The sequence below is a fragment of the Planococcus sp. MB-3u-03 genome, assembly GCF_002833405.1.
Lineage (GTDB): Bacteria > Bacillota > Bacilli > Bacillales_A > Planococcaceae > Planococcus.
This window is the reverse complement of the sequence record NZ_CP025135.1, coordinates 796,272-852,891: the sequence shown is the minus strand read 5'-3', so window position 1 is coordinate 852,891 and position 56,620 is coordinate 796,272. Positions and strand designations below refer to the sequence as shown.

60 protein-coding genes, 3 pseudogenes and 1 riboswitch (2 of these 64 only partly in view) are annotated in these 56,620 nt (G+C 45.0%); of the genes and pseudogenes, 33 read left to right on the top strand and 30 right to left on the bottom strand.

Going from position 1 to position 56,620, the window contains the following annotated elements:
* Both CW734_RS05510 and CW734_RS05505 read left to right on the top strand, forming a co-directional pair.
* Positions 1–587: the 3' portion of a glucose 1-dehydrogenase gene (locus CW734_RS05510; RefSeq protein ID WP_101189778.1), read on the top strand. It extends 196 nt beyond the left edge of the window; only the last 587 of its 783 coding nucleotides appear in the window; the start codon falls outside the window, past its left edge; the stop codon is at positions 585–587.
* A gap of 143 nt (positions 588–730) precedes the next feature.
* A complete protein-coding gene (locus CW734_RS05505) occupies positions 731–1,450 on the top strand; it encodes a 3-ketoacyl-ACP reductase (protein WP_101189777.1) in 720 nt (239 codons plus the stop codon).
* A 42-nt stretch (positions 1,451–1,492) separates the two neighbouring features.
* On the opposite strand, the gene CW734_RS05500 is transcribed toward CW734_RS05505, so the two are convergent.
* The gene (locus CW734_RS05500; RefSeq protein ID WP_101189776.1) at positions 1,493–1,717 is read right to left on the bottom strand and encodes a hypothetical protein; all 225 of its coding nucleotides are present in this window, start codon (positions 1,715–1,717) and stop codon (positions 1,493–1,495) included.
* A gap of 90 nt (positions 1,718–1,807) precedes the next feature.
* A complete protein-coding gene (locus tag CW734_RS05495) occupies positions 1,808–1,996 on the bottom strand; it encodes a hypothetical protein (RefSeq protein ID WP_101189775.1) in 189 nt (62 codons plus the stop codon).
* 222 nt (positions 1,997–2,218) lie between these two features.
* On the opposite strand from CW734_RS05495, the gene CW734_RS05490 reads away from it, so the two are divergent.
* Positions 2,219–2,506 carry a hypothetical protein gene (locus CW734_RS05490; RefSeq protein ID WP_101189774.1) on the top strand — a complete coding sequence of 96 codons (288 nt, stop codon included), beginning with the start codon at positions 2,219–2,221 and terminating at the stop codon, positions 2,504–2,506.
* Positions 2,507–2,605: 99 nt separating this feature from the next.
* Here CW734_RS05490 and CW734_RS05485 read toward each other — a convergent pair whose 3' ends face one another.
* From CW734_RS05485 to CW734_RS05470, 7 genes and pseudogenes are all read right to left on the bottom strand, one after another.
* Positions 2,606–3,916, bottom strand: coding sequence for an endonuclease (locus CW734_RS05485; RefSeq protein ID WP_101189773.1), 1,311 nt, complete (start codon positions 3,914–3,916; stop codon positions 2,606–2,608).
* A 513-nt stretch (positions 3,917–4,429) separates the two neighbouring features.
* Positions 4,430–4,891 (bottom strand): DUF4279 domain-containing protein, encoded by a 462-nt coding sequence (locus CW734_RS05480; protein ID WP_157824129.1) that lies wholly within the window; start codon positions 4,889–4,891, stop codon positions 4,430–4,432.
* Positions 4,892–5,036: 145 nt separating this feature from the next.
* Positions 5,037–5,198 (bottom strand): hypothetical protein, encoded by a 162-nt coding sequence (locus tag CW734_RS18225; protein WP_157824128.1) that lies wholly within the window; start codon positions 5,196–5,198, stop codon positions 5,037–5,039.
* 65 nt (positions 5,199–5,263) lie between these two features.
* Positions 5,264–5,413, bottom strand: a pseudogene (locus CW734_RS19885) (tubby C-terminal domain-like protein); the annotation flags it as partial.
* Positions 5,414–5,599: 186 nt separating this feature from the next.
* The gene (locus CW734_RS19880; protein ID WP_442956965.1) at positions 5,600–5,788 is read right to left on the bottom strand and encodes a tubby C-terminal domain-like protein; all 189 of its coding nucleotides are present in this window, start codon (positions 5,786–5,788) and stop codon (positions 5,600–5,602) included.
* A 69-nt stretch (positions 5,789–5,857) separates the two neighbouring features.
* Positions 5,858–6,889 carry a DUF2268 domain-containing putative Zn-dependent protease gene (locus CW734_RS05475; RefSeq protein ID WP_157824127.1) on the bottom strand — a complete coding sequence of 344 codons (1,032 nt, stop codon included), beginning with the start codon at positions 6,887–6,889 and terminating at the stop codon, positions 5,858–5,860.
* A 343-nt stretch (positions 6,890–7,232) separates the two neighbouring features.
* Complete coding sequence (locus CW734_RS05470; RefSeq protein WP_101189770.1) at positions 7,233–7,706, bottom strand: hypothetical protein; 474 nt, start codon at positions 7,704–7,706, stop codon at positions 7,233–7,235.
* 334 nt (positions 7,707–8,040) lie between these two features.
* Between CW734_RS05470 and CW734_RS05465 the strand changes: the two genes are divergently transcribed.
* Complete coding sequence (locus tag CW734_RS05465) at positions 8,041–8,409, top strand: DUF3784 domain-containing protein (RefSeq protein WP_232787170.1); 369 nt, start codon at positions 8,041–8,043, stop codon at positions 8,407–8,409.
* A 29-nt stretch (positions 8,410–8,438) separates the two neighbouring features.
* Here CW734_RS05465 and CW734_RS05460 read toward each other — a convergent pair whose 3' ends face one another.
* Both CW734_RS05460 and CW734_RS05455 read right to left on the bottom strand, forming a co-directional pair.
* Positions 8,439–10,151 carry an ATP-binding protein gene (locus CW734_RS05460; RefSeq protein WP_101189769.1) on the bottom strand — a complete coding sequence of 571 codons (1,713 nt, stop codon included), beginning with the start codon at positions 10,149–10,151 and terminating at the stop codon, positions 8,439–8,441.
* Positions 10,138–10,854: a response regulator transcription factor gene (locus CW734_RS05455; RefSeq protein ID WP_101189768.1), complete on the bottom strand. Its 717-nt coding sequence runs from the start codon at positions 10,852–10,854 to the stop codon at positions 10,138–10,140. The genes CW734_RS05460 and CW734_RS05455 overlap by 14 nt, the downstream gene beginning before the upstream one ends.
* Before the next feature lie 174 nt (positions 10,855–11,028).
* Here CW734_RS05455 and CW734_RS05450 point away from each other — a divergent pair, with 174 nt between their 5' ends.
* Both CW734_RS05450 and CW734_RS05445 read left to right on the top strand, forming a co-directional pair.
* Positions 11,029–11,718 (top strand): ABC transporter permease, encoded by a 690-nt coding sequence (locus CW734_RS05450; RefSeq protein ID WP_101189767.1) that lies wholly within the window; start codon positions 11,029–11,031, stop codon positions 11,716–11,718.
* Positions 11,718–12,623 carry an ABC transporter ATP-binding protein gene (locus tag CW734_RS05445; protein ID WP_101189766.1) on the top strand — a complete coding sequence of 302 codons (906 nt, stop codon included), beginning with the start codon at positions 11,718–11,720 and terminating at the stop codon, positions 12,621–12,623. Before CW734_RS05450 ends, CW734_RS05445 begins: the two co-directional genes overlap by 1 nt.
* Positions 12,624–12,887: 264 nt before the next feature.
* Here the strand turns inward: CW734_RS05445 and CW734_RS05440 are convergent.
* Positions 12,888–13,174, bottom strand: a pseudogene (locus CW734_RS05440) (DUF1304 domain-containing protein).
* An 800-nt stretch (positions 13,175–13,974) separates the two neighbouring features.
* Here CW734_RS05440 and CW734_RS05435 point away from each other — a divergent pair.
* On the top strand, positions 13,975–14,664 hold the full coding sequence (locus CW734_RS05435) for an alpha/beta family hydrolase (RefSeq protein ID WP_157824126.1): 690 nt from the start codon (positions 13,975–13,977) through the stop codon (positions 14,662–14,664).
* A 61-nt stretch (positions 14,665–14,725) separates the two neighbouring features.
* Here the strand turns inward: CW734_RS05435 and CW734_RS05430 are convergent, their stop codons facing one another.
* A complete protein-coding gene (locus CW734_RS05430) occupies positions 14,726–14,902 on the bottom strand; it encodes a hypothetical protein (RefSeq protein WP_232787169.1) in 177 nt (58 codons plus the stop codon).
* Between the two features lie 1,234 nt (positions 14,903–16,136).
* Between CW734_RS05430 and CW734_RS05425 the strand changes: the two genes are divergently transcribed.
* Positions 16,137–16,943: a GNAT family N-acetyltransferase gene (locus CW734_RS05425; protein ID WP_101189764.1), complete on the top strand. Its 807-nt coding sequence runs from the start codon at positions 16,137–16,139 to the stop codon at positions 16,941–16,943.
* A 671-nt stretch (positions 16,944–17,614) separates the two neighbouring features.
* On the opposite strand, the gene CW734_RS18220 is transcribed toward CW734_RS05425, so the two are convergent.
* Both CW734_RS18220 and CW734_RS19875 read right to left on the bottom strand, forming a co-directional pair.
* Positions 17,615–17,956 carry a hypothetical protein gene (locus tag CW734_RS18220; RefSeq protein WP_157824125.1) on the bottom strand — a complete coding sequence of 114 codons (342 nt, stop codon included), beginning with the start codon at positions 17,954–17,956 and terminating at the stop codon, positions 17,615–17,617.
* The gene (locus CW734_RS19875; protein WP_442956964.1) at positions 17,925–17,999 is read right to left on the bottom strand and encodes a hypothetical protein; all 75 of its coding nucleotides are present in this window, start codon (positions 17,997–17,999) and stop codon (positions 17,925–17,927) included. Before CW734_RS19875 ends, CW734_RS18220 begins: the two co-directional genes overlap by 32 nt.
* Positions 18,000–18,530: 531 nt before the next feature.
* Between CW734_RS19875 and pgaC the strand changes: the two genes are divergently transcribed.
* The 4 genes from pgaC (at position 18,531) to CW734_RS05395 (ending at position 22,412) form a co-directional block, all read left to right on the top strand.
* Complete coding sequence (gene pgaC, locus CW734_RS05410; protein ID WP_232787168.1) at positions 18,531–19,676, top strand: poly-beta-1,6-N-acetyl-D-glucosamine synthase; 1,146 nt, start codon at positions 18,531–18,533, stop codon at positions 19,674–19,676.
* Positions 19,640–20,107 (top strand): hypothetical protein, encoded by a 468-nt coding sequence (locus CW734_RS05405; protein WP_101189760.1) that lies wholly within the window; start codon positions 19,640–19,642, stop codon positions 20,105–20,107. The genes pgaC and CW734_RS05405 overlap by 37 nt, the downstream gene beginning before the upstream one ends.
* Complete coding sequence (locus CW734_RS05400) at positions 20,091–20,567, top strand: polysaccharide deacetylase family protein (RefSeq protein WP_101189759.1); 477 nt, start codon at positions 20,091–20,093, stop codon at positions 20,565–20,567. Before CW734_RS05405 ends, CW734_RS05400 begins: the two co-directional genes overlap by 17 nt.
* Before the next feature lie 900 nt (positions 20,568–21,467).
* Positions 21,468–22,412 (top strand): sensor domain-containing diguanylate cyclase, encoded by a 945-nt coding sequence (locus CW734_RS05395; RefSeq protein ID WP_232787167.1) that lies wholly within the window; start codon positions 21,468–21,470, stop codon positions 22,410–22,412.
* 556 nt (positions 22,413–22,968) lie between these two features.
* On the opposite strand, the gene CW734_RS18670 is transcribed toward CW734_RS05395, so the two are convergent.
* Both CW734_RS18670 and CW734_RS05380 read right to left on the bottom strand, forming a co-directional pair.
* The gene (locus CW734_RS18670) at positions 22,969–23,190 is read right to left on the bottom strand and encodes a CPBP family glutamic-type intramembrane protease (protein WP_232787166.1); all 222 of its coding nucleotides are present in this window, start codon (positions 23,188–23,190) and stop codon (positions 22,969–22,971) included.
* 685 nt (positions 23,191–23,875) lie between these two features.
* The gene (locus CW734_RS05380; protein WP_101189757.1) at positions 23,876–24,616 is read right to left on the bottom strand and encodes a MerR family transcriptional regulator; all 741 of its coding nucleotides are present in this window, start codon (positions 24,614–24,616) and stop codon (positions 23,876–23,878) included.
* A gap of 407 nt (positions 24,617–25,023) precedes the next feature.
* Positions 25,024–25,203: riboswitch (cobalamin riboswitch) on the top strand.
* Between the two features lie 180 nt (positions 25,204–25,383).
* Here CW734_RS05380 and CW734_RS05375 point away from each other — a divergent pair.
* Positions 25,384–25,914 (top strand): hypothetical protein, encoded by a 531-nt coding sequence (locus tag CW734_RS05375; protein WP_101189756.1) that lies wholly within the window; start codon positions 25,384–25,386, stop codon positions 25,912–25,914.
* Positions 25,911–26,870 carry an ABC transporter substrate-binding protein gene (locus CW734_RS05370; protein ID WP_101189755.1) on the top strand — a complete coding sequence of 320 codons (960 nt, stop codon included), beginning with the start codon at positions 25,911–25,913 and terminating at the stop codon, positions 26,868–26,870. The genes CW734_RS05375 and CW734_RS05370 overlap by 4 nt, the downstream gene beginning before the upstream one ends.
* 179 nt (positions 26,871–27,049) lie before the next feature.
* On the opposite strand, the gene CW734_RS05365 is transcribed toward CW734_RS05370, so the two are convergent.
* From CW734_RS05365 to CW734_RS05355, 3 genes are read right to left on the bottom strand one after another with little or no spacing between them, the layout of a single operon-like run.
* Positions 27,050–27,499 (bottom strand): biotin/lipoyl-containing protein, encoded by a 450-nt coding sequence (locus CW734_RS05365; RefSeq protein ID WP_157824124.1) that lies wholly within the window; start codon positions 27,497–27,499, stop codon positions 27,050–27,052.
* Positions 27,500–27,512: 13 nt separating this feature from the next.
* Positions 27,513–28,535, bottom strand: coding sequence for an alpha-ketoacid dehydrogenase subunit beta (locus tag CW734_RS05360; RefSeq protein ID WP_101189753.1), 1,023 nt, complete (start codon positions 28,533–28,535; stop codon positions 27,513–27,515).
* 23 nt (positions 28,536–28,558) lie between these two features.
* The gene (locus tag CW734_RS05355; protein ID WP_101192147.1) at positions 28,559–29,524 is read right to left on the bottom strand and encodes a thiamine pyrophosphate-dependent dehydrogenase E1 component subunit alpha; all 966 of its coding nucleotides are present in this window, start codon (positions 29,522–29,524) and stop codon (positions 28,559–28,561) included.
* A gap of 351 nt (positions 29,525–29,875) precedes the next feature.
* Between CW734_RS05355 and CW734_RS05350 the strand changes: the two genes are divergently transcribed.
* From CW734_RS05350 to CW734_RS05340, 3 genes are all read left to right on the top strand, one after another.
* Entirely contained in the window at positions 29,876–30,355 is a 480-nt protein-coding gene (locus CW734_RS05350) for a DUF2975 domain-containing protein (protein WP_101189752.1), read from the top strand.
* A 9-nt stretch (positions 30,356–30,364) separates the two neighbouring features.
* Entirely contained in the window at positions 30,365–30,574 is a 210-nt protein-coding gene (locus CW734_RS05345; protein ID WP_101189751.1) for a helix-turn-helix domain-containing protein, read from the top strand.
* An 80-nt stretch (positions 30,575–30,654) separates the two neighbouring features.
* Positions 30,655–31,074 carry a hypothetical protein gene (locus CW734_RS05340; protein ID WP_101189750.1) on the top strand — a complete coding sequence of 140 codons (420 nt, stop codon included), beginning with the start codon at positions 30,655–30,657 and terminating at the stop codon, positions 31,072–31,074.
* 14 nt (positions 31,075–31,088) lie between these two features.
* On the opposite strand, the gene CW734_RS05335 is transcribed toward CW734_RS05340, so the two are convergent.
* Positions 31,089–31,610: a DinB family protein gene (locus CW734_RS05335; protein ID WP_101189749.1), complete on the bottom strand. Its 522-nt coding sequence runs from the start codon at positions 31,608–31,610 to the stop codon at positions 31,089–31,091.
* Positions 31,611–31,704: 94 nt separating this feature from the next.
* Entirely contained in the window at positions 31,705–32,058 is a 354-nt protein-coding gene (locus CW734_RS05330) for a helix-turn-helix domain-containing protein (RefSeq protein ID WP_101189748.1), read from the bottom strand.
* A gap of 321 nt (positions 32,059–32,379) precedes the next feature.
* Here CW734_RS05330 and CW734_RS18665 point away from each other — a divergent pair, with 321 nt between their 5' ends.
* Positions 32,380–32,664 (top strand): GIY-YIG nuclease family protein, encoded by a 285-nt coding sequence (locus CW734_RS18665; RefSeq protein ID WP_232787165.1) that lies wholly within the window; start codon positions 32,380–32,382, stop codon positions 32,662–32,664.
* A gap of 355 nt (positions 32,665–33,019) precedes the next feature.
* On the opposite strand, the gene CW734_RS05320 is transcribed toward CW734_RS18665, so the two are convergent.
* Positions 33,020–33,664, bottom strand: coding sequence for a DUF1643 domain-containing protein (locus CW734_RS05320; RefSeq protein ID WP_101189747.1), 645 nt, complete (start codon positions 33,662–33,664; stop codon positions 33,020–33,022).
* A 116-nt stretch (positions 33,665–33,780) separates the two neighbouring features.
* Complete coding sequence (locus CW734_RS05315; protein WP_101189746.1) at positions 33,781–34,908, bottom strand: NADH-dependent flavin oxidoreductase; 1,128 nt, start codon at positions 34,906–34,908, stop codon at positions 33,781–33,783.
* A 154-nt stretch (positions 34,909–35,062) separates the two neighbouring features.
* Here CW734_RS05315 and CW734_RS05310 point away from each other — a divergent pair, with 154 nt between their 5' ends.
* Positions 35,063–36,091, top strand: a complete 1,029-nt coding sequence (locus CW734_RS05310) for an NADP-dependent oxidoreductase (RefSeq protein ID WP_101189745.1) — start codon at positions 35,063–35,065, stop codon at positions 36,089–36,091.
* A 76-nt stretch (positions 36,092–36,167) separates the two neighbouring features.
* Here the strand turns inward: CW734_RS05310 and CW734_RS05305 are convergent, their stop codons facing one another.
* The 5 genes and pseudogenes from CW734_RS05305 to nadB form a co-directional block, all read right to left on the bottom strand.
* Positions 36,168–37,331, bottom strand: coding sequence for an iron-containing alcohol dehydrogenase (locus CW734_RS05305; protein ID WP_374703200.1), 1,164 nt, complete (start codon positions 37,329–37,331; stop codon positions 36,168–36,170).
* A 223-nt stretch (positions 37,332–37,554) separates the two neighbouring features.
* Positions 37,555–38,870, bottom strand: a pseudogene (locus CW734_RS05300) (IS3 family transposase).
* A gap of 133 nt (positions 38,871–39,003) precedes the next feature.
* Positions 39,004–40,098: a quinolinate synthase NadA gene (nadA, locus tag CW734_RS05295; RefSeq protein WP_101189743.1), complete on the bottom strand. Its 1,095-nt coding sequence runs from the start codon at positions 40,096–40,098 to the stop codon at positions 39,004–39,006.
* A complete protein-coding gene (nadC, locus tag CW734_RS05290; protein WP_101189742.1) occupies positions 40,095–40,949 on the bottom strand; it encodes a carboxylating nicotinate-nucleotide diphosphorylase in 855 nt (284 codons plus the stop codon). Before nadC ends, nadA begins: the two co-directional genes overlap by 4 nt.
* Entirely contained in the window at positions 40,949–42,496 is a 1,548-nt protein-coding gene (nadB, locus tag CW734_RS05285; RefSeq protein ID WP_101189741.1) for an L-aspartate oxidase, read from the bottom strand. The genes nadC and nadB overlap by 1 nt, the downstream gene beginning before the upstream one ends.
* A gap of 98 nt (positions 42,497–42,594) precedes the next feature.
* On the opposite strand from nadB, the gene CW734_RS05280 reads away from it, so the two are divergent.
* Positions 42,595–43,734, top strand: a complete 1,140-nt coding sequence (locus CW734_RS05280; RefSeq protein WP_308302140.1) for an IscS subfamily cysteine desulfurase — start codon at positions 42,595–42,597, stop codon at positions 43,732–43,734.
* Positions 43,735–43,786: 52 nt separating this feature from the next.
* On the opposite strand, the gene CW734_RS05275 is transcribed toward CW734_RS05280, so the two are convergent.
* Positions 43,787–44,479: a universal stress protein gene (locus tag CW734_RS05275; RefSeq protein ID WP_101189740.1), complete on the bottom strand. Its 693-nt coding sequence runs from the start codon at positions 44,477–44,479 to the stop codon at positions 43,787–43,789.
* A gap of 371 nt (positions 44,480–44,850) precedes the next feature.
* Here CW734_RS05275 and CW734_RS05270 point away from each other — a divergent pair, with 371 nt between their 5' ends.
* The 13 genes from CW734_RS05270 to CW734_RS05210 form a co-directional block, all read left to right on the top strand.
* Positions 44,851–47,253: a Na+/H+ antiporter subunit A gene (locus CW734_RS05270; RefSeq protein WP_101189739.1), complete on the top strand. Its 2,403-nt coding sequence runs from the start codon at positions 44,851–44,853 to the stop codon at positions 47,251–47,253.
* Positions 47,243–47,665 (top strand): Na(+)/H(+) antiporter subunit B, encoded by a 423-nt coding sequence (locus CW734_RS05265; protein WP_101189738.1) that lies wholly within the window; start codon positions 47,243–47,245, stop codon positions 47,663–47,665. Before CW734_RS05270 ends, CW734_RS05265 begins: the two co-directional genes overlap by 11 nt.
* 3 nt (positions 47,666–47,668) lie before the next feature.
* Positions 47,669–48,007 (top strand): Na(+)/H(+) antiporter subunit C, encoded by a 339-nt coding sequence (locus CW734_RS05260; protein ID WP_101189737.1) that lies wholly within the window; start codon positions 47,669–47,671, stop codon positions 48,005–48,007.
* Entirely contained in the window at positions 48,000–49,487 is a 1,488-nt protein-coding gene (locus tag CW734_RS05255; RefSeq protein WP_101189736.1) for a Na+/H+ antiporter subunit D, read from the top strand. The genes CW734_RS05260 and CW734_RS05255 overlap by 8 nt, the downstream gene beginning before the upstream one ends.
* A gap of 29 nt (positions 49,488–49,516) precedes the next feature.
* Entirely contained in the window at positions 49,517–50,002 is a 486-nt protein-coding gene (locus CW734_RS05250) for a Na+/H+ antiporter subunit E (protein WP_101189735.1), read from the top strand.
* Complete coding sequence (locus CW734_RS05245; protein WP_101189734.1) at positions 49,999–50,283, top strand: Na(+)/H(+) antiporter subunit F1; 285 nt, start codon at positions 49,999–50,001, stop codon at positions 50,281–50,283. The genes CW734_RS05250 and CW734_RS05245 overlap by 4 nt, the downstream gene beginning before the upstream one ends.
* Positions 50,261–50,698 carry a Na+/H+ antiporter subunit G gene (locus tag CW734_RS05240; protein ID WP_101189733.1) on the top strand — a complete coding sequence of 146 codons (438 nt, stop codon included), beginning with the start codon at positions 50,261–50,263 and terminating at the stop codon, positions 50,696–50,698. Before CW734_RS05245 ends, CW734_RS05240 begins: the two co-directional genes overlap by 23 nt.
* A 75-nt stretch (positions 50,699–50,773) precedes the next feature.
* On the top strand, positions 50,774–51,148 hold the full coding sequence (locus tag CW734_RS05235) for a GntR family transcriptional regulator (RefSeq protein WP_101189732.1): 375 nt from the start codon (positions 50,774–50,776) through the stop codon (positions 51,146–51,148).
* Entirely contained in the window at positions 51,148–52,020 is an 873-nt protein-coding gene (locus tag CW734_RS05230; RefSeq protein ID WP_101192145.1) for an ATP-binding cassette domain-containing protein, read from the top strand. Before CW734_RS05235 ends, CW734_RS05230 begins: the two co-directional genes overlap by 1 nt.
* Position 52,021: 1 nt before the next feature.
* The gene (locus CW734_RS05225; RefSeq protein WP_101189731.1) at positions 52,022–52,735 is read left to right on the top strand and encodes a hypothetical protein; all 714 of its coding nucleotides are present in this window, start codon (positions 52,022–52,024) and stop codon (positions 52,733–52,735) included.
* Positions 52,736–52,861: 126 nt separating this feature from the next.
* Entirely contained in the window at positions 52,862–54,511 is a 1,650-nt protein-coding gene (locus CW734_RS05220; protein WP_101189730.1) for an ATP-binding protein, read from the top strand.
* On the top strand, positions 54,508–55,218 hold the full coding sequence (locus CW734_RS05215; RefSeq protein WP_101189729.1) for a response regulator: 711 nt from the start codon (positions 54,508–54,510) through the stop codon (positions 55,216–55,218). Before CW734_RS05220 ends, CW734_RS05215 begins: the two co-directional genes overlap by 4 nt.
* Before the next feature lie 173 nt (positions 55,219–55,391).
* Positions 55,392–56,620, top strand: partial view of a CitMHS family transporter gene (locus CW734_RS05210; RefSeq protein WP_101189728.1) — the 5' portion only. Its footprint extends 94 nt past the window's final position; 1,229 of the gene's 1,323 nt are visible here — the first part of the coding sequence; the start codon lies at positions 55,392–55,394; its stop codon lies beyond the right edge, outside the window.

Sequence of the window (56,620 nt, the reverse complement as noted above, 5' to 3'; positions counted from 1 at the left end):
TCACCGATGAAGAACAAGTGAAAAACTATGTCCAATTCACACTCGACACTTTCGGCAAGATCGACGGCTTCTTCAATAACGCCGGCATCGAAGGCAAGCAGAACTTAACGGAAGAATACGGTTCTGATGAATTCGAAAAAGTCGTCAGCGTCAACTTGAGCGGCGTATTCTACGGCATGAAGCATGTCTTGAAAGTAATGAAAGAACAAGGCTTCGGCTCGATCGTCAACACCGCATCGGTCGGCGGCATCCGCGGCGTCGGCAACCAGTCCGGCTACGCAGCGAGCAAGCACGGCGTCGTTGGCTTGACACGCAACTCAGCCATCGAATACGGCCAGTACGGCGTCAGCATCAACGCCATCGCACCAGGCGCCATCATGACACCGATGGTCGAAGGATCCTTGAAGCAAATGGCTGGAGATGACTGGGAAGCAGCCGGCAAGGAATTCGTCAGCGTCAACCCGATGAAGCGTTTCGGCAAACCGGAAGAAGTCGGCAACCTCGTCGCCTTCTTATTATCCGATGCAGCGAAATTCATCAACGCTTCCGTCATCCCGATCGACGGCGGCCAATCCTATAAATATTGATCACACGAACAGCCCGGGATTTCCCGGGTTGTTTTTTTTTGACTCAAGACGCCTCACATGCATTTCCGAATCAAATCACAGATAATAGGAAAGTATTTAATTACGGGACGGCTTTGGCGTACCCGAATTTAAGGAGTGTTACGATGCAATCAATTAAAGGAAAAACAGCGATCATTACAGGTGGAGGACGCGGCATCGGCCGTGCGACAGCCATCGCCCTCGCCAATGAAGGTGTCAATGTCGGCTTGATCGGCTTGAAACAGGAAAACCTCGACAAAGTATCCGTCGAACTGCAAGATGCGAATGTCAAAGTGGCAACTGCCTCTGCCGACGTTACGGATCTCGCTGCGATTGAACAAGCGATCGAGAAACTCAAAAACGAACTTGGCGATATCGATATCCTCATTAACAACGCAGGCACCGGTAAATTCGGCGGCTTTTTGGAACTGTCACCAGAAGAATGGAAAAACATCGTCGACGTCAATTTGATGGGCGTCTATAACGCAACACGTGCCGCACTTCCAGGCATGATCGAGCAAAGTTCAGGCGATATCATCAATATCTCTTCCACAGCTGGACAAAAAGGCGCACCGGTTACCAGCGCTTATAGCTCTTCCAAATTCGCTGTCATGGGCTTGACCGAATCACTTGCACTTGAAGTGCGCAAACACAATATCCGTGTCACAGCGATGACGCCAAGCACAGTCGTCACAGACCTTGCCCATGAGTCCAACCTGATCACCGGCGACGCTGAACGCGTCATGCATCCGGAAGATTTGGCCGACTTGATCGTCGCCAGCTTGAAACTGCATCCGCGTGTCTTCGTGAAAAGCGCGGGATTATGGTCGACCAACCCGTCCTAAACAAAAATGGAGCTTGAGGGAATTCCCTCAAGCTCCATTTTTTTATTTCTGTTGTTCCGGTAAATCGCGTTCGTCTTCTTTTGAGACGTGCTTCGAATACTCTTTCGCGTCTTCTTGCTGGTCTCTGCCTTTTTCTTCGCCGTAATCCGTTGCTTCGTTATCTCCGTCCAAGGCTTCTTTTGTCTTGTTGATTGCTTTATCGATCGCGGACTCACGCGCCCCGACTTGCTTTTCAGGCGTGCGTCCAGCTGTTCCTTTTCTAGCCATACAGCATTCCTCCTCGTCGTGCATTTTGTATACTGTACCCGCTCATCCGGAACTTACACCTGCTTGAATAGAACCCCTGTCACTTCTCTGTTAAAACATGCCGCTTTCGTGGTTATTGCGCCCGGCTTGCCGGCTCGCATCCGCAGCAGCAGAATCCTGGTTTGCAGTATTCGCTTTTTTATCCAAGCTGTATTTCTTTTTGGTCAATTTGTCCACTACATAACTCCCGATAAATAAAGCCCCAAAGAATCCCCAGAAGATCCACATCATCCAATGCATAAAATCCTCCCCTTTCATTTCAGCTATTACTCATTTTCCTTTTGCTTTATAATACGTTTACAGTTGCATAAAGTTTCAAAATCGGTATTTTCAGTAAATTTATAACCTGCTAAGCTAATCTTTCAACGGTTGCCGTAAATATCCAAGTGTCTTTAGGAAACTAATGATTATCTTATACTGTCTTTATTCATATTAATTCCCTATAAAATTGGAGGCCAAACTATGTGGTTCCTATTCGGGCTGATTGCAATCGCAGCCACCAGCGTAAATCTTTATCTGTATGCAATAGGCAAGGATTATAAATTAGCGATGGCCATGGGACTGTCGTTTACCGCTCTGACCCTTGCGGCTGATTACAGCATGGTAGCTGATTGGGTCCGGGCAGAGGATTGGTCTGCACTATTGGACGTCGTGCCGATTATGTCATCAGCGCTATGGGTGTTGACAATCATCTCGATTGTGTTGAATATTAGCCCCATGCTTTTAGAATTCAAAAGCTCGAAAGAATGATTGCGTTTCTGCAAATATCAAAAATCCCCGCAGTCCCTTTATTAAGGCTGCGAGGATGAAGGTGTTTTTATTTAGCATTAATAAATCATCAGCAACTGCCTACCAGATCGATTCCGCCCATTCTGGATAATCGACGAACGGGTTGCGGTTGCCTTGGATGTCTTCGATTTTCTCGTTGCGCTGCTGTTCCCAAGCGCTGACAGGGTCTTGCTCATGCCATTCGAGCAATACGGAAATCTTGCCATGGTAAGGCGTCGACCCGTTATTCACGCGGTCGTTCAATTCCAGATCCACGGCGTCGCCTGTTTCATAGCGGACTGCCATGTAAAACAGCATGCGGGCAACATCGCCTTTTACTTCATCCGGTGGCTCCCAGGAAGACGCTGTACGCAAGCAGCCATCGCAGCCGCTTACGGCACTGCCGCCGTAGTCAAAGTCCAAATTGCCGCGCAGCCCGTTCACTTGTACATCGGTCGGGCGCAAATGGTGGATATCCGTTCCCGCACCTCTTGCCGTTCCAAAATCGCCGTGAGACTTCGCCCATGTGTGCTCGCGGTTCCAATCGCCGACATTGCCGCCGTTCAAAGATTTCGAACGCGACTCGCCCGTATACAATAACAGCACGTTATTCGGATTATTCGGGTCTTCGTCCGTTATTTTCAATGCATCCCATACTTGTGAATAGCTGAGTTGCGTATGGCCGTCAATGATTTCATGAAGTTCCGCTTTCAAAGCAGATCCTTGCAAGCCATCCGCTGTTTCATAATAACCAGATGGCACAGGAGTTGGATCTGGATCTGGGGTTGGCGTTTCTTCCGTCTCTTCTACCGCATGGCTTCCCAAGTATGTAAATGTATCTGCAGGATACGCTGTCCATTCAGCCGAAGGATCAAAGGCATCATTCACTGCGCTGTCGCCGGACAGGATATCCGGATTGCGGACCAGTGTCACATCTTTCATGTTTTCAATGCGCGAACCTACTTGGCCAATCGAATCGATAGGAGATCCGGATTTTTCAAGTACCAACGCGTCATCGCCGTTAAAATTAACCACGCTATTATTTTGCAGATCTCCCTTGCCTTGAATCGCTGAATCCGCACCGCTATGGTAAATAACTACTGTATCACCGTTTGCGACAGTACCGGAAAGCGCCATTTCGCTCTGGGCGTACGTGCTGCCATTTGTATACAGCGAGACCGAATAAGGGTTCAATTCAACGGAAGCACCGGTCCCGTTATAAATTTCGATCGCTTTATTGAAGCTGCTGCCTTCAATGTATTCAGAAATGATAAGATCACTTGCCGGGGCAGCTGCCTGCACCGCCGTTTGCGAAGCCGGCACCCAAAGACTCGCGACCAACCCTACCGATAGTAAAGCCTTTGCTGATTTGTTCCATAAGCTGTTTTCCATCTTATTGTCGTCCTCCTTTTGTAAAAGCGTTTAGCTAGGGAGTGCTGATTTGCTGGGTTTCCTTCTGTAAATTATTGAGATTTAATTATTCTAATTTACAGTTTTTCTTCTCGCTTATCCAAGCTTACAGAACGCCTTTATAGCGTCAATGTTATTTAGTAAAATTACGTAAAATTAATAAAACTAAAAGCTCTGCAGCGATTGCGTTGTTAACACAATCATCGCAGAGCCTGCTAGCTTACTGAATGAATTACATTCAAAAATAAAAACCAACTTATAATTAAGTTGGCTAAATGACTCCAAGCTAATCAACTTGGATGATAGGCCCGTTCTTTACTAAAGAATCAGCCCACGCATCATAGTACCGAAAATAATCTCTTCTGTTTTTCGTCTATACATTATATCTTCATCTTCGATATAAAAATCAACTACTTGTTCAGGTGAAATTTAATCCGATTTGTCTGTTCGAGATAGAAAATTTTGATGCCAGTTCTTACTTTCCAGCTCTTTCTATCACAGGGATTCTTCGTCCTCTAGCTGATGAATATACATGTCTACTTCAATAGTAGTTCCTGTCAAATAGCAAAATTCAATAACCTCTTCGTTAAATGAAATCCAAGGTTGTTCTTCGTGGTAAATACTAGGAACAATCACTAGCACAAACTTCACATCGTATTGTTGTTTAATTCTATTTAGTTGCGAGACTTTATTTTTGAGATTTTTAATAGTGTCTCTGCACTGAGCTTCTACATCTAGTCTCCCAATCTCAGATTTTTCGGCACTCCATGTGGAGAAAAGATACTCTGATCCATCTACTCTTTTATCACCATAAGCCCAACTGCTAAAAGCCTGAATGTCCAGAATGCGGGTAATTTCTTCAGGATTAAAAATCCCTTTTTCATAAGCAACAAAACCTTTGGCAATTTCCCCTTTACTTTGAATGGCAAAATACGTATAACTACTCGTTTTTTCCATTGGTACCCCCCCTTTATAAGCTTTCATTAACTGCTTAAAGAATGGCGCATGCAAGAAGCCTCCACAAAATCAAAGTTACTTGGACCCAAACTGTTCTGAAGGGATAAACCATAAAGACAGCTTAACTCTCCTATACCTTAAACTATTACAAAATGTTGGAATCATAAGGCTCCATCAAATTTGCTGTGATTTCATTTCTTGCGCGCTCAATTTTTTCTATTTTGCGAAACGTAATAACTGAAAGAACAAAAAGCAATATGAATAGATGGACGTTTTCTTGATTGTCTTTACAAACAACTTTTGGCATTACGCGCATCCTCCTTTTTTGAATTACTTCTTTCCTCATAAAGAAATGATAAAAATTTTGTAAGCTTAATCCCCAACAAAATACAACATCTGACCAGCTATCGCATAAAAAAGCGGATCCTGTATGGTAACCGCTTCCTCTATTACAAGGTGAGCTCTAAACTTCTCTTTAAGAGAAATCTTCCAGCGTCCTACTTCTTGATTATTTTCATAAAATTTTACCCACTCTAGTTTTCTTTCTTAAAAGCTAAAGTTATATTGCTTCCAGACACTTTATAAACAGGATTAATAATATCAATTCCAACTTGGATTGCAATCAAAGTTAAGTATTTATTGGGACTGTGAAGAACTGAAAATTGATATTCCGAACGTTTCGTTGTGTAATTCTTTTGACAGCTTCCACTACCTTCTCTCAGCCGAGTTAAACGCTCTGAAGTTGGTAAAGAATTTATTTTCGCCCACCCACATATCAAAAATTCTATGAAATACAGTTTTATAATATCTTTCTACATAACCTATTTTGAAGTTTTCTGAATCAACAATAGGAATTTGAGCCGTACTAGATTTTACAACTGGGCTTGGTAAGTGTATGATTTCAAGTCATATCTCTCGTTTCTTATGTTAATCATATTTTCATATCTATTTCTTTTTGGAATTAGATTAATTCGAGCCTGATGCCGCATACTCACTCCCTGCCAGAATTTCTTCTGCAGTCAATTCAAGCCATTCCTCAACCGGCATATCCGGGTGCTGCATTATAAATTTCTGCATAATGTCATACCCAATTAAATGAGTAGAAAAAGGCGGCACTTCGGTAACAGCATTTCCGTAATAAAAATCATTCCAAATTTCGATCTCGGGAGAATCTTTTTCTTCCAAGAACAGTGCTTTGGTTTCTTCTGTAATCTTTTCATCTGCGTTCAATATCCAGTCTTGTTTCGTTTCTGGATAATTCATTCTCGCAAAAGCCTCAGCTTTCCCTTCCATTACTGCAACTTCTAACAATGTGGAAGACATTGAATTCTCCGCTGTTCCTCTTTCCATATCGATCATGTGAAAGTATTCATGGGCAATGGTGTGTTGCAAGTCTTCTTCGTTAAGAATGGAAGTAACAAATAGAACAATGACATCCTGCGCAAGTGCGACTCCTAGAGGATTTAGTTCTTGCGTCTTCCCATGTGTATATGCTGGATTTGCTGGAAAGATATGTACGGTCTTGTCACTGCCGGGCAGCATTTCTGCTGATTTCTTTAAAGCCTCTTCGATTGCTGTATATAGAGACTCTTCCCGATCCGATAAGGCCTGGAGTTCACTCTGCAACGGAATGATGTCTTTAGGTGGCGTAAAAAACCAGTAATCTGCATACATTGTGCCCTTCACTTCCCCAAAAGCATTCTCTTGGAACGGCTCTGTAACGGCTTGAGCATAAGACTCCTCAAGTGTATCCGGATTTTTCTTAGCTAATTTTATGTATTGGTCAAATGATGGATAGTACGAAAATAAGTCGAATTTTTGGTTTCCAACCTCAACAGTAGCTGGTTCAATCGTTTGTACTTGTTCGCTCTGTTCTTCTTGTGCTGACTCTACTTTTGCTTCCATATCAGTCAAATCATCGGTTTCCACGAGCTCCATTGAACACGCTGAGGAAAAAAACGCTGAACAGAACAATATAGCACCTAGACTTTTCTTCAATAAGTCCACCTCTTCTAAGGAATTTTTTCTTCCACTGTCTGAAGGCATTTAGAGTCTTCAATAATTATTTGCAATCGTCTTTCTACTGTCTATATTCCTATTGTAGGGATATACACAATATTTGGAAACTCATTTTCAATAAATATAAAAGAATTCTTTTAGTGTTTAGAAATTGTTGATATTTATTAGTCCCTCTATTGCTATGTATTTCGCTTTATGGAAGTAAGTATTTCTATATCACTTCTCATTAAATAAATTTCAAATGAAGATAAGCGACTAAGTACCATTTAAAAGTAAAAACATGAAAAAGGCCTGCCAGTTACTGGCAAGCTTTTAAATATCACTAATCTGTAGTTTCATTAACATCAAGCATTAAATAATTGACAGCGTATATTAAAGTAAACAAAATGACTAAGCCTAAAAAAGCTATGTCAATTCTTGAGAAATAATAATCTGTGATTACTGTAAAAAGTATAGAGCAAATCAGTACTTGGATTATGTAATTCAAAACCATCGTCTTTTTACTAAACTGAAATTGATTTAAACGTGCTAGGATTTTTGACGTAATGTCTAGTAAAGAAGAAATTAAATAGATCAAAACAAAGAAAGCGCCGAAGTAAGTTATATTCGAAAAGGTTTCATCGAAAAAATCAACACTCGCCAAATTAAGTTCTTGAACCACATTATAAAGACCGTATATACCAAAAATAGGAGTCGCTATAAACAGTGAAGTTGTCACAACTATCAAGAAGCTTACAGTGATTATAGCCAGAATCTCAATTTTATCACGCTTCTTCCGCGGACTCTTTGAAGACATGCACCTTCTCCTTTCAGGAAAACTATATAAATTTTAATGTTAATTAAAGCCCTTCCATTAAGTATTACACCAGGCCATCATTCCACTCAGATTTCATTCCCAGCTAAAAGAATGAATGCGATTAGAACTGGATCACTAACAACTCACTATAGCTTTTCCATCATGGCGAAATTCTAACGATTTAAATAATATCTACTAAGCTATAACATAATGCTAGAGTAACATACTAGTTAACACCTTTTTGAACGACTGTTTATTAAGAATCTGAAACCTCCCAAGAAATTGAACGGTATAGTTAATATAGATATTCTTTTCTTGTGAGGTGCTCGTTATAATGACGATGGAAATGATTGTTCCGCTTGGTGGAATGCTATTATTTTTGACTATGAGCCTGGTCCTCTTACAAGGAAAAGGCGCGATTTTAATTGCAGGTTACAACACACTATCAGCCGAAGAAAAGGCAAAATACGACGAAGCGGCTTTATGTAAAGCAACTGGAAAACTGCTGTTAGGCATTACGTTTTCAATGGCTTTAATCTTTGTTGGGGAATTTTTTCAGCAAGATTGGTTGTTAATCGTAGGTATTATCCTAATAATCGCCATCGCAATGGGCGGGGTAATCCATATGAATACCGGCAATCGCTATGCGGTTCAACAAAGTGAAAAGGAAAATAAAAAAGAAACAGGCCAGCAACAGGAATGAAAGAATTCCTAGAGTTGGCCTGTTTTATTCTAAACCGGAACGATAACCCGTACTGCGGTGCCTTTTCCGGGAACGCTGTCTATATGAATCGACCCGTTGTGCAACTGGACCAGCTGCTTTGTAATTGCCAGGCCGAGCCCTGTACCTGTGCTCGTTTCGTGCGTGTTCGTACCGCGGTAGTAACGGTCGAAAAGCTTGTCGAGAATTTCTGTTTCCATTCCTTTGCCATCATCTTCAATTAACACGACAAATAAATGCTGTTCTATGGCTGAGACGGAGATTTTGATTTCCGTTCCTGACGGGTTGTATTTCACGGCATTGGCGATTAAGTTATCGATGATGCGCTGAAACCATTTCGGGTCAATATTCGCTCGAATGCTTTGCGGAGCCGCTGTGAAAGTAAAGTGCTGCTTGCGATTTGAAGGCTCATTGATAAATTGAATGACGATGCGCCGGATGAATTCATTGATGTCCAGTGGTTCTTTAGCCAGCGGCAATGCCTGATTCTTCAAACGGAAAGTCAACGTCAGTTCTTCAAGCAATTCCATCATGTAGGCGGATTTCTCATTCATGATGAATGCAAACTCCCGAGTTTCTTGTGCTGACCATTCGTAATCAGGCGACTCGAGCATCTGGGCATATCCCGAAATCGAGGATAACGGGGTCTTCAAATCATGCGACAGTCCGCTAATCCAGTCTTCGCGCGTGCGTTCCAGCGTGTTTTGCTGATTCTGATGAAGCTGCAATGTTGCTGTCAATTGTTCAAGTGTGTGCACTAGGTCTTTATAAAGCCGGTACTTCCTTTTGATCTTTCCTTTGTTATTGGTGATTAAAGAGGTGTTTTTATTATTGGTCGGCTGTTTATATTGGCCGTTCCCGAGGTTTTCAATCCATTGCATCATCACCAAGAGCGGTGCGCCAAATTTCCGCGCATACCAAAAGGTTCCACCCGCCAGCAAAATGAGCGATATTAAAGCAAATATGAAAAGGTTTTGATTGGAGAATGTCGTTTCCCAAGCCGTCGATGGCAAGTTTTCAACACCCGAAACTGCAGTCAATCCGCTTTCCTCGTTCGTTGAAGAGGCAATCGATTGATTCTCCGCATGTAGCTCGCCTAATTGCTGCATGGTATAAGTGGCGTCCCCATCCGTTTTCCCATAACTATCGAGCACCTTGCCTTCAGGACTAAGAAGCTGCATCCAGGCATTTTCTGCCTCTAACTTATCCGTTGTTTCAGAGGATAAATTCAAGTTTTCTTGTTGCCAATCGATAGCCGGCACGGCAGCATCCAATACCTCTTGAGCTATATTATTCTTGCCGTACAATAATAACAGCGGATCCTCGTCCAGAAATTCAATTTCCCAATAAGTAAATTCCCGCTGTTCTTCAGAACTTCCCCACAAGCTATCGGCGAAATCACTCACATCGAACTGAACCGGCAGCGCTTCAGGTTCATTAAAAGAATCCAGTACACTGCCTTTCGCATCCAATAAAATCAACCAGCCATTTTGACTTTCAGCCAGCTCCTCCAAATTTTCTTTAAGGACATGCTTATCGTTTTCTATTTCAATTCGATTGGTGAAATAGCTGGAATCGGCTTGAGCCAGATCGGTTTGGATTTCATCTGCTGAAATATTGAAGCCAATCACCGCCCAAACGGTCAGCATCCCGATGAGGAAAATGAGGGACAGCAAGAATAGCTGCATGAAGAACTGAACCATAAAGCGCTTATGTAGATTCATAGTTGCCTCCCTCAGGAATGAATTTATAGCCCAGCCCTCTGACTGTGACGATAAACTTCGGGCTGCTCGGATTGATTTCGATTTTCTCACGTAATTTCCGGATGTGGACCATCACGGTATTGTCTTCGCCAAGAAACTCTTCGTTCCATACCTTTTCATAAAGCTGGCTTTTGCTGAATAATTGATTGGGGTGCCTGCAGAAAAAAAGCAGCAGCTGATACACTTGCGCCGGGAGTTCCACAGGCTGTCCTTGGAGCTTTACTTCTCCAGCACTCGTATTGACTGTGAGTGGGCCATATTCAAATAAACTGGCTGCGGTTCGCGGCGTGCTTCCGAGGCGTCTTCGCAGATGGGCTTTTATACGCGCCGCAACTTCCAAAGGGTTGAACGGCTTGGTGATGTAATCATCCGCCCCTACCGCAAATCCCGAAAGCTTATCCAGATCCGTGGAGCGTGCTGTCAAAAAGAAAATGGACGCATCGGAGATTTCCCGAATCAGCGGGCAGATTTCAAGGCCGCTACGGCCAGGGAGCGTAATATCGAGCAAAATTAAATCATACGACTTTTCATTACACAAAACCAAAGCTTCTTCTGCTGAGCCTGCCGTATCAATAGAGCGGAAGTTCTCTCTAGTTAAAATTGTCATCAACATATGTAAAATCGCTTGCTCGTCCTCAACAATCAATAAATTAGGTTCTTTCATCGTAACCCGACCTTCCAAATGGTTTCCTGTAAACTATGATAGCATTCCCTTAAGAAAAAAAAGGAGAATTAAGGAAGAATTAAGCTAAGCTTTCATCCTTCTTAAAGAATGGATTCTATACTAAAAGCATGCCTCACAGATAGGCAACGAAATGAACTTTGGAGGGAATTAATCATGATTGCGATTGGAAAAAGAGAGTTTATCGGGATGTTCAAAAGCGTAAAATCCATTATCATCATTGCTGTATTGCTCTTAACCGCTTTTTACTCAGCGAAGTACTCGGAAATTTTGACTGCAGGCATCTCTTTGACAGAAACAGAAATGGAAGATATCCACACCGGCGGACTGCTGTTTTTGCTCTTGCTGTTCGGTCAATTGTTTGTGATGGGACTTTCACACGACAGCATCAATAGAGAAAGCCACGAACGCACGATGCGTTTCTTGGTTACAAGGACTTCCCGCCCCCGTATTTTGCTCGGCAAATTTGCCGGAGCTTGGCTTTTCTGGGTCGTCTGCATTGTCATTTCGTTTTTGCTGATCAGCATATTTTCGTTGAATTTCAATCTATTTATCTTTTCACAAGTAATAGCTTTAGTGACATTCCAAATTGCTGTGGCCATGTTATTGTCCATTGTCGTCCCTAAACCTTCTGTAACGATGTTCTTAGGGATATTGATTGGAATGCTATTTCCGATTCTTAGCCTATGGATTGTCTTTACCGGAAACAAATGGATCAGCTGGCTCAAGTTCGGCAACCCTTATTATTATTTAGTGGAAGACAATTATTTGTTTTTTGTGATCTTCGGTTTGGCTGGATTGATCATGGCAGCCGCAATGGTGATCTTTAATAGGAGGGAATTTTGATGAAAGCGATTGAAACCAAGCAATTGACGAAAATGTATGGCTCCACCCCAGTCGTTGGCGGCATCAGCCTTGTCGTGGAAACGGGAGAAGTATTTGGCTTTCTCGGCCGCAACGGTGCCGGCAAATCCACTTTCATCAATATGCTGACTGGCATCATCCGTCCAACAAGTGGAAGTTTCTCACTCCTCGGCGTCGATGGCCCCAACGAACGCATGAAAAAGCACATTGGCGTCATGCCGGATTATTCCACGCTTTTTGATTCGATGTCCGCCATGCAGCATTTGAAATTTCTTTCGTCCCTCTCTGGCAGATCGGTCTCTGAAACTGAATGCAAGCACGTTTTGCAACTTGTGGGATTGGAGGGTGTCGGCAAGAAAAAAGTCAGCAAGTTTTCATTCGGCATGAAGAAAAAGCTGGGGATTGCACAAGCTATCATCCACAACCCGAGCCTTATTTTTCTCGACGAACCAACTTCAGGGCTAGATGCGGAATCCGCTTTGCACATACATAAATTGATCGATTCACTAAAGCAGCAAGGCAAGACGGTTTTCATGACCTCCCACAACCTTGATGAAGTAGAAAAGATCTGCACCACCATTGCGATCATGAAAGACGGCGGCATTGTCAAAAGCGGCACAATGGATGAATTGCGTTCGTATTATCGCTCGGCCATTACCGTTCAGTTAAAACATGGCCCTATCCCCACTGGCGAAGCGCAAAAGCTTTACTCCTGGCTGGAATCAGTCGGCACCGAACTACAAAAAGACGTAGCCTTCACCACAATCACCGTCGGCAGCGAACAAAAAATTGCCGAAATCATCCGCGCTTTTACGAACTGCCATGTGAACATCTTTCGTGTAGAAGTCAATGAACCTTCTCTTGAAGAAATGTTCTTGGCTGAGTAGATGCTGATTTATAAATAAACAGCTGCAAGGAATTCCACGTGTAAAGACCCCGGTGTTATGAAGCTTTTTAACAGCTTTCATTACACTGGGGTCTTTGAGCATTCCAGTTACAATATCATCAATAATTAACTATACTTAGAAGTCCATTTTCATTTGTAAAAATCAATCTGGGCGTACCAATTATGGGACTAAAAGGCTACTTTATCCATCAAATAAAATTAAGTATTATAATGATTTGATTTCTCCATTCACCTAATTCTTTCGTTATCCTACTAGCAATACGAGAATTAGAGCGATAATGGCAGGAACCCTTGTTTGATTAAGATTGATCGATTGGATGTCAATGCGCCGTATACAGCCGCAATAATGACACATGATAAAAGAAAATGACAACTCCTGTATCATTGCGGATTAATCCGAAAATAAGACCAGCAGCTAAAAGCCATTATACAATCCCTGATTGGCGAAAAGTGTTCGGATTTGCTTAGACGCCACTGCTTCATCACTTAGCCCAAATGACCGTTTAGCTGCTTTAGACGAAAGAAAAACATTTCAAGAGCCAGGATATAAAATGCTCAAGTGAAAACAATCAATACAAAAATAGTTGCTAAAGTAGACATAGCCTATAACCTCCTTGTTCCGGATCTTTAACTATCTTTATTTAAACATTTAACTTACTAGAAAAATAGCGTATTTTCTATAATTCGAGATTACTTACTATCGGAAACTTTGAAAATCCGTAGTGTGCTGTTGCGGAGAATTCAAAAGGTTTTCAACCACGTTGAGCAGGACCGATCGCATGGAGGAAACGGGGTGCGACTCATTATTATTGTCGCCTGACATGCTATAGACAGAAATACCGATAATGCCTAGAGCAACGGAGTTCGTTGTAATACTTTAGTTATCCCAAACCTGCTTTAGACACACCAATGTACTTGTAAGATGAACATTAAAATTCGGTCTCAGAGCTCGTATGAAATGTTTTGATGTCATAGTTTTCATCGTTTCTATAATTCCAGCTAGAATCGCTTATACACTAATACATTCCATATTACTTAAGGATCCCCTTCCTCCTTTACCTTTAACGGATTTACCACATGTTGGTTTTACTCATGCTTTCACCTCACAAACGTGCTAATGTTTATAATTAAGTTGCATGAAATAATAGTTTCATAAAACTTAAGTGAATGCTTTCAAAATCCAGAAAGGATAATTATTTATAATTTTATTCAGTGGATTGGCTATACCTTTCTACTTGATTAAATGAAGAATAATTCGGTAACCATCATGAAAAATTCTAAACAAAAAAACCTTATTCATCTCGCTCTTCATACTAGCTTTAGTCGTAATTGTGAGCTTCACTATCTTTTTTATCTGGTCTCAAGATACATTTGAAGCGGTAGATGCTGATCAAATCGAAATAGAGGAAGTTATCGAACCCGAGGATGGGTGGTATATCTATCGGGCCGATAATGCAGAAAAAGGGTTGATCCTCTACCCTGGTGCAAAAGTCGAGCCTGAAGCATATGCCTACTTAGCACAAGAATTATCGAAGCAAAATATTACAGTCGCTATCCCTTCAGTGAGATTAAATTTATCCATTCTAGATGTTTCAAAAGCGGATGAAATCATCGAAAGTGACGACAGCATCGAGTGGTATGTCTCGGGTCATTCCATGGGAGGCGCAGCAGCCGCTATGTATGCCGATCAGCAGTTGGATCGCGTCAACGGGCTCATATTACTCGGGGCATACGCAGCAAGCAATGACTATTTAAGCGAATCCAACTTACCCGCTTTATCCATAAGCGGTTCAGAAGATGGCTTAAGTACGCCTGAAAAAATTAAGGAAAACAGCCCAAACTTGCCAGAAACAACGGATTTCATTGAAATTCCAGGCGGAAACCACGCGTATTTTGGCGTATATGGTAGTCAGTCCGGCGACAATGAAGCTCAGATCACCGTCAGTGAACAACAAGAAATCATCCTAGAGTTAATTGTGGATTGGTTAGAAAATGATCATTCCTTAAGTGAAGAGGAATAATGAAAAATTTATAATTCACACAAAAAAGCACACAATCAGCCTTGTGCTTTTTTCTTTCGTATTATTCTTCCGGTTTTCTTGCAGCAAACTCGTCGTCCATTTTCAGGAAATACTCGCCACCTTCTTCGATGCCTTTTATGCGAATGATCATATCACGGAACATCTTTTTTTCTTCCATTTGTTCTTCAATGAACCAATCCAAAAATGATAAGGTGGCATGTTCTTGCAGTCCATCCATCAAGCTTACTGTCGGCATTTCTTTTCTAAAAAGCTATGCCGTTTGTTCCATTCATTTCGCTAGTTTTCTTCCTGTAAATTACTGCAACTTAAATGTGCTAATTTACATTTCTACTTCTTTATTAACACTCCCCTAATACATCCTGCAACGTCAATCTAAAATGGCAAAAATAACGTAAGCTTATGCAACACAAAAAGTTCTATGCAGTGATTGTTTAGTCGATACAAACGTAAATACTGAGGTCAAGAGAATTCGCTATAACGAGCCTTTTCTTGCCTTTTATATTTTTATAACTTCCGATAAGGTGTCATATGTAAACTCCCGTTCAGTCACTCCCTCCATTTCTTATTTCAAAGCAAATAAAACACAGCTATTGACTCAGCATTTCTATCGATTAAGAATAAGGACAATCCATATACAAAATTTTATCCATGAATTCTCTTTCTTCGTTGGGTGTATCCATAAAACCATATGATTCTCTTACAAACCTCTTGAGATGAATGCGCTTTTTTGGTGGTCAGCGAAATAATTCATACTGTTTACTTCTTCTGGACAAAATAAATCTTAACTATGAGACTGATTCTTTTCAGTTGCAAGTTAAAATGAAGTTCCTCATTCGATTCTCGCTCGTCCACAAGCTCTAGTTTAGAAGAGATTGCTATAATTACTCGTTTTTTCCATAATCCCCCACAAATAAACTCATTTTTAATCCCTAATATTAACTCGAAAAACTGTCAGTAAATATTTTCAGTGTAAAAAGATGGTTTAATTTTAAAAAATATAAATAAAACTCAAATTAATGGGTATATAAGTTCTGTGTCTTTTATTCAAGTGAATACTAAGACTTAATTTTAGCGAAATGACAAAAATAGAAGTGATCGATCTCAAACACTTCAATTGCTGATTCTTTATTTCGTTATTATTCAGGAGGTTTTCTATTGAAATATAAGCATTTTAAAATGTAATTGAGAATCAACATCAGACAATTTAAAAAAGATCTTCTATGAAATTTATGTCGCAGAAGAATTGAATGCCGTGAAGGCTCAAAAAATCGGGCATAGTCAAAGAAGTATTCGCTTATTGGACGCATTACTATCGTTTTGAAGAAAGACAACGATAGTTTGACCGAACAATAAAAATAAGCCGACTTTTCAGATGATAAAGCAAAAGAGTTTACCGAATGCTGTAATTCAACAATTAAAAAAATGATGACGATTGAAAGGAATTAAAACCAATGACGATAGCGCTAGAAAAGAAGTACATTCCATTTGCAAATTATTTTTCCATGGCAACAAACCCAACCCTTGCGTTGCACCTGACTGAAATTGAAAAGATTATGGGACAGAGCCTGCCTAATAGTGCTTACTTAAATCAAAGTTGGTGGAAAAAGACGAAAGCACCGGCCAAGCATTTCCATGCTTGGCTAGATAACGGCTACATAGTCAAGGAGTTCAAGTCAAATCGGTATGTTAGTTTTGAAAGGATAGATCTTTTGACTAAAAACGATGAAAATAAGGATCATGCGAATGAGGATATTTTGTTCGTTCGTCCAGCTGGACATAGTGATGCTCGTTTTCTCGCAGAATTGCAGAAAAATATAGAAGGAGAATCGGACTTTCTATTGTATGGAAAAGAAGAACGAGCACTGTCTACACAAAAAGTGAGAAAGCAGATTATTGAGTGGAATCAACGCGGCCATTCAATTGTTTTTCTTGCTATTTTAAATGGAGAGCACGTCGGTTATTTGATGGTCACAGGGAATGAGGCCAAACGGGCTACTCATCGTGCAGCCTTGCTTCTTGGGATTCAAGCTGATGCGCAAGGTAAAGGAATTGCTTACTCTCTTCTTCAAAAAGCAGAGGAATGGGCTATCACAAAAGCCATCAGTCGTCTCGAGCTGACTGTTTCAGAAGAAAACATTCCAGCTCGGAAGCTCTTCGAAAAAATGGAGTATAAACCGGAAGGCATTCGCAACAACTCAATAATTATCAACAATAAACTACACAATGAAATTTACATGGCCAAGTTTTTGGACTACTAGACTTTGAACTCATATTACCCCTAATGATAAGCCTTTTTTTCCATTTTTTTAAGGATGAGTCCATTTGATTATTGCCGTGTGAACTGTCTGCAGTTGCTGTTCTTCTTATAGTCAATGACGAGATAATTTAGGCAGCTGCCATCGTGTAAATTTAGTGTGAATCCAGTTGCTTCTACAAATCCCATTCAACTTTGGCAGCATCCTAGTGTGTAAGGGACAATCTGTTGATATTCCAAAATGCGTTGTTTTATTCTCAGAAGTTCTTTTCTACTTATCGTTGAGTCTTTGATTTAATGTGCCTCAATGCATGATTAGTTTTGGCTTATGCTTAAATAGTTTTTTATTAAAGGCAAAACTTGAGCTAATAATTGCTCATCTGTTAGTTCGATTCCACGCTCAGTCCAAAATGTATATGCAGTACCTTTAAGGACATCTGACGTGTCAACTTCGCCGTAGGGATTATCTTTGTAACAAAATACAGTTGATTTATGAAATGCCTTTACGTAGTCAATTTGTCCTGCGATAGCTTCTGTATTTATACTGTCATTACTTTTTCTTCTTTCTTTTTTTTATTTATTCTTTTTTTTTTTTTCTCTTTTTTTTGTATTTATTCTCTCTTTTTTCATCATTCTTTCTTTTCTTTTTTCTTTCTCTTCTTTTTATTTTTTTTCTTATATCCCTTCTTCAGAATCGTTCCACATTCTCGGTTTGTAGCCGCATTGCTCGACATAACCAGAAATTGTATTGATAAACCTTATATACTCTTCCTGGAAGTTATTTGTCCCTGGCACTTCGTCACCGCCTATTGAGAATATTTGGTGTCCTTTATATTTGTCTTGCTTAAATACAAAGGCTATTTCCTCGATCAAATGTTTAACGAGCATTGTTGCTTGAGGGTTATCAAAATAGTCAACTAAACCCTCATCAAAGTCTGACACGATCGATTTGTAAAAGTTTTCATCGAATTTTCTTTGACCAGTTTCAACCACCCTTTGAGTGGCTTGGAACATCAAAATCTGGAATGATCATCACATCTCTATCATTTGCATAAGCGATGAGTTCTAGAATTTCGCTTTTAACGAGGTATTGATCATTTGTTTTGTCAAAGTCTGACCTAGGATTTCAGAGAATAACCGGTATCCCTCTGCATCCGAAAATGTAATTGAAGATAATCTCCACCACCTGTTTGAATCTCATCGATAACGCGCATTAAGAACGTTACTGGCACATGACGTCTCGAAGTATCTAATATAATACCGCTGACCAATCGAGGCCGAGTGGCTTCTCCATGTAGATGTTTCGATAAATTAAAAGCTCTTTTAATACGGTTCTGCAAAATAAAACCTCCTGTATCTAAGGATATGGTTAAAGTAGTTTTGTTGCTTCCTAAGTATATCGATGTTTTAAAAGAAGTTAATAAAATTAATACACTTATTTTTCGACAAAATTTCACTATATAAATACAGAACACGAAAGTAGGTAGATTGATATGGATTTCTTTTCAGGACCATATGGTTTGGTCGCAAGCTTTGTTTTTGGTACCCATTTCTAATGGCACTTTTTTGGATGGCAGGATCTATTCTTTTTTTGAGAACAAAAGAAAAGAAACAAAGTGACATCGATATAGATGGATTTGATTGGCCGATGATTAGCATCCTCGTTCCTTGTTATAACGAAGAAGAAACGATTACGGATACCGTAAAAAATTTATCTGGGCTATCGTATCCCAAAAAGGAAATTATCTTAATAAATGATGGCTCAACCGATCAAACTGCTTCCCTTTTAGAGGAATTATCCAAAACATACAGTGAAGTAAGAGTGATTCAACTACAAGAAAACCGTGGGAAAGCAAATGCCTTACAAGTAGGATTATTTGCTTCAAAAGCTGAGTATTTAGTCTGCGTTGATGCAGATGCACTTTTAGCAGATACAGCCCCTTACTATATGATTCATCAGTTTTTTGTAAGTGGAGAGCGAGTAGGCGCCGTTACAGGAAGTCCATCTATTCGGAACCGAAATACGCTTTTGAGCCGAATGCAATTGGTTGAATATGCTTCAATTATTGGTGCGATTAAGCGCACACAAAGACTACTAGGAAAAGTAATGACGGTATCGGGAGTAGTTGTGACGTTTCGCAAAAAAGCATTAGTAGATGTCGGGTTATGGGATCGCGATATGATTACAGAAGACATTGCCGTTAGTTGGAAATTGCAAAAACGCTTTTGGGATGTTCGTTATGAACCTCGTGCAATTTGTTGGATGCTTGTTCCCGAAACACTCTTAGGTATTTGGCAACAGCGAATTCGTTGGGCACAAGGGGGACAAGAAGTCATCTTGCGTCATTGGCGCATCTTATTCAGCTGGAAACAAAGACGTCTATGGCTTATTTTTTTAGAGCAATGTATCAGTACACTCTGGGCTTTCAGTTGGTTATTTATTACACTGATCCTTGTTTTTTCAGCTAATGCCTTTCAAGACCTAATTTTTTGGTTGACATTAACTTCTTTTTTCCTTGTATTTATTAGTATGATTCAACTGTTCATCTCTCTTGTAATCGATTCTAGACATAACGGGGTGATGAAGTATTATTTTTGGGCCGCATGGTATCCGGCTATTTACTGGATGGTAAACACCCTAGTAGTCGTTGTTGCTTTACCAAGAGCCATTAAATCTCGTTACAAAGGAGGTTACGCTGTATGGTCAAGTCCAGATCGAGGTCTAAAGAAATCATGATCATTAGTGGAAATCGTTCAAATTTTAGATTTGTTGCCGATCTGCTTATTACTTTGTTTTTTTGGGTGTATACAGTGATTGTGATGATTTTCATTTTATCAGCTACTACTGGATTTAGTAATATTGTAACAAGAACGCTGAATACTACATTCAAAACAACAAACAGTGAAGTTCAAGCAGTAATTTTATTTGGATTTATCGTATTCATTGTTCTTTATTTAGTATTGTTTATTAATCGTCTTTATAATAAAAAACGATTTGGGAAATTAACTCGTCGAACTTACCCAGAGACCGTGACTGAGCGTGATCTACTTTCCTTGCAATTAATGAGTGTCGAAAACATTGAAAAACTCCAAAGCAACTATGTGGTTTTTGAAAGAAACCCCATTATTTCATTAGAAGAGGAAAAAATACATGAAGAAAGCGATTAAACTAATCATTATTCTAGCTTTAATATATGCATTTTTTTTGTTCAAGGATGATATCAAAGAAGAAGTGTTTACGGTAGATGAGTTAGCGATGTCTTTTCCAGAAGAACTAAACAAAGAGAGTTGCCTTGGTTTAAACTATCACCGTGTGTTAGAAGATACTACGCTTGTTCGAATAAGCAGATGGCTATTAAACTCGGATGAATTGGTTAAGTACAGCGTAGTAACTACAGAATTCGAAGAACAATTAACGTCGTTAGCCGATGCAGGAGCTGTTTTCTTGTCAGAAGACGAATTCCTTCAAGCAAAGAAATCAGGAACCTTCCCATCAAAATGTGTATGGGTTTCTTTTGACGACATCGATTACTCAGTTTACAAAAATGCATTTCCGATTTTGAAAAACAAACGTTCCATTTACCATGTTTGTCATTGCAGGACGCGTTGGAGATACAGACTTCAGTAACTTAAAATGGCAACATGGGATCAAATAAGAAAATGGAAAAGAGTGGACTTGCCAGCGTGGGATCTCATACGTATAAAATGCATCGATTTGAAAACGAAACTCCCATATTTCTTGTTCCAGAAAATAGAGAGGCGTTTAAAAGCGATTTGAAAAAGCATTGAAGTTATTGAAAAAAGAGCTTGAAATAACTGTACGTAGCTTCGCTTATCCATACGGGAATACTGATGACTTTACGGCTCAGGCACTACGGGATCAAGGGCTAGAAGCAGGATATATTTAGCACCGCAAACAATAGTGCCGACAGATGATAATTTTACATCAATCGTGTACTTGTTAACGATGCAACACATCGCAAAGTCATTCTTCCTTTCATTAAAAGTCAGTAAGGTTCAAAAAGAGCATCATATAGGTAGTACATTCTAAAAGTTAAGTTTGAACGCTAACTTTTGGTATTTATCACCAATCTTGATGTTCTTTTCTTTTCATCTTTATACGAATAGGTAATAGCTTCTTTTAAATCTGACCCTTATTTTTCGTGCCATTCATTTTATCGCAGCCATAAGCTATTCATGCATTCAACTGTACATATACATTTTATAATTCTGTTGAAAATCAAACGTATACCAAAAGAACGATAGAAAAATATGGTTTACTTCCAACACTGGTACATGAGATCCATAAGACACCAACAAAAATCGTCACGACCGTATTTGGCGCACCTATTCAAAAGAAACAGCTCTGCCCGTATGACCCAGAAAGAGATGCTGGACTTTCTTCTAACGTTTAATTAGGTCACCCCAAAAGTACTCAATTACAACACGTCCTTGCAACTGCAAGCCCACAAATAAATTAATCTAAAAACGAGAAACTTTCGTTGTTAAATATAGTAGTGAAGAAGTCATGCTGAATGTCATATCTTTGACAGAATTACTTGTATTTCTTAGAATTCCGATGACTAGCTCAGTTAAACACCTTAATAAAAATATAAATCAAAGAAAGATGATGGTTATATTGAAGAAAGATTGCGAAAATATCCTATCAACAGAAGTAGGAATAGAGGAATCTATTCTGGATTCTTTGCGAGATCAAATTTGTTTGATTGATGCAACTGGCTCTATTCTTTTTGCAAATAATGAATGGCTTCAATTTGCATTAAGAAGTGGCGAAACTTTAGCGAGTTATGGTATTGGAATGAATTATTTAGAACAATGTGAGAATGAGCCTCTACTGTATCAGGGGCTACAAGCGATATTGACAGGACAGAAAGACTCTTTTAATTTCGAACAATCCTGTCACTCTCCTACTATAAAAAGATGGTTTTTGATGCAAGCTACGCCTCTTCAAACCGAGGAATCTATTGAAGGAGTAGTTATTCGCTATGTAGACATTACCAAACAGAAACTTCTAGAACTTCAATTAAAAGAATTGGCAGATCAAGATCCTTTGACCTCTTTATATAATCGTCGTTATTTTATGGAGCAACTAGCTAAAGCATCAGATTGCACGCTTCATGATGGTAGATTTTTGGCCTTGTTATGTATCGATATAGACAATTTCAAAGCCATTAACGATACTTATGGACATCCTGCAGGAGACCATGTACTAAAAGAATTGGCAAATCAACTTAAAGAAGGCACAAGACTTGTGGACACTGTAGCACGTATAGGTGGAGACGAATTTGCTATCTTATTGCCCGACATCACTCAAGTTGAAGTGAAACTTATTGCTGACAGGTTACTCCTATCTATTCAGCAATTGACCATTCACTATCAAGATTGCCTGCTTGAGTTTACCGTATCGATTGGAGGGGAATTTTCACTGATAAAATGCCGCTTACTTCTATGATGGAGGTAGTAGATAAATCCTTATATAGCAAAAGATAAAGGGAAGAATAAAGTAGTCATTAGTTGAAAGTATATGGGATCTAATACAATTTATAAACTGTCTCCTAAATAGGGCGCGAATCGCAAGAATAAAAATTTAGTTTTATTTAAATAATCATTTCAAAAGTATTCGTAATAGCGCACTTTTGAAAAAGGAGAAAAGATGCGCAATGGACAGCCTCTTCTCTCCTTTTTCTGTATAAGTAACTTCCGATAAATTCATGATATGTAAACTAAATTAATGGTTAACCTAGAATTGTCAAAAATAAAGGTTTTTAGCAATTAAATTTTTATATTATTGGCCGCCTTTTATGGGGCTCAATCGTTTCTTGAAGCTAGACCAATATTACTTAATTTTGTTCAGAATTCATATTTTCCACAAATGTTATTCCAATTGGTAATTCAGCTATCATAGAATATCCGATTGGAATAAAAGATGCATGGACACGTATATGGCTGACTTTTTAGTCATAATTATTCTCCTAACAGTTTACTAATAATTTCTAGCGGAAAATTTGTTAAGCCATGAATGATGACGAGAGCCCAAAATTTCGATATTTTGACCATAAAAGCCCCAAAAATAATCCCATGAGTCCATGATTAGCAATGGAATTTGCTATAGTCACATCAATAGTGCCGGCGCTCTGAATAGTAACGTGCCAAACAGCCCATAACAAAGCAGATACACAAATGGCTGGCCAAGTTCCTAAAAAGCTCCAATCGAGTTTGTAACCAAACACGATAAAATAATTCTTCCAGAACACTGTTTAATAAGAAGGAAACTAAAGCACCGGTCAATAAAATAAGAAAATTTATTTCGTATGTATTAGACTCTGCAGAACCCCAAGGACTGAAATAATACATAAATATCCATACAAAACGGGTATGAGAGCAAATTTCCACTGTTTTTGCAGAGTGTGAGTAGAATTTTATTTTGTACGGCTTCCACTTGAAAATTATAAGAGGAACAAAAGAAGAAAAATAAGTTTGTAAATATAAAAATAGTCAAAAACGTTTTCAGCAGGCGTTATAATTAAAGCGAGAAAATATAAAAGAGCAGTAAACAATAGATAATGCGTTTGTGCCTTTAGAGTCTGTTTTTCCCCCTCATGTAAGCAGGGGGATTTTGGGTTTTTATATGGTAAAAAATATAAAACAATAAAAGGTATCCCGACTATTAACCAGTGCCGCCACAGTAAAAGTGAATCATCAAAATCTGCACTTACAATAATACGCCCGTTATTTGATAGAACAATCCATATAGAGGACACTATTAGAATGACTAGGGTTGTATAAGTTAAGTAAGAGTTCTTAGATGTAGTTATCATGTCTTTCCTCCCTTTTTTTGCGTGCCAATCTAGAAATTTCTTTTCCGACTTTGTCCGTTCAGCATTATAACGCTTCCGCTCATTGCTCCAGTTCAATTTACTTCTCCTTCTTCAACTCGTTTACTTCGTAAAAATCTATGATTTTATCAATGTATTCAATTACGTTTTCTTCCAAAAAGATTAATCCGGCTTTTTCTGGTGCTTCCTTTTGTAGGCTCCAATACTTTTCAATTAGTGCTTTATCACTGTTAAACGCTTCGTCAAGGAACAATATAAGTTTTCTAGCCAAGGTCTGAGATTTCATCGAGCTTGGGTTTTCATGCTTTTGTTCCCTGGCTGTTCTCAATAAGTAAACTATGTCCATAGATTCCTTCTCACCCATATGAAATAGGGGATTGTTAAAAACCTTCCTTTCTTTTTCACTAAAGTATTCTTTCAAATAAGCCATTTGCTTAACTTGATCTTCTCCCGTTTGCCCTATGTATTGGAATAGGTTGGTCCAACTAATGTCTTGTTCAATAAAAGATAGTTGCTGGGTTAACCTGAGCATTTTTTCCAGATAATCAAGGTGTGCTTTTTCTTTTGCAATAATAATCAATTGCTCTTCAAAAATGTCCTCCCAGTCATTTTCATTTAAAATAGATTTGATCTGTTCTAATTGAAATCCTAGTTTCTTTAAAGCGATAACCCGCTGCAGAATTAGAATATCTTCTTTTGAATAATAACGATAACCTGAATCTGCAATTCGGGAAGGTGTTAATAGATCGATTTCATTGTAATAGCGCAGTGTTCGAACAGTCAGGTTTAATTCTTTTGCCACTTTCCCAATACTATACATAAGCCACCTCCGTTTGTGCTTTCATTATTAGTATAACTCTGCCGTAAACGGAAGAGTCAACAGGCGGTATAAACTTTTCTGTAAATTTTATAAGCATATGGACCCTTAGTCCAAAAACCGTTCGTAAAAGTACACTTTTCCGAACGCTCTCAAAACAGCTTAATAAAGCGCGAAAAATGTTCGTAAACATACCAAAACACTTTACGAACGTTCGCTGGTTCTCGATGACTTTTACGAACGTTTTTCAACTCCTAGTGAAATACTGATTATGATCCATTCGCCTATGTACGGAGCCATGCCCAAAGCGGCCGACGCGGTGCCTCCCCTGTAACCTTTATTCAAGCTCCAAACAATTTCATTCTCCTCTCCTAAATCCAAATCAAAAGTGCTACACTGAAACTAAGTAAATAATCATGCAGGGAAAAGGTGCTGATTCGTCAGCGTAACAGGGAATCCGGTGAAAATCCGGAGCTGTTTCCGCAACTGTAAGTGCGTATGAAATAAGAGATGCCACTGGGGAGACCCGGGAAGGCCTTAGAGTAAAGCGATGCACAAGCCAGGAGACCTACCTTTTTCTGAACGTATTTTTGCTCTTCGGAAGATAAGAGGATCTACGGCAACTTTTTCCTATGGACAGCCTTGTGCTGGATATTCGCAATCGTGCCACTCTCTTCGTTGAGAGTGGCTTTTTTTGTCTCTTTTTGAAAGCGATACGTCTGCTGATATTTACGGATTCTATCCAGGAGGTGAACAAATGAAAAAAAAACATGCGCTACCTGTGCTACCCGTTCATGCGGGAAAGCGCTTCGACGGTCGATTTCGAGATCCGCACCGATTCCTTGACGACACGGATCGGCGAAGCCATCGCGGTCAACGATGTCCCGCAAATCATCGATGATTTGCGCTGCCTGCAGCCGATGGTTTATCACTTGAACGGCTCGGTGCGCGGGAAACTCGCGATTACCGAACAAGACCTCGCCGAGCTCAGCGACTTGTACGACCGCTACGTGGCGGAAGTGAAAGAGGAAATCGGCCAGTTCGTCCTGCCGCAAGGAACCCACGCTGCGTGCATTCTTCACGTCTGCCGCAGCGAAGCGAAAAAGTCCGTCCGCGCCCTGCACCATGTGATGCTTGAGCGCGAAGTGCCGGAGCATTTGATGGACTATGCCAACCTGCTCGCCAATGTCTTTTTTGTCATGGCCGTGTATGCCAATAAGCAGCACGGCGTCGATGAAATCCCATTCGTCAGCAAATCCTATCCAACAAAACGCATGAAGAAAAAGGAGACTCACTCGTGAAAATCAAATCATTTCTCTTACTCAGCATTCCACTCTCTTTAACACTCGGTGCTTGCCAAGATGATACTGCCGAAGTACCGGCAACAGACGAAACAACAGAAGAAACGCCAACTGAAACTGCAAGCGACGCACCGTACACGGTCACCGATGACCGCGGCGAAGAACTCGAATTCGAGCAAGCGCCTGAAACGATCGTGTCGCTCATCCCGAGCAACACCGAGATCGTCTTTGCACTCGATTCCGGCGATCAATTGGTCGGCGTTACCGACTATGACAACTACCCGGAAGCGGCACAGGACATCGAACGCGTCAGTGATTCCGTGGAATTCAATGCCGAGAAAATCATCCAGCTCGACCCGGATGTCGTTTTGGCTTATTCAACCGGCGAGGCACCGCCTGCCCTTTCCCAACTTGAAGATGCCGACATTCCGGTATTCGTTATCGAATCGGCTACTTCATTCGATGAAGTATACGGCGATATCGAACAAATCGCCTCTGTTCTTGCCAAGGAAGAAAAAGGCGCTGAAGTGATCGAAGGCATCCAAACGCAAATCGAAGATGTCCAAGAACGCCTTGCAGCGGTCGAAGAGCAAAAAGAAGTGTACGTGGAAATCAGCCCGTCCCCTGAAATTTACACAACCGGTAAATCGACGTTCATGCAGGAAATCCTAAACCACGCCCAAGTGACCAATGTCTTCGAGGACCTGGAAGGCTGGCCGAATATCTCTGAAGAAGAAGTCATCACCCGCGATCCCGAAGTCATCTTGACGACCGTGTCTTACGTGGAAGATGCCGTCGGTGATATCGAAGCGCGCGACAGCTGGTCGGATGTGGAGGCGATTGAGAATGACGAAGTGCATTTCATCGATTCCGACATCACTTCCCGCCCTGGGCCGCGCATCGGTGAAGCGGTGCAGTTAGTTGCGGAAACGGTTTATCCGGAATTGATGGAATAAGTTTATTCATTTGCGCTTCACTCAACAAGCACAGACATTCCCTAAGCTATTTCACTGTTTATAAAGTCCTGCATCATAACGGCGCAAGTCCTGCTCTCACTCTGTTTCAGAGGGAATGAATAGTCTACTCATCAATAAAAAAGGCGCAACCGATTAAGTCGGTTACGCCTTTTTTCTATTCATAATCCCGCTTCATCGCGGATGTCCTGCTCGGTTATCGCCCCGCCCTTTCCAGTCCCATTGACGTCTTCAAGTTTAACGTCCAGTTCTTTCGCGAGATGGCGAAGTCTTGGCGACACGCGGGTAAAGCTCGCTGTCTCTTGTGACGCTTCGTTTTCCTCCGCCTGTTCGAGATGGACTTTTTCAGAAGCCCCCGTGTTCTCGGCAGCTTGTCCTTTTGGGTCGATGACTGCAAGCAATGTACCAGCTTTGGCGGAATCTCCGCGCTTCACGTGGATTTTCTTCACCGTCCCACCCGTTTCGGCACGGATTTCAGACACCGCTTTTTCCGTCTGCACTTCACACAGCACGGCGCCTTCTTCGACGTAATCGCCTTCATCAACGAACCACAGGACAATCAAGCTCTCATCGGTATCTTCAGACAGCTTCGGCAAAGTCACATCATGCATCCAATCGCCTCCTTTACGCTTCATCCATCATCTGCTTGACTGTCTCGACGATTTTATCCGGCCCCGGCAAGACGAAATCTTCCAGCACATGGCTGTACGGAATCGGCACATCCGGAATCGCCAGGCGCTTGATCGGCGATTCAAGTTCATAGAGCGCTTCTTCCGAGACGATGGCCGCGATTTCAGCTGTCATGCCATACGAGCGGTAATCCTCATCGACGACGACCAGCCGATGCGTTTTCTTCACTGAATTGAGGATGGTATCTTTATCGATCGGCGCCAAGGATCGCAGGTCGATGACTTCCGCTTCGATGCCATCTTGTGCCAATCGCTCTGCCGCTTCCATCGCATAATGCGTCATCATCTGGATGCCGACGATGGTTACGTCTTTGCCTTCCCGCATGACATTCGCTTTGTCGAGCGGCACGGTATACGATTCTTCCGGCACATGGCCGACCGCATAATCGAGCTGGTCCATCCACCCGAGTCCTTGAAGTGATTTATGGAACATGAAAACGACCGGATTGTCGTCGCGTATCGCGGACGTCATCATGCCTTTTAAGTCATGTGGCGTGCTCGGTGCGACCACTTTCATCCCCGGCATATGCGCAAATGTCGCATACAAAGTCTGGGAATGCTGCGCAGCATCGCTATAACCGCCGCCGACCGAAGTCATGAGCACCATCGGGAGGCGCACATTGCCGCCCGCCATATTCGGGATTTTCGCCATATGGTTATAGATCTGGTCCATGCAGACGCCGAAGAAATCGACGAACATCAATTCTGCAATCGGCCGCATGCCTTCTGCCGCTGCACCGATCGCCGCACCGATAAACGCCGTCTCGGAAATTGGCGTATCGAGCACACGCTCCGGCCCGAATTTTTCCATCAAGCCTTGCGTCGAACCGAAAATGCCGCCGTATTTTCCGATATCTTCACCGAGCACGAATACGTTTTTGTCGTTCTCCATCTCCTGGGCAATCGCTTCCGCCATCGCTTTATTGCCCGTCAGCATTCTTTTTTTCGCTGTCTCCATTTCGGATAGGCTCCTTTCCGGATTTAAGATGTAAAGACGTCATCCAATGCGGCTTCAGGTTTCGGATAATCGCTGTCGCGTGCAAACTGGTAGGCTTCGTCCACTTGTTGTTTGGCGCGTGTTTCGATTTCTTCCAGTTCCGGTTCATTCACATGTTCCGCATCCAAGAGCTGCTGGCGCAGTTTCATGATCGGGTCGCGCGCCCGCAGTCCCGGCACTTCTTCCTTGTCCCGGTATAACTCGGGATCGCCCTGGAAATGGCCGAGGAAACGGAAAGTTTCAATTTCGATGATTGTCGGGCCCTGTCCGTTGCGTGCCCGGTTGACCGCTTCTTCCGATGCCTTGTACATCGCGATCGGATCATTATCTTTTACATAAGCCCCCGCTACGCCATACGCCGAAGCGCGCAGGTCATTCGATTCGACAGAAGTCGACGCCGTCTTTGGAACCGAAATGCCGTATGAATTGTCTTCGACGACGATGATGAACGGCAAATTCCACAGCGCTGCCAAGTTGAGCGATTCATGAAACGCTCCGGCATTTGCCGCTCCTTCACCGATGAATGCCACGGCGACCCAGTCTTTTCCTTTCATTTTATTGGCCATAGCCGCACCGACCGCATGCGGAATGCCGGCTGCCACGATGCCGCCACATGAGAATTTCACTTCCGGATCGAACAAATGCATATGCCCGCCTTTGCCTTTTCCGAGACCTGATTCTTTTCCGAAAATCTCCGCCGTCATTTTCTTCAAGTCGACACCTTTGGCGATGGCGTGATGATGCGGACGGTGCGGCGCGGTTACCGTATCGTCTTTCGTCAAATGCACCATCATGCCGGCGGCGGCTGGTTCCTGCCCGGTCGCGAGATGCATTTCACCCGGCACGGGGCCTTCACCGATATTGAACACCGGTGACTTGCCTTCCGTATACGCCTCCACCATCTGGTCTTCATAATAGCGGATCTTGACCATTTGCTCGTACATCCACATCAGCTTGTCGACAGATACAGAAGGCTGTTTTTCTTCGAACTTAGTCACTGCTACTCCTCCTTTTTTACTCCATAAATTCGGATGGCGTGCGACAAATTCCATAGGCCTAAACACTCTCAGTGTACTCTTCTCCAATAAATATTTCAATATTCTGATAATAAAAGACTAGAGAATTTACAATTAAGGTGATCTTCTTTAATTAACAGGTGCAACTTGTTAGAAACTGATTACAAATGCATCTGTTCATCCTTTCCTTTCAAAATTGTAATATCGCTAAACAACAATTATTTATTGATAAACGATAAATAAATCGCTATACTTTGGATATTAAGAAGTAAAGAGGTGTGTTTTATGAAACGGGAGACTTTGTTTTTGAAAGTGGTGCTATTTCTCATGGCGCTACCGGTCATCGCGCTTTGCATCTTCGTGGTGCCACCGCTTTCGGGCATTATCCAGGACGGTCCTGATCAGCTGGCGTTTTTGCAATATGTGTTTGTCACCTTGCTTTATGCAACAGCGGTTGCGTATTTCGTCGCGCTGTACCAGACTTATAAATTATTGAGCTTTATCGATGACAATATCGCCTTCTCTGTGCGCTCAGTGACGGCGATCAAAAACATCAAACGGTGTGCGCTGGTGATCACCGGCATTTACGTTCTCGCAATGCCGTTGTTTTACATCATCGCAGAAATTGATGATGCCCCGGGACTGATCCTCATGGGCGCGGCGATTGGCTTCGGCGCACTTGTCATCGCCGTTTTCGCAGCGGTTTTGCAGAAGCTGCTTACGCACGCCATCGACATCAAATCAGAAAACGATCTTACGGTCTGAGGTGATACCATGCCAATCATCATAAATCTCGACGTCATGCTCGCCAAGCGCAAAATGAGCATGACCGAGCTATCCGAAAAAGTCGGCGTCACCATGCCCAATTTGTCCATCCTGAAAAACGGCAAAGCGAAAGCGATCCGCTTCTCGACTCTTGAAGCCATCTGCAAAGTGCTCGACTGCCAGCCAGGCGATGTATTGGAATACCAGGAAGAAGAATAGTCCTGACTTCCTTCGCTTTTTGAAAACAGTAAATTTCAGAGCAACTTGCCCATTCTTCGAAACCAAAGGAGGAAAAGATCTTGCTGACAAAACTGGTCGCTGCATTTAATCTAGCAATGTCGTTAGGCGCATTTTATATGGGCATTTCCATGCTGCCGTTCATGGGGGTGTTCGTGGAATTTCCATCCGAGTGGGCCGGCGTCATGCCCTTCAGTAGTTGGTCCGCTTTAGCTATGTATGGAATGATTGTCTTCGGAATCGGGAATGCCGTGGTTGCGGTTTATGGGTTCATGAAGAAAACGCGGGTGTTTTTTGTGGCGAATCTTGGTTTAGGAATCCTGCTATCGCTAAGTGCTGCATTGCCGATCGTGTTGCTCGGGGAATGGTATTTGCCTCTCGTGTTCTTTTTCTTCCTCGGTTTCACGCAAATGACTCTCAGTATAGTCGGATTTACTACTAGAGGCATCCATAGGAATACAGAAAAAACTCAAGGCGTATGAAAGCCTTGAGTTTTTTAATGTTTATTATTTTGGCAAATACGTTTGGTCATGCGGATCTGCCCCCGGTGGCTCGTTTCGTCTTCCACGACATGGAACCAGAGAAAGTACTTATTGTAGACAACTCCGTGATCACACTGCCCTTCTTCGTACAACCAGCTATCATTGACACTTTCCAATAGCGACAGCGTATGATCCCTGACCTTCTTTAATTCATCTAGGTAATAATCAAGCGGATGGTTGCGGATCGCGCTTCTCGCTTTGTCCCCAAGTTCAAGCGGCACGAGCCATTGCTCCAGCTCCTGTTGTGTCAAGTCACGGTTTTCGAACGTGATGACCTGGTGCACAAATTCAATTGCCGCCATGTGCATCAAGAGCGCCCCGATCGAATTCGATTGCCCATCAGCCAAATAATCGAGCGCTTCGATAGACAAACCTTCTACATCCGCCAATGTAACCGCGCGCGTATAGTCGAGCATCGACACGAGTTCGCCGATCTTCGGCGAGAATCCTGCTTGTTCCTTGATCCGGTAATCCATACTGCTCCCCCCCTTCCAGCTTACAAGCCATTATTAGCAATGAAAAAGACTGGAGCGCTCCAGTCTTTTTTTGTGTATTGCTTCTATATGAATGCTACGCCAAGCTGAACTTCTTTTGGATCCGCTTTACAATATCCGCTTCCTTGCTTTGGATGAATTCATTAGCGATTTGCTTTACCATCGCATTGATCTCCCTATTCATTTCCGTTTTCATCCTTACTTGATCAATGACTACACCATTCGGAGTAAACTGCCGGCCTGAAAGTTCATCGAGCGAGACATTATAGAGGTCTGCCATTTTCACCAGCAATTTGAGATTCGGCTCACCTTTCCCGGTTTCGAAATTACTATAAGTTGCACGTGTTATTATTAGATGATCCGCAACCACTTGCATCGACAATTTGTTCTGTACTCTGAGCGCCTTTAGGTTTTCTGCTAACTTTGCCATAGATAGACCCCTTCACAATCAATTTACTTACTTTATTCATTTGTTGGTTGGTTGAAATAATCGCTTCATTTACATGAACTGGTATTGATACTAGTTAAGAATTATACATAATAATTAAATAGTAACATATTCATAATTAAGTTATAATCACAATATCACGTAAATTTGGAAATAAATATAGAAAGGGTTTTGATTATGCTAAAAAACCTATTGAATAAATGGTTATCCTCATCTACTGAAACAGTAACTCATGACCCTAATGCTACTCCGATTTCGAAAGTCTATCTATATGAACCAAACCAAGCCGCTCTGAAGCAGGTCATGGAATCCCCTGACATTTCCGGAGAAGCGCCAGGCTATGTCTATTTCGTGCAAGAGCACTTGAATGGTTCTTTCAAAATCGGCAAAACCAAGCATGTGGAACGGTATATGAACCTCTTTGTCGTGAAGCTTCCTTTCGAAAACAAATTGATCCATTTGATTAAATCCGGCAACCACCATCAGACAAAAGCTGCCTTTCATCAGCATTTCAAAGACAAACGGCTCGAAGGTGAATGGTTTGCTTTGAATCAGGACGATGTGGCCTGGCTAAAAGCTGGCGGATAACCTGATACTATCCAGCAGACGATTTCGGGCGGGCAAACAATTGAAGGCTCCCCATCATCGAAGGCGGAAAAAGATGACAAACCGCTGACGCCCAAGCAGGCGGCATTCGCCAAAACCCTACTAAACAAGCTTGAAGGCCGCTACGAACTGGCTGTCGATTTTTCGCAGCTGACCCATAAAGACCTGAATCGTTTGAGCGGTTATTTCCGCTTTAAAAATCAGGGTGCATTGAATAATTTGGTATCGGCTGGGGTGCTGAAAGAAAAATAATAGACAGCCAAAGCCCGCTTTATAAAAGCGGGCTTTGGCTGTCTATATTCTTTCGTACGCTATTCACTATGAAATTGCTTATTCCCTAAAGTAAGGATTCCATCCTCTCTAGCCATACAACCCGGTCCGCCATCGTCGCGGGTTTCGGATGGCGCGGAAATCCATTTTCACCTGCCACCCATGCTTTCGCATAATCATACGGCTTTTCTGCACAGCCATTTTGGAACAAGCCGAACTGGGCAGCGAGCCTCTTGGCGACAGTCGACGAACCCCATGCAAAAATGAGATGTACTGAAGTTCCCAGCAATTCTTCGCGTTGTTGGGTGTTTTGTTCCTGGAACAAGGAATGAGGGATCCCTGCTTCATTGAACTTGTTTTCAATGCTTTTGAAGTTCATGATATTTCCTTCACAAATATCCGATAAATTGATGAGCGTGATCAAATCCCATGCTTGGCGCTCCATCAAATTCATCAGCTGGTATTGTGTCGGATTCGGTTTGGTGGGGATCCACTCTGCCTCCCGCGGGCTATTTACGGTTTTCCCGGCTTGTGCACAATTGGACGGATTGATCATGACGATCACTGCATCCGTTCGAGTGGTAAAGGCACCGTTTCGCCTGATGCGCGCTTCGCGGCGCATCAGAAATGTCTCTTCCTCTATTTCAGTATGGTAAAACTTCGCCTCGACCGAGAAGATATGCTTCAAGTCTTCAGCTGGAATCAGTGACACATAATCCCTCCCCGTATCTTATTCTTCATTTTCAGTCTATCAAATATAACAGATCCGCGTTTTCAGCCGGATCAAAAAGCTCCCAAGCCATATCCGGTTTGGGAGCTTGCTGTTCTTTATACTTTCGCGTCCACTTTGACCATGCCGTAAGAGGTGATGGCGTTCCACATCGTTTCCGGGATGTCGAGTTTGCCGACCAGTTCTTGCGGGATCGTTTCGTTGATGTCCGCTTCGTTTCCTTGCTTCACTTTCTCGGTCCATTCCGGGTCGACCAATGCTTGGCGGCCCATGACGACGATATCCGCTCCTTCTTCAAGCGCAGCTACCGCGTGGCCGGGACGCGTGACGCCGCCGACTACGACAAACGGCACACGGCCATTGATCTGTTTCGACAGGATTTGGACGATGCTGTCCCCCTCTTCCATGCCACGCGGCGCTTTTTTGAATTCCATAAGCGATACGTGGATATAATGGATGCCGCCTTCGATCAAGCGCTCAACCAATTGTTGCGTTTCTTTGATCGTATAGCCAACGGAATCTGCATTGTTTTCTTCCGGTGACAAACGGTAGCCGATGATGAAGCTATCGTCCGCATGTTTTGCAGCCACTTGTTTCACTTCATCCAAGACCGCCAAACCGAATTTCAAACGGTTCTCCAAGCTGCCGCCCCACTCGTCTTCACGCTGGTTGTAAGTAGCTGAGACGAATTGCTGGATCAAATACGTATTGGCGCCATGGATTTCCACGCCGTCAAATCCGGCTTCGATTGCGCGGCGCGTGGTTTCGCCGAAATCGCGGATAATGGCGGTGATCTCTTCTCCCGTCAAAGCGCGCGGCTTCGGCTTGTCGGCCGATTCTGCGATAGCGCTCGGTGCGACCGTTTCACCCGCTTCGATCAAATCCGGTTGGCCTTGGCGGCCGCCGTGCTGCATTTGCAGGATAGCTTTGCTGCCTTGTGACTTCATTTCAGTTGCGAGTTGCTTTAAGCGCGGCATGACGTCGTCTTTGAACGCGACAAACTGGTTCGGGAAGGCGATGCCATTTTCCGAAACCGCGATGCATGCGGACACGAACAGGCTGCCGAGGCCTGCGCGGCGCTGGTAATAGGCAAGTTCTGCATCTGAGACAGTACCGTCCGGATTTCCTGAATATGTAGTCATCGGTGCGACGCCTAAACGGTCAGACAGGACGACGCCGTTCGGCAAAGTGATTTCTTCGAATAATGGTTTGTATTGGGGATTCATCGTTTGGCCTCTTTTCTCTTTAGCTTAGGTATATCAAAATATCATAGGACTAGGACAACTACAAGAATACGCGCTCGGTAAGCCGGAACTTTTGTTTCCTTTCTTTGGTAATGGTACGCTCTTCTATGCAAACTTATTCCAAGGAGGAATTCATATGACACCAAACACATACAAAGAAATCCATTTGGCGAACCGCCCAGAAGGCACGCCCACTGATAAGGACTTTAATTTTATCGAAAAAGAGATTCCATCCATCGGAAAAGATGAAGTATTGCTGAGAACTTTATATCTTTCCGTTGACCCGTATATGCGCGGGCGCATGAAAGACGTGAAATCTTACGTTGAGCCGTTCAAATTGAACGAAGCGATCACCGGAGGCATTCTCGCGGAAGTCGTCGAGTCGAATTCCGATAAGTTCCAGCAAGGGGATGTCGTCAACGGCACGCTTAACTGGGCGGAGTATAATGTCGCGAATGCCCAGTCGGTCCAGAAAGTGGATCCATCACTTGCCCCGATCACGACGCGCCTCGGCATACTCGGCTTGACTGGATTGACGGCGTATTTCGGACTGCTCGATATCGGCAAGCCGCAACAAGGCGAAACAGTCGTCGTCTCAGGCGCAGCGGGAGCGGTCGGATCGGTCGTCGGACAGATCGCCAAACTGAAAGGCGCACATGTCGTCGGCATCGCCGGCTCGCAGGAAAAGATCGATTACCTCATCAACGAACTCGGATTCGACGCCGCAGTGAACTACAAATCCGATAGCTTCAAAGAAGATTTCAAGAAAGCCATCCCGAACGGCGTCGATGTCTATTTCGATAATGTCGGCGGCGAAGTGTCCGATGCAGTCATTTTCGAGATCAACCGCAATGCGCGCATCGTCCTGTGTGGCACGATTTCTTCCTATAACAATCCGGAAGCGGACCTTGGCCCGCGCATCCAGTGGAAATTCATCACGACGAGCTCGATGATGAAAGGCTTCACGCTCGGCGATTACGCGCATGATTTCAAGACAGGCGCACAAGCACTCGCCGGATGGCTGCAGGAAGGCAAACTGAAATATGAGGAAACGATCACAGAAGGCTTCGAGAAAACACCGGAAGCATTCCTTGGCCTATTCGAAGGCAGCAACCTCGGCAAGCAATTGGTGAAAGTCGCTGACCCAGAGTTCGCTAAGCTGTAATTCTCACTTTCTTCTATAGAAACACAAAAGCTGAAGCGTGAACCTGAATGGGTTCCTGCTTCAGCTTTTTTTCATATCACACCGTTTTCTTTTCAGCGACTTCCCCTGAATAGGCGGCATGGTAGATTGCGTAAATATCTTCTCTCTCAAGCGGCATCGGGCTTCTCGCCAAGATTCTTGTTTGCTTGATGCCATCGTCTGCCAGGCTATCTAAAGCGCCTTCTCCGATATCGAAGCCTTTTAGCGACACGGGAATATTCACGTCGGCGACGAGTTTTTTCAACTCCTCGACGCATTCATAGGAAGCTTGTTGTTCGTCCATTTGCGTGACGTTGACACCCATCGCCTCGACGATGTCCTTCATTCTCTTCTCACAGCTCGGGCGGATATAGCCCATGACATACGGCAGCAAGACGGCATTGGATTCACCGTGCGATATATGGAATTGGCCGCCAAGCGGATAGGCCAAGGCGTGTACACCGGCAACACCGGCATTGAAGAAGGCCAATCCTGCCAGATAACTGCCGTAGCTCATATTCGTGCGCGCTTCCTTGTTTTCCCCGTCCTCTACAGCCCTGCGGATCGACCCGCTGATCAAGCGGATTGCCTGCAAAGCCAGGCCGTCTGTCACCGGGTTGGCGTTTTTCGATACGTAAGCCTCTACCGCATGCGTCAACGCGTCGATGCCCGTTGCCGCTGTCACTTTCGGCGGCAAGGAGACCGTCAAGGCCGGGTCGACGATCGCGACGTCGGGCAATAAGTAATCATGCGTCACGACATCTTTGGTCGATTCCAATGACAATACGGCAATATTCGTCACTTCGGAACCGGTTCCGGAAGTGGTCGGAATCAAGATCTTCGGTATGCCTTTATCAACAAGCTCACGTTCGCCCGTCAGATTCAGGTAGTCGGCCACTTTTCCTTCATGCGTCGCTAGGACACCCGCTAATTTCGCAAGGTCAAGTGCACTGCCGCCGCCAAGGCCGATGACCAAGTCAAACTTATGCTCCTTCGTGTAAGTGACCAATCTTTCGCCGACTTCGAGCGGCGGCTCCGGCACGACTTCTGTGTAGATGCTCGTCTTCCATCCTTTCGCTTCCAGCGGTTCGACGATTTTTTTCGTCATCCCCAGCTCGTCCAGAAACGGATCGGTGACAATAAGGATATTGCTGGCGTTCAGGCGTTCCGCTTCGCCCGCCAATTGTTCCAATGCCCCCCAGCCGGTATGGCTGATCGGCATGAATGTAATTTTGCTCGACACATCATTCACTCCTTTTCTGCTTGTCTCGTCAGGAATTATCCACTTCAACCCGTGAAATGGGAATGTTTCAACATATATTTTCTCGCCACTCAATTGTAAATATAAAAGTCATAACATTCAATCTATTAAAGAATGACAAAACCCGCTGTCCTTTTTGAACTGAGCCCCATTTAGTGGACAATTTAATAAAAGCACCCGGCAGCTAGGCTGCGATCAGATGACTTCGGTATTGTGCCGGAGTCATCTTTTTTAGGTTCCATTGCTTGCGCGTTTCGTTGTAATGCGCCATGTATTCATCCACCAGCCCCTTTAATTCGGCTAGGCTGGTCGCTTGTTTAAACTCGACTTCATCTTTAAAGTGACCGAAAACGATTCGATGGGGCATTGTCGAGACAGTTGCCCCTGCGCGGGACATCGACTGGGTCAATTTCATTTTTCACGCGTCGTTGGTATTCAGGGTGGGTATAGTGGAAGCCTTGATCGGAATGAATCATCGCTTCTGGATGGACATTGTCGTCTAGCGCTTCCTTCAGCTTTTGTAAGGTGTGGTACACAATTTCCATTGTGAGCGTCGTTGTCACTTCATAGGCGACGATTTCTCGGGTCGCGACGTCTTTACGGCCGAAAGATATGCCATTTGCCCCGAACGGTTTGGCAGGTACGTAATATCGGTCACGAATACCTTCCCGGGTTCGTCTTGTTCAAACTCGCGGTTTAAGAGGTTTGGACAGACCGCGTGCTCCTGTGTGGCTTTGGCGATTTGCTTGTAAGGATTCGCTCGTCGGATTTTGGCGAAGAGATTGAATTTGCGCATGAGGCGCAGAATCTTCTTGTGGTTCATCGGCGTTTCGAGCAGTTCAGCGAGTGCCATATAAAGGTGCGATACCCGACTTTCCCGATGCGCATCGTAGATGCTTTTAAGCAACAGGTAATCTTCATAGTCCTGTTCTTCGCGAATGGCGTGCTGTTCCACTTTCTCCAACCAAGCGTAGTAGCCACTTCGACTGACGCCCGCTGTCTGGCACAGGGCCGCCACCAAATTGTTCAGTTGGAATTTCCGGACCACCGCATTGATCGCTTCAATTTTCCGCTGGGGTCAGCTGCGTTTCTTCGCCTGCCTCTCGAGTGCTTCGAGCTTTTTAGCAACCGTTTTCGGCTTCCAGGTATTTGATGCGCGCTTCCGCCTTCTCCAACTTTTCTCGGCAGAGAGCTCTTCGGTAGAAGGGCGGCCAGTACTGCCTTTTCCACGGCGTTCTTCCCAAAATCCTTCTTCGCCGTAAAGTCGGAACGTTTTCCGCCAACGTTTTAATGTCTCTTTCGGTTTGTCCGATCCAATTACCGTCAGGTCAAATCCATTTTCGGCAAAATTTGCGCCGGACCTTTGCCCTGCAAGTTTTCATTGACGGCTTTCACCTTAAATTCAGGTGTGTATTGAATCGTTCGATCCGAGACCGTTTTGACATTCGGATTCGCTTCCAATATGCGTCGTTGATGTTCGTTAAAGATGATTTTACTCATGACAACCTCTCCCGTTCCAGTAGATATGTTCAGTATACCGGGGTCTGAAAAGGAAAAGAAAACCCCAAATGGGGCACTTTTTAAAGTGTCTACCATTTGGGTTCAGTTCATTTCAGGACAGCGGGTTTTCTTTCTACAGCATCTTCGCTAGAGCCAGTTTCGCTTCACTAGCCGTTTGCTCATCCACTTGGATACGGTTGAGGACGCGGCCTTCCACCAGTTCTTCCAAAATCCATGTGAAATGCGGCAGGTCGATGCGGTTCATCGTCAAACACGGACACATAAAAGGATTCAAGGAAACAATGTCGCGGTCCGGGAAATCCTTGATGAGCCGGTTGACGAGGTTCATCTCCGTCCCGATTGCCCATTTCGATCCCGGCTCAGACGCTTCGATCATGTCGATGATGTATTTGGTCGAACCAGCAAAATCGGACGCGCTGACGACTTCATACGTGCATTCCGGATGCACAAGGATGTTGCGGTCCGGTTCTTTTTCACGCAAATTGTCGACGTGTTTCGGCAGGAAGTTCATATGCACCGAGCAATGCCCTTTCCATAAAATCACTTGTACGTCTTCTATCGCACAATCGAGTTCGAGCTTTTGCTTGATCGGGTCCCACACCGCCATCTGCTCAAGCGGAATGCCCAGCTTCACGGCAGTATTGCGCCCAAGATGTTGATCGGGCAAGAACAGCATGCGCTGCTTTTGGGACAAGGCCCATTCAACCATTTCCTGTGCATTGGAGGAAGTCACCGTGGCTCCCCCGTTGCGGCCGACAAACGCTTTGATGGCCGCTGTCGAATTGACATAAGTAAGCGGGATGATGGTATCGCCGAAAAGTGTCTGAAGCTCTGCCCAAGCGCGTTCGGTTTGGTCGATATTGGCCATATCCGCCATCGAACAGCCTGCCCGCATATCCGGCAAAATGACCGCTTGATGCGGCTCGGTCAGGATATCCGCGGTCTCCGCCATGAAATGGACGCCGCAAAACAGGATGTAATCCGCTGTCTGTCTCCCTGCGATTTGCGACAATTGCAGCGAGTCGCCAGTCACATCCGCATAGTGGATCACTTCGTCTTTCTGGTAATGATGGCCGAGGATGTACAATCGTTTTCCAAGAGTTGCACGTGCACGTTTCGCGCGTTCATGCAATTCATCTGTTGATGCTGTTAAATAGCTTGTTGGCATAGCATCTGCCATTTGAAGTTCTTCAAGCAATGAAGTCATGAAATTACTGCCTCCTTCGGGGATATGGAAAGATTCATGCTGATGTCGAGGTTCGAAACGCTATGCGTCAAAGCGCCGATGGAAATGACGTCGACACCGGTATCACGGTAATCCGAAAGCTTTTCGAGATCAATGCCGCCGGAAGCTTCCGTACGGATGGTCTCTGGAACAAGCTGCACCCAACGCCGGATTGTTTCCGGCGTCTGGTTGTCGAACATGATCGTGTCAGGGCGCGCGTCGATCGCTTCCATCAATTGCTGCTGCGTCTCGACTTCCACTTCGATCATCGTCATATGGCCAAGCGAGTCGCGTACTTTTTTCACCGCTTCGGTAATCGATCCAGCCGCTGCGATGTGGTTGTCTTTCAGCATGACCGCATCGTACAAGCCGTTCCGGTGGTTGAACCCGCCGCCTGCGCGGACCGCGTATTTTTCGAACATGCGCAGCCCCGGTATCGTTTTGCGTGTATCAACGATGCGCGTATGATCTGAGTCCAATGCCTCTACACATTTCGCCGTCAATGTCGCAACCCCGCTCATGCGCTGAATCAGATTCAACAGCACCCGCTCTCCCGCTAAAAGCGAAGCAATGGGGCCAGATATTTTCACGATCGCCTCTCCCGTTTCTACACGGTCGCCGTCTCGTTTCAATAATTCCACTTCGACTGACTGATCGAGCAGCCGATAACCCCATTCATAGCAATCGAGGCCTGCCACGACACCGCTTTGTTTCATGCGCACGATCGCTTCGCCTGTATCTGTTCGATCGAATAATACAGAGGAGACATCGCGGTCTCCGATATCTTCGAGTAGAAATTGTGTTAATGCTTGTTCTGCTTTTAAGCGATTCATTATATGGTCTCCTTGATCTTTGTTTTTCGTGTCGTTAACTGGACGCCATTTTTTGAGATGCCGATGACTTTTCCGGCCCATTCGGCTTTTGGCTCAGGCGCATCGATCCGGTAATGGCCGCCCCTGCTTTCTTCCCGCAATAACGCCGCTGTCGCAATAAGGCTGCTCGCGGTTTGACGGTGGATCTGCGCAATGATCTCATCCTTGTACTCCTTCAGCGCGTAGGTCTTTAAAGGATGGGTTTCCAAGAACTTCTGCAACGCATGCGGTTCTCTCAAGATTCCCGCCATTTCCGTCATGTGCCGTTTCAGCTGGCTTTCATCAATGGCTCCAAAATATGTACTTGGCACAAGATCCACTTGCGTTGAGCTTATCTTTTCGGATGATTGCGGCTCTCCCTTTATCTGCTCGGCAAGCCGCCTAGCGAATACCAAGCCTTCCAATAATGAATTGCTCGCTAGCCGGTTAGCGCCGTGGACACCGGTCGACGCGACTTCTCCGACAGCATAAAGCCCTGGGATGGACGTCTGGCCGCAACTATCCGTCCTCACCCCGCCCATATGAAAATGGGCGCCTGGGCGGACCGGCAGCAACTCTTGCGTCGGATCGATTCCATGGTTCCGGCAATTGTCATAAATCGAAGGAAAGCGCTGGTGGAAATCAGCCAAATGCCTGGCGTCGAGAAAGACCGAGCCTTCGGTTTGCCAATGCCGTTCGATCGCCCTTGCAACAACATCACGCGGTGCAAGTTCCATGAGCGGATGGATGCCGTCCATAATCCGCTTGCCATCTCTATCCACCAATACAGCACCTTCTCCGCGCACCGCTTCTGAGATAAGCCCGCATGACTTCCCTTCAAGCGTCAGGACGGTCGGATGGAATTGCACAAATTCGAGATCTTCCAGTACGGCGCCTGCGTGATAGGCCAGTGACAATCCGTCGCCTGTTGAAACGGATGAGTTGGATGTTTCACTGTACAACTGCCCGATGCCGCCTGTCGCGAGGACAACATGGCGTGCGTGAATGACCGAACGTTTTCCGAACCGATCCGAAAAAAGCACGCCGGCGCAGCGTCCGCTTTCCATCCTTAATTCCAAAGCTTGATGAAAAGCAAAACGCGTGATTTTTCCAGACGTTTCTTCCATTAGATAGTGCATGAGCATCTTGCCGGTCTGGTCGCCTCCTGCATGGACGATCCGCCGATGGCTGTGTGCGCCTTCCATGCCGAGCGCTGGCAGCCCGAGTTCGTCCCCATCGAATGGCAGCCCGTGCGCCAGCAAATTTTTCATGAGCTCTGATCCTTCATTGACCAAAATTTCTACGCGCCCAGCATCGGCGTGATCTGCCGAGGCGATCAAAGTATCCGTGGCATGGGATTCGGGACGATCATCAAAACTCAGGCTTGCGGCGATTCCACCTTGCGCAAGGCTTGTATTTCCCGTCCCGGCATGTTCTTTCGTGACGACTGCGATGGAATAATGATCAGGGAGCGAACGCGCGAGCATGAGCCCGGCGACGCCTCCCCCGATGATGCAAACATCGAACAAACTTTACACCTTCTTTACAAGTGTCTTGACACTATTAATGACATAAAGATACAGTGATTACAAGAAGAAACTCGGCTAGGGAAAGAAGTTGATGGAAAATGGTGATTTACTTGGATTCGGCAGCGACCGCCCCGATGAGAAAAGAAGCGATCGACGCTTATGTGGAAACGGCTAACAACGCATTCGGCAATACACAAAGTTTGCATGACGCAGGATCTCTCGCAGCAGACTATCTCGCATCGTGCAAGAAATTATGGGGGCAGTTTCTCAACGTTCGGCAAGACGGAATTTATTTCACCGGCAACGCCTCAGAGGCGAACCAGCTCGCCATCCGCTCGTTATTGAAAGGACGTCCCGAACATTACCGGTCTATCGTATCGACACAACTCGAACACGCTTCCGTCTTATCGGTGCTTCATGAACTCGAACGCGAAGGCTATGAAATTACATACGTTCCGGTCGACTGCTTCGGACGGGTCGATTTGGATGCTTACGAACGACTGGTTGACGAAGAAACAGCGCTCGTCGTCATGCAGCTTGTCAACTCAGAGATGGGGGCTGTCCAGCCGGTCGAGCAATGCACAAAAATCGCCTTGCAATTCGGCGTGCCGCTTCATTCGGATATCGTCCAGGGCTTTGGGAAGCTGCCGGTCGACATTGGTTTATGGGGCGTCGCTTCCGCTGTTTGTTCAGCACATAAAGTCGGCGGCCCCAAAGGCGTTGGCATCGCCTATCTCGATCCATCCGTCCACTGGGAATCGGTGTACGAGGGGACGACACATCAAAACGGATTCCGCGCCGGAACGATCGATGTTCCGGCAATCGTCTCCGCGACCATCGCCGCAAAACACGCTGTCATGGAACAGCCTGAAAGCTATGAACATGCAAGAAAACTTCAGTGCTATTTGATTGAACAATTGCCGGCAGGTGTCATCGTGACCGGCGACATAAAGTCGAAATCCCCGTTTATCCAAGGACTAGTTTTGCCGCATGTCGAAGGGCAATGGATGATGCTTGCCTGCAACCGTGCGCAGATCGCCATCTCCACCGGCACCGCCTGCAAGATCGGCTATGGTGAAGCGATGTCTGCGATGCTTGCGATGGGAACGGAAAGCGACACCGCGAAAAAGTTCATCCGGATTTCATTCACGAAACATACATCAAGCAACGAACTGGATGCATTTATCCATGTGCTGAACGAAAACCAATCGACACAAAAAAACCGCTTGCCCATTTGAGGCAAGCGGTTTTCATTAATTATGGGTGCTGTATGCGGTTCGTGAAGTTTGTTTACGAGAGTTTGGCCGGTTCTTTCTTGATGCAGCCTTCAATTTCATCCGTATCTTGAATGTAATTATCCAATACTTCAACTTGATGAAGCTTGTTATTTTCCATGAACTTGAAAATACCGTTGTTAAAATCCGTTCCAATTTCCTTGAAGAATATGCCTTCAATCTGGCAGTCCTTTGTTTGAGAGAAATGGATTTTGTATTTTTCGCCTTCTTGGACTAAGTAGCAGCGGACGCCTTTTTCAAAATCGTCTCCGTCGTTGCCTTTGACTGTGCGCGCTACCGACACGACATGAAAATCGACAAACGGGATTTCACGCAGCAAGACGTTCATAAATGAACCTTTTGTAATCTCTTCCCAGCGGCTTCTTGCCGTTTGGCCAATGATGATCTGGGTGATGTTGAATTGATTCGCCACTTCCGCAATCACTTTAGCCGGCGGGCGCTTTTCATTATCACGGATGACAAATTCTTCTGCCCCCAGCTCCTCAGCAAGTTCGCCCCATTTTTCAACATAAGCTGACTTTCCAGTATCAAACTCGTCATATGGCAAAGCATCAACGGTTAAAATATACAATGGGCAGTCAAGCATATTTGCCAGCTTGCTTCCTCTTTTTATGAGACGCTCGCCATTCGGGCCATAAAACACACACACCAATATGCTTTCGTCCATGCGTCCTCTGATTTTCTTCATTTTAAAACCCTCCTGGGAGTGTATTCTGTCACATCCGAAATCTAAAACTATGAAATTATACTGCGGATCCACGGAAAAATCAAGGAAGGCATCGTCTTGTACATTTCAGTAAATCTACAATTCCTTTCAAAATTTCTCATTTATGCATGCGTCTCAAGTGAAAGACACCCCGATTTCCTGTAAACTTTATAGTATACCTTTCAAAATTTCTCATTTATGTATGCGTCTCAAGTGAAAGACACCCCGATTTCCTGTAAACTTTATAGTATATATTGCATTTTTGATTTTCTAATACGCTCTGTAAAACCTTATTTCATTAGAAAATCCGTCCACTTGCCCAAATGTATCGATTTCAGTTTAGGAGGTTCACCGTGCAATTACTTATTTTATCCATTTTATTCCCATTTTTAGCCGCAGCACTCATTCCGCTCATCCATAGGCGAATTGGCGACTTCAATATCGGCTGGCTCGTGCTATCGATCCCGGTGCTGTTGTTTGGATTCTTCGCATCTCAAATTCCTATGGTTTCATCCAGGGAAACGCTCTTGTCCTCAGTAGAGTGGATTCCTTCGCTCGGCATTAATTTCACCGCTTATTTGGACGGCCTTAGCTTGATTATGGCTTTGCTGATTACAGGCGTCGGCAGTTTAGTCGTCCTCTATTCCATCTACTATTTATCCCCGACTGATTCATTCCCGCATTTTTACGCTTACCTGCTGCTCTTTATGGGAGCTATGCTAGGGGTCGTGTTATCGGACAATTTAATGGTGCTGTATGTGTTTTGGGAATTGACCAGCATTTCGTCTTTCCTATTGATCGCATTTTGGTACCACCGGAAAAATTCACGCTACGGTGCCCAAAAATCGCTATTGATCACGGTATTTGGCGGCTTTGCCATGTTCGCAGGATTCCTCATGCTGTATGCGATGACCGGCACTTTGAGCATCCGTGAAACTGCGGCTGCCATGGGACAACTCACAGAGCATGCGCTTTTTTATCCGGCGATGTTCTTGATCTTGCTTGGCGCCTTCACCAAATCAGCGCAATTCCCGTTTCACATCTGGCTCCCGGATGCGATGGAAGCCCCTACTCCTGTAAGTGCCTATTTGCATTCGGCGACCATGGTAAAAGCGGGCATTTATTTGGCCGCTCGCTTCACGCCCATTTTCGGCGGCACTTCCGCTTGGTTCTGGACGATTACTATTGTCGGGCTCATTACGCTGTTCTGGGGTGCTTTTTGCGCCATCCGACAGACCGACCTAAAAGCGCTCCTAGCTTATTCAACCATCAGCCAGCTCGGCTTGATCATGAGTTTACTCGGCATGGGTTCAGCCGCCCTCCATTATGGCAATACGGAAGCGGGCGCATTGTATGGACTGGCAATTTTTGCAGCCTTATTCCACCTGGTAAATCATTCTACTTTCAAGGGAGCCCTTTTTATGGTGGTCGGCATTATTGACCATCAAGTCGGAACGCGGGATATTCGCCGGCTTGGCGGCTTGATGGCCTTGCTCCCTGTGACGTTCACTTTTGCTGTCATTGGCAGCTTTTCGATGGCGGGCTTGCCATTATTAAACGGATTTTTAAGCAAGGAAATGTTTTTCACTGCTTCGTTAAACGCGGCTTCAATGCCTGGCCTTTTTTCAACTTCATGGGGCTGGTTGATTCCAGTCATCGCTTGGCTTGCAAGCGTATTGACTTTTATTTACGCCATGATAATCGTATTCCGCACTTTTCTTGGCAACCGCGATTCTAAAGCGGTCGAAAAACGTCCTGTCGAACCCCCAATTGGCATGCTGATTTCACCGGCCATTCTTTCTGTACTGATTGTCGGGTTGTTCTTTGCACCGAATTTGCTAGGCGATCACTTATTAAAGCCTGCCTTGGAGCAGTTATTGCCTGGTATTTCAGGTGCTTCGCCAGACAGTATTTATGCATGGCACGGCGTTAACACCGAACTGCTGATGACCATCGGCATCGTTTTGATCGGCTCTGTCTTATTTATTACCTTCGACCGGTGGAAAGGCATTTTCAAAATCCAACCGGCCGGATGGACGTTCAACGCGCTGTACAATTATGCGTTGACTTCGTCTGAAAATGCAGCTTCTTTTGTTACCCGTTCTTATATGACCGGCCGTTTGCATCAATACTTCTTTTATATCTTGCTGTTTTTCATCATTTCTACAGGCGGCACCTTGCTGTTGTCAGATGCGCTATCCATTTCTTTCGTACAAGATGCGCCTGTCAGCATATATGAATTGATGCTGGTCCTGGTCATGATCATTACGGCTATTTCGATCCTATTCACCCGTTCCCGCCTATCGGCCATTTTGATGAACGGCGTGCTCGGCTATTCGATTTCCATTTTTTTCGTGTTGTTCCGCGCACCTGATTTGGCGTTGACGCAATTGGTCATCGAAACAGTCACCACCGCGTTGTTTTTGCTTTGCTTCAATTATTTGCCCGAGTGGAAACGGGAGCCCCTGCCAAAACGGAAAAAGGCGCGCAATGCCGTTCTCGCCATTGCAGGCGGCCTGGTCATCACGTTAACCGGACTATCCGTCAATAGCGCTGACTTGTTTGAAACGATCTCTAGTTATTTTCAAAATTCCTACGAACTTGCCGGTGGACAAAATATCGTCAACTCCATTTTGGGAGATTTCCGTGCCCTCGACACGATGCTTGAAGGACTGGTGCTGTTCATAGCCGGAATTGGCGTTTATACGCTTATCCGCCTGAAGCTGAAAAAGGAGGCTGGAACCGATGGGGATTAATGATGTGATATTGAAGACCGTTGCCAAAGCGGTTGTGTTGATTATTTTGACCTTCGGCATCTACCTATTTTTGTCCGGGCACAATAGTCCGGGAGGCGGTTTTGTCGGCGGGCTGGTCTTGGCATCGGCTTTTGTATTGATGTTTTTATCGTATGATACCGAAACCGTCAAAGATGCAATCCCGATCGACTTTAAAAAGTTATCGGCTTTTGGCGTGTTGCTTGCAGTTCTTAGCGGACTTGGCCCACTTTTATTCGGCCAGAATTTTCTCGAGCAGTCTTTTGACTATTTCAACCTCCCCATCTTCGGTAAAACGGAAATTGCCACTGTGTTGATTTTCGAGGCAGGCATCGCGTTGACTGTAGTCGGAGTGGTCGTGAACATAATTTTAAGTATAAGTGAGGATGAATAGCGAATGGAATCTTTGATCATCATCCTAGTCGGTGTGCTTAGCACTGTCGCTTTCTATCTTCTGTTATCCCGGAACATCGTCCGTGTTATTTTGGGCACGGCGATTCTGTCACACGCAGCACATCTAATGATTTTGGCGATGGGCGGCTTGAAGATCGGCTCTGCGCCTCTGCTCGGCGAAGAAGCAGAAACTTACGTCGATGCCTTGCCACAGGCTTTGATACTTACCGCCATTGTCATTAGCTTTGCTGTTACCGCCTTTATCCTGGTGCTTGCTTACCGGGCCTATCAAGAACTCGGGACAGACGATCTGGAAGAGATGAGAGGTACCGACAATGAATAATATTATTTTAATTCCCATGATCCTGCCCATTTTGGCAGGAGTTTTGTTGATATTTTTGCGCACATACGGAAGGCTCCAAGCGTGGACAAGCATCGCAGTGATGGCTGTCGTTGCAGCTGCTGCCGTTTATCTTTTGAATGCCATTCAAACTGACGGCATCTTGCGGATTGATTTTGGCGGATGGACGCCGCCTTTTGGCATCTCTTTTGTAGCAGATTCGTTTGCTGTCCTGCTCGTTTTGACATCATCTGTGGTGACAGTCATTTGCCTGCTTCATGCTCTCGTTTCGACGGATAAGGAATTGGTGACGATGTATTTTTATCCGACCGTCCTGTTTTTGATTGCCGGCATCAACGGCTCGTTTTTGAGCGGTGATATCTTCAATTTGTTCGTTTGTTTTGAAGTCATGCTTTTGTCGTCATATATTTTGCTCACTTTAGGCGGTTCCAAACGCCAGCTGCGGGAAGCCATTAAGTATGTTTCGATCAATATCGTTTCTTCCTGGTTCTTTCTCATCGCCATTGCTTATTTATATGGTGCAGTTGGAACTTTAAACTTTGCCCATTTGTCGGTTCGTGTTGCCGAAAATGGCCAAGAGCCTTTGTTGACCACGATCAGCATTGTGTTCTTGATCGTTTTTAGTTTAAAAGCCGGGCTGTTGCTGTACTTTTGGCTGCCCGGTTCTTATAGCAGCCCGCCTGTTGTGACTTCGGCATTATTTGGCGCTCTCCTGACCAAAGTCGGTATTTACGCCATGTTCCGCATGTTCACGCTGGTGTTCTATCATGAACCTGAGACGACCCATAACATCATTGCCGTTATGGCAGTGCTGACCTTAATTGGCGGCAGCATCGGCGCCATCGCCCATAACGACATCCGGCAAATTGCCGCCTATAACGTAGTCATTGCGGTCGGCTTTATTTTGACGGGGCTTGCCATTGCCACCCCTGATGCTATCGAAGGGGCCATCTTCTATCTACTGCACGATATGGTAGTAAAAGCACTGTTGTTCTTGCTGATCGGCACGATTATTTTATTGACAGGCACCGCCCAAATCGGCAAAATGAGCGGCATTATCCAAAACTATCCGATTCTCGGCTGGTCGTTTTTCATTGCCATGCTCTCGCTTGCCGGGATTCCGCCGCTCAGCGGATTTGTCGGCAAAGTCCTTCTTTCTCAGGGCGCAATCGATTCGGGCTCCTATATCCTATTGGCCATAGCGCTCGGCTCAAGCCTGTTCGTGCTGTACTCCTTGCTAAAGATTTTTAAAAATTGCTTTTGGGGCGAGACAATTGTCAGCAAAGACGACCAAGTCCCGCTGCGCCGCGGTTTTTTAGTTCCTTGCTTATTGCTTGTTGCCCTCACTATCGGTATTGGCCTCGGCGCGGAAGGTCTGTCGGATTATGTATCTGATGCTGCCGATACGCTCCTCAATCCGCAGGTTTACATCGATGCCGTGCTAACCGAGGATTTCCAATAAATCCGGACGCTTGAAAGGAGTGATTGCTTTTGCCCGCCCAGTTTCTGTTGAATATAATGATCGGCTTATTATGGACCTTGTTAATGGACGAGACTGCATTTTATTTCTCGACCTTTTTAACAGGCTATTTAATTGGCCTCGGCATTATCTTTTTAATGCACCGCTTTTTTGGCACCAAGTTCTACTTAATCCGTGTCTATTCCACACTTAAACTGCTGCTGATTTTCATTCGTGAACTGTTCCAGTCAAGCATCTCCATCATGAAACAAATCCTTAGCCCAAAATTGGATATTAAGCCTGGGATTTTCACTTATGAACATAATATGGAAGGCGATTACGAACTGACGACCTTAGCTTTGTTGCTGACTCTCACGCCTGGTTCCGTGATTCTCGAAGTCTCGCCGGACAATAAAGTATTTTATATCCATGCGATGGATGTGGAAAAATCACGTGAATCCCTGCTCAGTTCCATCAAAACTTTCGAAACAGCCATTATGGAGGTGACGCGAAATTGATCGATATTATCTTGACCATCGCCCTTAGCCTATTCGTGCTTGCCATCTTGTTGGCGCTCTACCGCATCATACGCGGCCCTTCAATGCCAGACCGGGTTGTCGCACTTGATATGATTGGCGTTAACTTGATATCCGCCGTTGCCGTGTTTTCGGTGTTCTTAAAAACTCACGTCTTTTTAGAAGTCATCCTGGTCGTAGGCATTTTGGCGTTCATCAGCACCATTGCCTTAGCCCGGTTTGTGGAAAGGGGCGATATCGTTGAACATAAGCATGATCAGTGAATATATAGGCGTTTTCCTTATTTTGGCGGGCAGCGTGATGGCCGTCATTAGCGCCATCGGCATTTTGCGTTTTCCAGACGCTTATACCCGTTCGCATGCCGCGACGAAAAGTGCTACGCTGGCCGTTCTCCTATCGCTCATTGGCGCATTTATTTTCTTTTGGGCAAGCGAGAATTTCATTAGCGTGCGTTTGCTGCTCGGAATTGTTTTCGTCTTTTTGACTGCCCCTGTCTCTGGCCACTTGATCATGCGTGCGGCCTATCGCTCGAATGTGAAACTGACAAGCATCTCGACAGAAGACGCCTTGGCCGAAGCGCTGAATAAAAAGAATACGATCGAACAAAAGAAGGGTGAAACTGCCCTTCTTTTTATTGGAATTTTAAGTTCTGGAACTGTTTTGAAATATTACAGTTGACTTTCTATAATTAAAGTTATATGGTTATACACAAGTATATAACCATATTACCCAATCACCCAAGGAGGTGTTTTCATGGTCAACTCAACTGATTCAGCGAAACCTTTATTTTTGCAGATCCGCGAATTGATCGAAGACCAAATCGTCAACGATCAATTAAAAGAAGGCGACCAAGCCCCATCAACGAATCAATTGGTCAATTTCTACAAAATCAATCACGCAACCGTCTCAAAAGGCATCACACAGCTTGTCGACGAAGGCATACTATTTAAAAAGCGAGGGATTGGCATGTTTGTAGCAGAAGGCGCAAAGAAAACTTTAGTCCAGCAGCGGAAAAAGGCATTTGTCGATAATTACGTCACCGGGCTCGTGCAGGAAGCGGAAAAACTCGGCATTACGGAACAAGAAATCATCGAATTGATCAAATCCACGAAAGGGCGTGATGCATGATGGCAGCCTCAGTCCAACTCAATCACGTAACATTGAAATTCAAAAAGTTTGAAGCCTTGAAAGACGTGTCACTGACATTGGAAGCGGGCAAAATCCATGGCCTCATCGGCCGAAACGGCGCCGGCAAGACCTCTTTGCTGTCGTTGATTGCCGCTTTCCGCGAACCCACTGCTGGCGAAGTATTTGTCGACGGCTCCACGGTGTTCGAGAATCCAGAGAAGATGGAGCAAGTGGCGTTCGTCTATGACAAAGACTATAAAGAAGAAACCGAAAAAGCGAAGAAGTTAATTGCACTCGCCTCCCACTACCGCCCCCATTTTGACATGGGCTATGCAGAACAATTGATCGAGCGTTTCAAACTTCCGGTCAATAAACCCGTCAATAAGTTATCGAAAGGCATGCAGTCTGCGTTGAATGTTGTCATCGGCCTTGCCAGCCGCGCGCCAATCACTATATTCGATGAAGCCTATCTTGGCATGGACGCGCCGTCACGTGAAATCTTCTATAAAGAAATCTTACAGGACCAAGAAGATCATCCGCGAACCTTTATCCTATCGACCCATTTAGTATCGGAGATGGATTATTTGTTCGACAACGTCGTTATCATCGATCAAGGCACCGTATTATTGCATGAACCGTATGAAACCATCGAAGCACACGGGGTATCTGTTACCGGTGCCGCACAGGAAGTCGATATCTTTACTGCAGGCATGAAACAGTTGAACGAACAGCAATTAGGCGGCACGAAATCCGTTATGATTTATGGAAATCTCGGTGACGCTAAACGCCAAGAAGCGCGTGCGCAAGGACTCGAGATTGGCCCAGTATCACTTCAAGATCTATTTATCCATTTAACCGAGGAGGCGAATTAATATGACATCCCCGCGCTATAGAAGAGTTGCAGCCGCTGTCTTTTCCGATATGTTCAAATGGAGTTTGTGGTTTTTCTCTATCCTTTTTGTGATTCATTTAGTAAGAGTATTTTGGCTGAATGGCGACACCAATCAAATTGAAGGTTTCTTCGTCTTTTCCCAGTATTCCGTGAATATTTTCATGTTGGTGGTCGGCATTATGTCCGCTTATGTATTCATGAGCCGCCACATCCAGCAAGGCGTCAGCCGCAAAGATTCATACCTCGGCACTGCCCTGGCAGCACTCGCGTTGTCTGCATTTGCTACCTTGGTTCCGCTCGCCGTCAACGGTCTTCAACATTTGCTTGCTGAAACGATTTCATTGCCTGTCGAGTTGGATACGGTCTCTGCTTTCGAGACGACAGGCGGCTGGTTTGCCGCTGCAATTGCGCTATTCCTGAACACCTTGACTTTCTTTTTAGCCGGCTGGGTCATCAGCATCGGCTATTACCGCTTTGGCTGGATCGCCGGCTTCGGCTTTATCGCCTTATCGTTCGTCATCTTCGGCCTAAATGATTATCTATGGAAGCCTAACACGGCCGATGCCATGGAATGGTTGCCATATAATCCGCTCGAAGCGAATTTTTGGCTGACAGCACTCGGATCGTCCGTCCTGATTCTGCTTCTTTTCTCGCTGATGCGGTTGCTGACCAAACGCGTCACAATCAAAATGTAAATTCCACCGAAGCCTTGCCCTCCATGCGGCAAGGCTTTTGCATGCCCGGTTAATGGCACGGCACCATATACGCCTTCTTCGCTATGGTATGATGTCTACAGAAATTATCCACAAGGAGACTGCCACATGTTTCTACAAAAGACACCCGAGAAACGCCGCTGGAACGATGAACCGGGCCGTGCGCTTTCATTAAAAACCAAAATGGTCGCCTTGATTGCGCTGTTGATCGCAGCGGTCCTCTTGGTGATCGGCTTGTTTTCGAATTATTTTGTGCGCACCGTGACAGAAGACCAGCTCGGAGAACAAGCGCTCAGTGTCGCGGAAGCCATCGCCCTCAACTCTGATATCATCGAGGCATTCGATGCACCGGACCCGGCAGCCGTCATCCAGCCGCTCGTCGCCCCCGTACAGCAAGCAACCGAAGCGGAATTCATCGTGGTGGGGAACCGCGAAGAAATTCGCTATTCCCATCCGAATCCCGAACAGATCGGCGGGCGGATGGTCGGCGAAGACAACGAACGGGCTCTTAATGAAGGACAATCCTATGTCTCGAAAGCGGCCGGCACACTTGGCGATTCGCTGCGCGCGAAAGTGCCCATCTATTCCGACGGGCAAATCATCGGCGTCGTCTCGGTCGGCTTTCTTTCGACCGACGTCCAAAGCTTGATCGGCGATTATACGCAAGAAGTCTGGCTTATGCTGCTCACCATTGGAGCTGTCGCTTTCTTGATGGCAATCGCCATTGCTTCCTATATCAAGCGCAAGCTTCACGGCCTTGAGCCCGAAGAGATTGCCCATCTGCTATTCCAAAAAGAAACCATTCTGCAATCAACCCACGAAGGCATCATCGCGGTCAATCGCCTGGGGCACATCACATTGCTCAATCACCAGGCCAAGCAATTATTGTTCGGCAATGAGAAAGACGAACAGTCATTGATCGGCCAACCGGTCACCGAAGTGCTGCCTTCTTCCGATCTGCCTGAAATTTTGGCGCATGGCACCAGCCATTTCGACCAGGAACGGCTTTACGGCGAGCATCCGGTCTATGTCAACTCAAGCCCGATCCATTTTGAAGGGGCGCTGGTCGGGGCGGTTTCGACTTTCCGCTACAAAACGGAAATCGACCAGCTGGCAAAAGAACTTGCCCAAGTAAGGCAATACGCCAATGCGCTGCGCGCCCAAACTCATGAATTTTCGAATAAACTGTACACGATTTCCGGATTGCTCCATTTGGACAAAAGAAAAGACGCCCTGGAATTCATCCGGACCGAACACCATATCCAGCTCGAATGGTCGCGTCAATTGATCGGCAAAGTGAAAGATCCGCTCATCAGCGGCTTATTGCTCGGCAAGATCCATCAAGCACGTGAACAGCAAGTGCAGCTATCGATTGGCGAGGACAGCAGCCTCCAGCAAGCTGTCCCCGAACCGCAGCGTCAAGCCCTCTTGACCGCGATCGGCAACTTGCTCGACAATGCTTTTGAAGCCGTCAAACAACAGCCGGTATCGGAGCGGCTCGTTTCACTGACATTTACCGATATCGGGGATGACATCATTTTTGAAATCGACGATTCCGGTCCCGGGATTTCCGAGGCAATTACAAGTGACATCTTTAATGAAGGCATTTCGTCAAAAAGTGCTGCTGGACGCGGTTTCGGCTTAAGTACGACGAATCGCCTCGCCAAAGCGGCGGGCGGCGAAGTGCTGATCGAAGAAAGTGAACTCGGAGGCGCTTGTTTTGTGCTGACTCTACCGAAAGAAGGAATTCAACCATGAACGCAACTCTTCACATCCTGATTATCGAAGACGATTTCCGCGTGGCGGGCATCAACGCCGAACTGGCCGGACAAGTCACTGGCTATGAAGCTGCTTTGATCGCCAAAACAGGCGACGAAGCCATGGCTTTTTTAGAGAAGGCATCTCCACTTCCCGATGTAATCCTGCTTGATGTTTTTATTCCGGACCGCTCGGGGCTGGAACTGTTTTGGGATATCCGCCGACAGTATCCTCAAATCGCCATCATCATGGTGACTGCCGCCAATGAAATTGAAACGATTGCAGCAACCGTTCGCGGCGGGGCGTTCGATTATTTATTGAAACCTGTCGACTTCGAGCGGTTCGCGCAAGCCTTGGAACGCTTCCGCGATCAGCGGCTGGTCCTCTCTGCCTCATTGGACTGGCAGCAAAGCGACCTCGATCGCCTGTTCGGCGTGTCCGCTCCACAAGCGGCTCAAACAGAAGACAATGGCGAAGAACTTCCGAAAGGCATCGACCAATTGACTTTGGACGGCGTCCGCGACTTTTTGAACGCTTCTTCACCTGAAGGGGCCAATGCCATGGAGGCCGGCAAGGCGGTCGGCATCAGCCGCTCCACCGCCAGGCGCTACCTGGAGCATCTAGTCGCAAGTAATGAAGCGAAAGCGCAATTGAATTATGGGGAAATCGGCCGCCCTGAACGCCGCTACGTCCCGTGGACAAAATGAACAAAACCCCCAAAACGCTCTTTAGTCGTCTTAAGTGAATAATCTTATTTTTCAAATCCCTCTGTGATAAGTTGTTATTTATAACTTGAACCGGGGGATTTATTTTTTGCGCCAAGATGTATGCGTTTACAAAATGATCCTCCGCGCTATTTTGCACCTAGGGGGAATCCAGTATGTTAAGCATTATTGCCTTATTTACAATCATCATCATTGTGGCACTTCTTATCAGCAATAAAATCACGCCGATCGTCGCACTTGTGCTCGTGCCGATTGTGGCTGCCTTTGTCGCGGGCTTCAGCTTTGCGGAAATCGGCGACTTCTTCAATAGCGGCGTCGAATCGGTCATCAGCGTCGTCATCATGTTCATCTTCGCCATTCTTTTCTTCGGCATCATGCAAGATGTCGGTTTGTTCGATCCGTTGATCAATAAAATGATCGCTGTCTCTAAAGGAAACGTCATCGCTGTCGCAGTCGGCACCGTCGTCATCGCTGCGGTCGCACAACTCGACGGATCCGGCGCTTCCACTTTCCTGATCACCATACCAGCACTGCTTCCGCTTTATAAGCGTTTGAAAATGAATCCTTATCTCCTGCTATTGCTGGTCGGTACTTCGGCGAGCATCATGAATATGCTGCCGTGGGCTGGACCGCTCGGCCGCACCGCTGCCGTTCTTGGCATGGACGTAACCGAATTATGGCGCCCGCTGATCAAAGTCCAAGTGATCGGGCTCATCCTGTTGATCGCCCTGGCCGTCTTGCTCGCGATGCGCGAAAAGCGCCTCATCGCAAGACGCGGTGATTTCAATAAAGAAATCTTCGAAGAAGCAGACCCACTCGATGTGACGGCTCAAGATGAAAAGTCACAAAAAGCTGCGGCCCTGCGCCGGCCGAAGCTCTTATGGGCAAATACCATCTTGGCGCTGGCCGTCATCGGTGTGCTCGTATGGGGCGTCATTCCAGCAGGCCTTGCCTTCATGATCGGCGTCAGCATCGCCTTGCCGCTCAACTACCCGGACATGAAAGACCAAATGGACCGCATCAAAGACCATGCGCCGAACGCGCTTCTTATGGCTGCGATCATCTTGGCTGCCGGTTCATTCCTCGGCATCCTGGAAGGCACTTTGATGCTCGACTCGATCGCCAGTGATTTGGTCACGATCCTGCCGGCATTCGTCATTCCTTACCTGCACTTGATCATCGGATTCTTCGGCGTGCCGTTCGATCTATTGCTCAGCACCGACGCTTATTATTTCGCCTTGTTCCCGATTGTCGAGCAAGTCGTTACAGGCGCAGGCGTGTCATCGCTGACGGCTGCTTACGCCATGATCATCGGCAATATCATCGGCACGTTCGTCAGCCCCTTCTCACCCGCCCTCTGGCTCGCACTTGGCCTGGCGGGGCT

Excerpts from the sequence above, each read along its gene's own strand:
- CW734_RS05505 (WP_101189777.1), top strand. The coding sequence starts at position 731 with ATGCAATCAATTAAAGGAAAAACAGCGATCATTACAGGTGGAGGACGC.
- CW734_RS05500 (WP_101189776.1), bottom strand. The coding sequence starts at position 1,717 with ATGGCTAGAAAAGGAACAGCTGGACGCACGCCTGAAAAGCAAGTCGGG.
- CW734_RS05495 (WP_101189775.1), bottom strand. The coding sequence starts at position 1,996 with ATGCATTGGATGATGTGGATCTTCTGGGGATTCTTTGGGGCTTTATTT.
- CW734_RS05490 (WP_101189774.1), top strand. The coding sequence starts at position 2,219 with ATGTGGTTCCTATTCGGGCTGATTGCAATCGCAGCCACCAGCGTAAAT.
- CW734_RS05485 (WP_101189773.1), bottom strand. The coding sequence starts at position 3,916 with ATGGAAAACAGCTTATGGAACAAATCAGCAAAGGCTTTACTATCGGTA.
- CW734_RS05480 (WP_157824129.1), bottom strand. The coding sequence starts at position 4,891 with ATGGAAAAAACGAGTAGTTATACGTATTTTGCCATTCAAAGTAAAGGG.
- CW734_RS18225 (WP_157824128.1), bottom strand. The coding sequence starts at position 5,198 with ATGCCAAAAGTTGTTTGTAAAGACAATCAAGAAAACGTCCATCTATTC.
- CW734_RS05470 (WP_101189770.1), bottom strand. The coding sequence starts at position 7,706 with ATGTCTTCAAAGAGTCCGCGGAAGAAGCGTGATAAAATTGAGATTCTG.
- CW734_RS05465 (WP_232787170.1), top strand. The coding sequence starts at position 8,041 with ATGACGATGGAAATGATTGTTCCGCTTGGTGGAATGCTATTATTTTTG.
- CW734_RS05460 (WP_101189769.1), bottom strand. The coding sequence starts at position 10,151 with ATGAATCTACATAAGCGCTTTATGGTTCAGTTCTTCATGCAGCTATTC.
- CW734_RS05455 (WP_101189768.1), bottom strand. The coding sequence starts at position 10,854 with ATGAAAGAACCTAATTTATTGATTGTTGAGGACGAGCAAGCGATTTTA.
- CW734_RS05450 (WP_101189767.1), top strand. The coding sequence starts at position 11,029 with ATGATTGCGATTGGAAAAAGAGAGTTTATCGGGATGTTCAAAAGCGTA.
- CW734_RS05445 (WP_101189766.1), top strand. The coding sequence starts at position 11,718 with ATGAAAGCGATTGAAACCAAGCAATTGACGAAAATGTATGGCTCCACC.
- CW734_RS05430 (WP_232787169.1), bottom strand. The coding sequence starts at position 14,902 with ATGGATGGACTGCAAGAACATGCCACCTTATCATTTTTGGATTGGTTC.
- CW734_RS05425 (WP_101189764.1), top strand. The coding sequence starts at position 16,137 with ATGACGATAGCGCTAGAAAAGAAGTACATTCCATTTGCAAATTATTTT.
- CW734_RS05405 (WP_101189760.1), top strand. The coding sequence starts at position 19,640 with ATGGTCAAGTCCAGATCGAGGTCTAAAGAAATCATGATCATTAGTGGA.
- CW734_RS05400 (WP_101189759.1), top strand. The coding sequence starts at position 20,091 with ATGAAGAAAGCGATTAAACTAATCATTATTCTAGCTTTAATATATGCA.
- CW734_RS05395 (WP_232787167.1), top strand. The coding sequence starts at position 21,468 with ATGCTGAATGTCATATCTTTGACAGAATTACTTGTATTTCTTAGAATT.
- CW734_RS05380 (WP_101189757.1), bottom strand. The coding sequence starts at position 24,616 with ATGTATAGTATTGGGAAAGTGGCAAAAGAATTAAACCTGACTGTTCGA.
- CW734_RS05375 (WP_101189756.1), top strand. The coding sequence starts at position 25,384 with ATGCGCTACCTGTGCTACCCGTTCATGCGGGAAAGCGCTTCGACGGTC.
- CW734_RS05365 (WP_157824124.1), bottom strand. The coding sequence starts at position 27,499 with ATGCATGATGTGACTTTGCCGAAGCTGTCTGAAGATACCGATGAGAGC.
- CW734_RS05360 (WP_101189753.1), bottom strand. The coding sequence starts at position 28,535 with ATGGAGACAGCGAAAAAAAGAATGCTGACGGGCAATAAAGCGATGGCG.
- CW734_RS05355 (WP_101192147.1), bottom strand. The coding sequence starts at position 29,524 with ATGTGGATGTACGAGCAAATGGTCAAGATCCGCTATTATGAAGACCAG.
- CW734_RS05350 (WP_101189752.1), top strand. The coding sequence starts at position 29,876 with ATGAAACGGGAGACTTTGTTTTTGAAAGTGGTGCTATTTCTCATGGCG.
- CW734_RS05345 (WP_101189751.1), top strand. The coding sequence starts at position 30,365 with ATGCCAATCATCATAAATCTCGACGTCATGCTCGCCAAGCGCAAAATG.
- CW734_RS05335 (WP_101189749.1), bottom strand. The coding sequence starts at position 31,610 with ATGGATTACCGGATCAAGGAACAAGCAGGATTCTCGCCGAAGATCGGC.
- CW734_RS05330 (WP_101189748.1), bottom strand. The coding sequence starts at position 32,058 with ATGGCAAAGTTAGCAGAAAACCTAAAGGCGCTCAGAGTACAGAACAAA.
- CW734_RS18665 (WP_232787165.1), top strand. The coding sequence starts at position 32,380 with ATGGAATCCCCTGACATTTCCGGAGAAGCGCCAGGCTATGTCTATTTC.
- CW734_RS05315 (WP_101189746.1), bottom strand. The coding sequence starts at position 34,908 with ATGAATCCCCAATACAAACCATTATTCGAAGAAATCACTTTGCCGAAC.
- CW734_RS05310 (WP_101189745.1), top strand. The coding sequence starts at position 35,063 with ATGACACCAAACACATACAAAGAAATCCATTTGGCGAACCGCCCAGAA.
- CW734_RS05305 (WP_374703200.1), bottom strand. The coding sequence starts at position 37,331 with ATGCCGATCAGCCATACCGGCTGGGGGGCATTGGAACAATTGGCGGGC.
- nadA (WP_101189743.1), bottom strand. The coding sequence starts at position 40,098 with ATGACTTCATTGCTTGAAGAACTTCAAATGGCAGATGCTATGCCAACA.
- nadC (WP_101189742.1), bottom strand. The coding sequence starts at position 40,949 with ATGAATCGCTTAAAAGCAGAACAAGCATTAACACAATTTCTACTCGAA.
- CW734_RS05280 (WP_308302140.1), top strand. The coding sequence starts at position 42,595 with ATGGTGATTTACTTGGATTCGGCAGCGACCGCCCCGATGAGAAAAGAA.
- CW734_RS05275 (WP_101189740.1), bottom strand. The coding sequence starts at position 44,479 with ATGAAGAAAATCAGAGGACGCATGGACGAAAGCATATTGGTGTGTGTG.
- CW734_RS05265 (WP_101189738.1), top strand. The coding sequence starts at position 47,243 with ATGGGGATTAATGATGTGATATTGAAGACCGTTGCCAAAGCGGTTGTG.
- CW734_RS05260 (WP_101189737.1), top strand. The coding sequence starts at position 47,669 with ATGGAATCTTTGATCATCATCCTAGTCGGTGTGCTTAGCACTGTCGCT.
- CW734_RS05255 (WP_101189736.1), top strand. The coding sequence starts at position 48,000 with ATGAATAATATTATTTTAATTCCCATGATCCTGCCCATTTTGGCAGGA.
- CW734_RS05235 (WP_101189732.1), top strand. The coding sequence starts at position 50,774 with ATGGTCAACTCAACTGATTCAGCGAAACCTTTATTTTTGCAGATCCGC.
- CW734_RS05230 (WP_101192145.1), top strand. The coding sequence starts at position 51,148 with ATGGCAGCCTCAGTCCAACTCAATCACGTAACATTGAAATTCAAAAAG.
- CW734_RS05225 (WP_101189731.1), top strand. The coding sequence starts at position 52,022 with ATGACATCCCCGCGCTATAGAAGAGTTGCAGCCGCTGTCTTTTCCGAT.
- CW734_RS05220 (WP_101189730.1), top strand. The coding sequence starts at position 52,862 with ATGTTTCTACAAAAGACACCCGAGAAACGCCGCTGGAACGATGAACCG.
- CW734_RS05215 (WP_101189729.1), top strand. The coding sequence starts at position 54,508 with ATGAACGCAACTCTTCACATCCTGATTATCGAAGACGATTTCCGCGTG.